Source organism: Microbacterium sp. NPDC055502, from assembly GCF_053643635.1.
The window spans coordinates 731,503-786,912 of the sequence record NZ_JBSHKJ010000002.1 but is presented as its reverse complement, the minus strand read 5'-3'; the positions used below and the strand labels follow the sequence as shown (position 1 = coordinate 786,912).

Sequence of the window (55,410 nt, the reverse complement as noted above, 5' to 3'; positions counted from 1 at the left end):
CTCGACCTGCCCGGCCGGGTCGACGATCAGGCACTGGATCACGCGGTCGTTCGCCTGCTCCCACGAGTCCTGGCTCGGCGTGAGCGTGGTCACGTCGAGGGCCGACTCCTGGTAGCCGATACCGACGAACGAGGTGAACGCGTCGCCGATGCACCCCTCGGACGCGGCGCCGATGGCGTCTTCCGAGTAGTCGCCGTCGTCCATCGTGATCTCGTGAAAGACCTCTTCGTCGTGCGGCTCGGTGCACGGCACGACGTTCGCGTCGGTGAGCATCCCCGAGCCGGTCTCGAGCATGCAGTCGCCGAGCTTCACGGAGAAGACGTCGATGTTGGCGCTCTCCGTCACCTGGCCGGTCTCCTCGTCGCGGTTCGCGTCACCGGAGCCGCTGCCCAGGATGCTGTTGATCGCGCTGCAGCCGCTCAGGGCGAGCGAGGCCGCCGCGATCGATGCTGCGAGCACGAGCGCGCGACGAGTGCGCATCTTCATCATGTTTCCCCTCCAAAGCGTGGTGCGGGGCATGCTGATATATCCCCGCCGCGAACACGCTATAGTGCCCGAAGTCTGTGACGCAACTCGACGGATGCTGTGCGTGGGCTGAAAGCGTTCAGCCCTCGAGGTCGTCCACCCCGGGCAGCCAGCTCACACCGGGGCGACCCCATCCGCGCTTGCGGGCGATCTTCTGCGTGGTCTTCCAGTCGGCGTCCGACAGTCGATCGATGTAGAGCACTCCGTCGAGGTGGTCGAACTCGTGCTGCATGATGCGAGCACGCCACCCATCCACTTCGAGTGTCACCGGCGCGCCGTCGAGGTCGATCGCCGTCACGCGCACGCGATCGGACCGGCGGAGCGGGAACCGCTCGCCGGGGAACGACAGGCATCCCTCCGCCTCGAGATCGGGGTCGGGTGCGCCCGGCTCGGGGGGCGTCATCCACAGCACGGGATTGATCAGCACGCCTCGCCAGGGGCGGTCCTCGTCGTCGACGTAGTTGTACGTGTAGATACGCAACGGCACCCCGACCTGCGGGGCGGCCAGCCCGACGCCGGGAGCGGCGTCCATCGTCTCGAACATGTCGGAGACGAGCGTGCGCACCTCCTCGGTGATCTGCTCGACGGGGGATGCGGGGGAGTGGAGGACGGGATCGCCCATGATGCGAATCGGAAGTACGGCCACGTCACAACCCTAGTCCGCGAGACTCTCCGGGTAGGGTCGTAGTGTGAGCGCAGGGGTGTGGATGGGGATGGCCGAAGACGTCGGCGACCAGCTCGTCGGTGCCTTCCAGAACCCGGGGATCCTTCTCGGCATCCCTCTCGCCCTGGCCGGTGCCGTCTTCATGTCGCTCGGCGCGCAGTACCAGCACCGCGGGGTGGAGAAGGTCGAGCGGCTGAGCGGCTCCACCGGCACCTCCGGGCTCACGTTCGCCCAAATCAAGGGTCTGCTCACGCGCCCGTCCTGGATCATCGGCACGCTGATGCTCGGCCTCGCGATCGTCTGCCAGCTCGCAGCCCTCGTGCAGGCGCCACTGATCGTCGTGCAGCCGCTCGGCGCGATCGCCCTGGTCATCACGACGCTCCTCAACGCGCGGATCTCCGGGCATTCCCCGACCAGGCAGTCGCTCACGGCGATCGTGGCGTGCGTCGGCGGCATCTTCCTGTTCGTGTTCTTCGCGGCGATCTTCGCGACGGAGCAGGACGTCACCGACCGCGAACTGTTCGTGATCCTCGCCCTCCTGCTCGTCGTCATCATCGTGCTCGGTGCGTGCTGGCTGATCCTGCGTCACCGCATGCGCGCGCTGTTCTACGTGATCGGAGCCGGCATCCTGTACGGCTTCGTGGCGACGCTCGCGAAGGTCGTCATCAAGCGCATCGAGGCGGGCCAGTTCGAATGGATCACCGCCGTCTGCGTGCTTGCCCTGGTGTCGGCCGCGGCCGTGGGCGCGTACTTCGTGCAGACCGCCTACAGCTCGGGACCCCCCGACCTCGTGATCGCCGGACTCACGGTCGTCGACCCGCTCGTGGCGGTGCTCATCGGCATGGTCGTGCTGGGCGAGGCGGCCGCCGCGCCGTGGTGGGTGCTCATCATCTTCGCGATCGCCGGGGGCATCGCCGTGTGGGGTGTCGTGGGCCTCGCGCGCTACCACCCGCAGGTGCTCAGCGACAGCCAGGAGCTCGGCATCACCCGGGGCAGCTCGGCTCCGACGCACGCGGACGATGCCGCAGCCGCCGCACCGCCGTCACCGATGCGCGACGCGGCGTCTGCCGTCGAGGAGACGTCCGCCGCTGAAGCGCCGCGCTCTGGCGACGACCCCGAGGCGCGCACGCGCCCCGACGCCCCGTAGCCTCGTCCTCGGTTCGACGCGACGCACGCAGACGCCCGCCCGTCCCCGAGGACGAGCGGGCGCGCGACCGCGGCCGGAGGACCGGCTCAGTAGGTCTGATCGATGAGGTCGGGCGACACCTCGGACGCTGCGGCCTCGTCGACGAAGTACACCGTGCGCTTGCGCCCCTTGGCACCGGCCGCCGGCACGCTCGTGTAGCTCGCGCCCGCCAGTGCGAGGCCCAGCGCGGAGGCCTTGTCCGCTCCCGTCAGCACGAGCCAGACCCGCTTGGACGAGTTCAGGACCGGACGCGTGAGCGTGATCCGCTCCGGCGGGGGTTTGGGGGAATCGCGCACCGGCAGCGCGGCGGCGTCCGTGACCGTCACTTCCTCGCGATCCGGGAACAGCGAGGCGATGTGGCCGTCGGGACCGACGCCCAGGAAGCACACCGCGAAGGACGGCCAGGGGTGGTCGTCCGTGCCGAACCGGGCGAGTTCCGCCGCGTACGCGGCAGCGGCCTCGTCGAGGTTCAGACCGCTGTCGGACGCCGCGGCCTCGTGGATGTTCTCCTCGGGCACCGGGATGTGGTCGAGCAGGGCGTTGCGGGACTGGAGCGCGTTGCGGTCCGAGTCGTCGCGGGGAACGAAGCGCTCGTCGCCCCACCAGAAGTGCACGAGCGACCAGTCGATGTCCGCCGCGCGCGGGTTGTCGGCGACCGCACGGAGCACGGCCCCGCCCATGGAACCGCCGGTGAGGGCGATGTGGGCGACGCGACCGTTCCTGGTGCGCGCCTTGACGCGGGTGAGGAAACGATCGGCGACCCGGAGGGCGAGGGCTGTCGGGGTGGCCTCGACCACGACCCGCTTCTCTGCGGACGATTCCGACATCGGTGTCACTCTCCCGTCTCGGGCGGACCGAGCTTCTCCCAGCCATCCGTGATGACTCGACCGTACAGGAGATCTGGATCCAATCTGCGCAGCTCCTCGGCGAGGCACTCGCGCAGCGTACGCCGCGGCAGGTGGAGGTCGTGGTTGGGCTGGTCCGGCTGCGTGAGCACGGCGATGCCGGGCGAGGGACGCTCCAGCAGGATGTCACCGGACTCACGCGTCAGACGCACGGACTTGATGCCCTCCTGCCACTCCTCCGGGCTCTCGTACGACCACCGCACCGGCACGTCCAGCGCCATCTGCAGCCACGCGGCGAGCAGAGCCGTGGAGGGGGAGGCCGCGGCCCCGCGCACCTCGACGGCGGTGATGGTCTCGTACGGCGGCTGATCCAGCACGGCGGCCAGCTGCTCGCGCCAGTGCGTGAGCCGCGTCCACGCGAGGTCGGTGTCGCCGGGCGCGTGCGTGCGGCCGAGCAGCGCGAGCCGGTCGCGCACATCGGGCGAGGTCGCGGCGTCGGTGATCCGGCGCTGCGCGATGCGGCCGAGCGGGGAGGACGACGGCGACGCCGGAGCCTCCTCCGGCCACCACGCCACGACGGGTGCGTCGGGGAGCAGGAGCCCGGTGATCAGGCTCTCCTCGTTGCTGGCGGCGTCGCCGTAGGCGTGCAGCACCACGACCTCGCTGGCTCCGGCGTCTCCGCCCACACGGATCTGTGCGTCCAGGCGGGACTCGCCGTCTCCGGTCGTGAGCACGATCACGCGCATCGGGTGCTCACGCGAGGCGTCGTTGGCCGCGTCGATCGCGGCCTCCGCGACTCCGTTGCGCGCGGAGATGACGAGCGTCAGCACGCGTCCGAGGGCGACCGCGCCGCCCTCCTCGCGCACCTTGACGAGCTGCTTCGCGACCTGGCTGACGGTCGTGTCGGGAAGGTCGATGATCACGGGCGTCTCCAGACTCGTCCGTCGCGGGCCAGCAGGTCGTCGGCGGACGCCGGGCCCCACGATCCCGGAGCGTACTGCTCCACCGGGCCGCCCTGGGCCGCCCAGTACTTCTCCACCGGGTCGAGGATCTTCCAGGAGAGCTCGACCTCCTCGTGCCGCGGGAAGAGCGGCGGGTCTCCGAGCAGCACGTCCAGGATGAGCCGCTCGTACGCCTCCGGGCTCGCCTCCGTGAAGGCGTGGCCGTAGCCGAAGTCCATCGTGACGTCGCGCACGTTCGAGCCTGTGCCGGGGACCTTCGAGCCGAACCGGATCGTGACACCCTCATCGGGCTGCACGCGGATGACGAGCGCGTTCTGTCCGAGCTCGGAGGCGTTGCCCCGGCCGAAGAGGTGCTGCGGTGCCCGGTTGAACACGACGGCGATCTCGGTCACGCGACGGCCGAGGCGCTTGCCGGTGCGCAGGTAGAACGGCACGCCCGCCCAGCGTCGCGTGTCGATCTCCAGCTTGATGGCCGCGTAGGTCTCGGTCGTGGACTCGGGGTTCATGCCCTCCTCGTCGAGGAAGCCGGTCACCTTCTCGCCGCCCTGCCAGCCACCGGCGTACTGCCCGCGGGCCGTCGCGAGCGACAGGTCCTCCGGCACGTGCACGGCGGCGAGCACCTTCTCCTTCTCGGCGCGCAGATGCTCCGCCGACAGGCTGATCGGCTCCTCCATCGCGGTGAGCGCCAGCAACTGCAGGAGGTGGTTCTGGATCACGTCACGGGCCGCCCCGATGCCGTCGTAGTACCCCGCGCGTCCCCCGACGCCGATGTCCTCGGCCATCGTGATCTGCACGTGGTCCACGTAGTTGCGGTTCCAGATCGGCTCGTACAGCTCATTGGCGAAGCGCAGCGCCAGGATGTTCTGGACCGTCTCCTTGCCGAGGTAGTGGTCGATGCGGAAGATCGAGTCGGCCGGGAACGCGACTTCCAGCGCCGCGTTCAGCGCGCGGGCCGACTCGAGGTCGTGCCCGAACGGCTTCTCGATGACCACACGCCGCCACCGCTCGTCGTCGTCGGCGTCCTGCCCGACGAGCCCGGAGTCCTTGAGCTGCTTCGCCACCAGCGGGAAGTCCTTCGGCGGGATCGACAGGTAGAACGCGTGGTTGCCCATCGTGCCGCGTTCCACGTCGAGACGCTCGACGGTCTCCCTGAGCTTGCGGAAGGAGTCCGGGTTGTCGAACTCGCCGGACACGAAGCGGATGCCCTGCAACAGCTGCGCCCAGGTCTCCTCGCGGAACGGCGTCCTGGCGTGCTCCTTCACCGCGTCGTACACGACCTGCGCGAAGTCCTGGTCCTCCCAGTCGCGTCGGGCGAACCCGACCAGAGCGAACCCGGGGGGCAGCAGGCCGCGGTTGGCGAGGTCGTACACCGCGGGCATGAGTTTCTTGCGCGACAGGTCTCCCGTGACGCCGAAGATCACGAGGGCGCTGGGCCCCGCGATCCGGTTGAGCCGGCGATCGTCGGGGTCGCGCAGCGGGTTGTGCCCGCGCGAGAGGGGAACAGTCATCGGTGGGGGCTTCTCCTGCTGTTACTTCTGTGCGGCTTCGAAGAGGGTGAGCACGTCGTCGGACGACTCCGTGATCGTCAGCGAGACGACGGGACGCCCGTGCTCCGCGAGCACGCCCGCGTCGCCGGCGGCCTGCGCCTGGATGAGCTGACCGAACGTGAACGGCCGACCGGGGATCTCGAGGTCGACGTCGGTGCGCTCCAGGATCTGCAGGAACACCCCCTGCGCCGGGCCGCCCTTGTGGTACTGGCCGGTCGAGTGGAGGAAGCGCGGGCCCCAGCCGAACGTGGTCGGACGACCGGAGTCGGCGGCGACCAGCTCGCGCAGACCCTGCAGCTGCGGCACCTCGAGACGGTTGACGTACGCCTGGATCGACACGTAGCCGTCGGCGGGCAGCTGCGCCCACAGCGCGTCGAGCACGCCCTCGACCGTGCCGGAGGCCGCGAGAGCCGGGTCCGACACGCGCACCTCGACGCCGTTCTCCACGAACGCGGGGGCGGTGGGCTCGGGTCGGGCGTCGAGGAGGCCGCGCGCGGCCACCTTCGCCGACTCGACGTCGGGCTGGTCGAACGGGTTGATGCCGAGCAGGTGCCCGGCGATGGCGGTGGCGTACTCCCAGACGATGAACTGCGCGCCGAGCGTGCCGCTGACGAGGATCTCACCTTCGTGGCGCTCGTGCAGGTGGAACTCGTTCGCGTCGTCGACCAGTCGCACGATCTGCAGGTCGGCGGGCACGGGGTCGAGCTCGGGGGAGACGGGGAGCAGCACGACCGGGAGGATGCCGGTTCCCTCCTTGCCCGTGGACTCGGCGATGAGCTGCTCGATCCAGTCGGGCAGGCCCTTGATGTGGGTGCCGTCCGTGATCAGACCCAGCTTGTCGCGGCGCGGGGTGGTTGCGGCGATGGCCGCGCCCAGGCGCAGGGCCGGGTTCTCGGCGGAGTCGACGGCGACCTCGAGCAGCGAGGCCTCGGCCTCGTTCAGCAGCTCGTCGATATCGACGCCCGCGAGGCCGGACGGCACCAGGCCGAACGCGGTCAGCGCGGAGTAGCGGCCGCCCACGTTCGGGTCGGCGTTGAACACGCGGTACCCGGCCTCGCGCGCGGAGGCGTCGAGCGGCGAGCCCGGGTCGGTGACGACGACGATGCGCTCGGTCGGGTCGATGCCGAGGTCGCGGAACGCCGCCTCGAACGTGCGACGCTGCGAGTCGGTCTCGACCGTGGACCCGGACTTCGACGACACCACGAGCACGGTCTCGGCGAGGCCCTCGTCGAGCGCGGCCAGCACCTGGCCGGGCGCCGTGGAGTCGAGGATCGTGAGGGGGACCCCCGAGGTCTGCGCGATCACCTCGGGCGCGAGCGACGATCCGCCCATGCCGGCGAGCACGACGCGCGTGACTCCCTTCGCGGCGAGCTCCTCGCGCAGGGCGACGATCTCGGCGACGAGCGGCCGGGAGACGGAGACCGCCTCGACCCACCCGAGCCGGATCGAGGCCTCGGCCTCGGCCGCCGGACCCCACAGCGTGGCGTCGCCGCTCGTGATGCGCGAGGCGACCAGGTCGTGGACGAGGCTCGGGACGGTCTCCTCGATCGCGGCGCGCGCGGCGCCCGAGGCGTGGATCGCGAAGGTCATCGCTGTGCCTCCAGTGCCTCGGCGACCTGGGTGAGCAGGTCGTGCCACGAATCGATGAACTTGGCGACGCCCTCGTCCTCGAGCACCTGGGTGACGTCGGTGAAGTCGATGCCGACCTCTTCCAGCCCGGCGAAGACCTGACGGGCCTCGTTGTAGCCGCCGGTGATGGTGTCGCCGGTGACGACGCCGTGGTCGAAGGTGGCCTCGAGGGTCTTCTCCGGCATGGTGTTGACGACGCCGGGGGCGACGAGCTCGGTGACATAGAGGGTGTCGGGCAGCGCAGGGTCCTTCACGCCGGTCGACGCCCAGAGCGGACGCTGGGCGTTCGCCCCCGCCGCGAGGAGGGCCTTCGCCCGGTCGGTCTCGAAGCTCTGCTCGAACAGCTCGTAGGCCAGGCGGGCGTTGGCCAGGCCGGCCTTGCTCTTGAGGGCCTCGGCGGCGTCGGTCCCGATCGCGGTGAGGCGCTTGTCGGTCTCGGTGTCCACGCGGGAGACGAAGAACGACGCGACGGAGTGGACGGTCGACAGGTCGACACCGGCGTCCTTCGCGCGCTCCAGGCCCGTCAGGTAGGCGTCGATGACCTCGGCGTACCGCTCCAGGCTGAAGATCAGGGTCACGTTGACGCTGATGCCGTGCGCGATCGCCTCGGTGATCGCCGGGAGGCCGGCCTTGGTCGCCGGGATCTTCACGAGCAGGTTCGGGCGGTCGATCTTCGCCCACAGCTCCTTCGCCTGCGCGACGGTGCCGTCGGTGTCATGCGCGAGGTCGGGGGAGACCTCGATGGACACGCGGCCGTCCACGTGACCGGACTGCTCCCACACCGGGCGGAAGATGTCGAGCGCGGCACCCACATCCTGCGTGGTGGCCGCGAACACGGCCTCCTCCGCCGAGGCGCCGGACGCGGCGAGCTCGGTGACCTGCGCGTCGTACGACGTGTCGTTCTTGTCGGTGATCGCGTTGGCGAAGATCGTCGGGTTCGTGGTGACGCCGACGACGTTGCGCGACGAGATCAGCTCCGCGAGGTTGCCGGAGGAGATGCGGGTGCGCGAGAGGTCGTCGAGCCAGATGCTGACGCCGGCCTCGGCGAGCTGTGCGGTGGGGGTGCTCATGCGTTCTCCTTGATGGTCTCGCGGGCGGCCGCGACGACGGCCTCGGTGGTGATGCCGAACTTCTCGAAGAGGGTCTTGTAGTCGGCGGAGGCGCCGAAGTGGTCGATGCCGACCGAACGACCGCGGTCGCCGACGATGCCGCGCCACGTGAGCACGGAGCCGGCCTCGACCGACACCCGCGCCGTGACCGACGACGGCAGCACGCTCTCGCGGTACGCCTCGTCCTGCTCCGCGAACCACTCGAGCGACGGGGCCGAGACGACGCGCACGTTCACGCCCTCCTCGGCGAGGGCCGCGCGGGCGTTCACCGCGAGCTGCACCTCGGATCCGGTGGCGACGATGATGACGTCGGGCGTGCCGTTCGGGGCCTCGGCGAGCACGTACGCACCCTTGACGGCCTGAGCGGCGGAGGCGAACGTGTCGCCAGAGGCCTCGCCCTCGCCGCGCTCGAACACCGGGATGTTCTGTCGCGTCAGGGCGATGCCGGCGGGGCCCTCGTGGCGGCGGAGGATCTCCAGCCAGACGGCGGCGGTCTCGTTCGCGTCGGCGGGGCGCACGACGGCGAGGTTCGGGATCGCGCGCAGCGTGGCGAGCTGCTCGATGGGCTGGTGGGTGGGTCCGTCCTCACCGAGGGCGACGGAGTCGTGCGTCCAGACGAAGATGCTCGGCACGTTCATCAGAGCGGCCAGACGCACCGAGGGTCGCATGTAGTCGCTGAAGATGAGGAAGGTGCCGCCGAACGCGCGCGTCGGCCCGTGCAGCACGATGCCGTTCACGATCGCGCCCATCGCGTGCTCGCGGATGCCGAAGTGCAGCACGCGGCCGTAGGGGGTGCCCGACCACTCGTGCGTCGACCACTCCTCGGGGATGAACGACGCCGCGTCCTTGATCGTGGTGAGGTTGGACTCGGCGAGGTCGGCGGACCCGCCCCAGAGCTCGGGCAGCTGTGCGGCGAGGGCGTTGATGACCTGGCCGGACGCGGCGCGGGTCGAGACGTCCTTGCCGGCCTCGAACACGGGCAGCGCGTCGGCGATGTCGGCGGGGAGCTCGCGGGCCTCGACGCGGTCGAGCAGCGCCTTGCGCTCCGGGTTCGCCTCGGCCCAGGCGTCGAACGACTTCTGCCAGGCGGCGCGCTCCTCGGCGGCGCGCTCGGCCAGGCCGCGCGTGCGGGCGATCACGTCGTCGGCCACCACGAACGTCTGCTCCGGGTCGAAGCCGAGGACCTTCTTGGTCGCGGCGAGCTCGTCCGCACCCAGGGCGGAGCCGTGGATCTTGCCGGTGTTCTGCTTGCCGGGCGAGGGCCAGCCGATGATGGTCTTGAGGATGATGAGCGAGGGCTTGTCGGTCTCGCCCTTCGCGGCCTCGATGGCGGCGTAGAGCTCGGCGACGTCTTCGACGTACTCGCCCGTCTTCTTCCAGTCGACCGTCTGCACGTGCCAGCCGTAGGAGGCGTAGCGGGCGGCGACGTCCTCCGTGAACGCGACGTTCGTGTCGTCCTCGATGGAGATCTGGTTGGAGTCGTAGATCGCGATGAGGTTGCCCAGCTGCTGGTGGCCCGCGAGCGACGAGGCCTCGCTGGTCACGCCCTCCTGCAGGTCGCCGTCACCCGCGATCACGTAGACGAAGTGGTCGAACGGGCTCGTGCCCGCCGCGGCCTCCGGATCGAACAGCCCACGCTCGTAGCGGGCGGCGTAGGCGAATCCCACGGCGGAGGCGAGGCCCTGACCGAGCGGCCCCGTCGTGATCTCCACGCCCTTCGTGTGTCCGTACTCGGGGTGGCCGGGGGTCTTCGAGCCCCACGTGCGCAGCGCCTTGAGGTCGTCGAGCTCGAGGCCGAAGCCGCCGAGGTAGAGCTGCACGTACTGCGTGAGGGACGAGTGTCCGACGGAGAGGATGAACCGGTCGCGGCCGAGCCAGTCGGTGTCGGCGGGGTCGTGCCGCAGGACGCGCTGGTACAGCAGATACGCCGCGGGAGCCAGGCTCATCGCCGTGCCGGGGTGGCCGTTGCCGACCTTCTCGACCGCATCGGCCGCCAGGATCCGGGCGGTGTCCACCGCGCGTCGATCGATCTCGTCCCACTGCAATTCCGACACGTTCATGCCCTTTCCGACAGTTTCGAGGGCGCCCGTATTCCTTGGCGCATCCGCAACTTCCCTGGCGCATTCCGCACCGCCTCGAGGACGGGTGGGGGTGTGCGCAGCATCGGGCGCGCGAGTGCCTTCAGCATAGCGGTGACGGTGGATCCGATCGGTGGCCGGGCGGCACGGAAGGCGTCATCGCGTGTCATACACTGGAGAGGTTGTCCCGTAACGCGCGCGGAGGAGGCGATCGAGATCTCGACGATGTCTGATCAGACCGTACGGAAGTCGTCCATCGGTCGCACGGTGAGCGCTTACGTGACGCTGACGAAGCCCCGAGTCCTCGAACTCCTCCTCGTCTCGACCGTCCCGGTGATGTTCCTCGCCCAGGGCGGTCTCCCGAACCTCTGGCTGGTCCTCGCGACCGTCATCGGCGGATCCATGAGCGCCGGCTCGGCCGGGGCCTTCAACATGTATCTCGACCGCGACATCGACGCGCACATGCACCGCACGGAGAACCGTCCGCTGGTCACGGGCGAGGTGAGCCCGCGCGGCGCGCTGATCTTCTCCTGGACTCTCGCGATCGTGTCCACCGTCTGGCTCTGGTTCACCACCAACTGGCTCACCGCAGTGCTCTCGGCCTCGGCCATCTTCTTCTACGTCGTGATCTACACGATGATCCTCAAGCGCCGCACCGAGCAGAACATCATCTGGGGCGGCATCGCGGGCTGCTTCCCCGTGCTCATCGGCTGGTCGGCCGTCACGGGCTCTCTCGACTGGCCGGCGTTCATCCTGTTCCTGCTGGTCTTCCTGTGGACGCCGCCGCACTACTGGCCGCTGTCGATGAAGTACAAGGACGACTACGAGGACGTCGACGTCCCGATGCTCGGCGTCACGCGCAACGCCTCGCAGGTCGGCCTCCAGGTGATCCTCTACGCGTGGGCGACCGTCGCGTGCTCGCTGCTGCTGGTGCCGATCGCGAACATGGGTCTCGTCTACACGGTGTCCGCGCTGGTCTTCGGCGGCTGGTTCATCTACGAGTCGCACCGCTTGTACAACCAGGCGGTGCGGGGGACCGAGGCGCGGCCGATGCGAGTCTTCCACGCCTCGATCACCTACTTGACGCTGATCTTCGTGGCCGTCGCGGTCGACCCGCTGCTGCCGTTCTGATCCGCAGCGTCCTCCGACGCCGCGGACGCTGACGCGTCGTCCGCCGGCGTGCTGGCGGCGTCCGTGGTCGCCGTCGCTTCCTGATCGGTCGCGGACCCGGTCGCGGCGATGACCTCGTTGGGGGACGGCTCATCCATTCCGGCGTCGAGCGCGACGGGCATGGCGGGCACGGCCGGGACGAGTGCCCGCGCCGCCACGAGGCCGAGGGCGAGGAGCAGGCCGATCAGGCCGGCGCCGAGCACCGCGGCTCCGACCACCACGAGCGACTGGCCGACGTAGACCTCCACCCCCGTGGCCGTGCCATCGAGCAGGGTGCTCGTCATGGTGCCGATCTGGCCGGCGATGAGCCATCCGCCGACGCCGATCGCGGCGAGGGACACGATGAGGAGAATCCAGAATCCAATGCTTCTGGTCAGTGTTCTGTGCATGCCGACCAGGCTGACCGATGCCCTGATGAGGCCCCGGTGCGCACGCTATGGATCGTCTGTGCGGCTCAGCGCCCGGTGAGCGCCGGGGCGGGGTCCTCGGCCGGGACGTCCGTCCGCACCGGGCGCTTCAGGTGCAGCACGACCACGGTGTACGTCGCGGCCGACAGCGAGGCGAGCACCATGTGGATGCCGACCAGGATCGGCGGCAGACCCTCGCGCGCCTGCCACACCCCGACGCCGACCTGCACCAGGATCGCGAGCACGAGCACGAGCAGCCAGCGGCGGGGCTCCAGGCGGAGTGCCCAGGCGGTGATCGTGAGGAACAGCACCAGGGCGGCTAGCACGTAGCCGGGCCAGGAGTGCACGTGCGCGAGGACGGTCGCGTCGAAGCCGTGGCGCAGCACGTCCGCATCACCCGAGTGCGGCCCGGAGCCGGTGGTGAGGACGCCGAACAGGATCGTCACCGCGAGCGCGAGCCCTGTCACATGCGTGATGATCGCGAACCAGCTCGGCACGGCGCGTTCGCGGGGCCCCGGTGCGGTCTTGAGGCGCACGAGGAACGCGGCCGTGACGCACACGAGAAGCAGCGACGAGGTGTAGTGGAAGCCCACGATGAAGGGGTTCAGCCCGGTCAGGACCGTGATGCCTCCGACGAGGGCCTGCGCCACCACACCGATCAGCACGAGCCACGCCAGGAGCACGAGGTCGCGACGCGTGGCCGTGGTGCGGACGGAGTGGACGGCGGCCGCGATGACGGCGAGCAGCAGCACGCCGGAGGCGATCGGCGAGGCGGGGAAGTGGAAGGGGAAGGCGATCGCGAAGGCGATGCCGGCCGCGACGATGCCGCCGAGCGCGAACCACAGCGCCTTCGTGACCGCGCGACGCCCGTTCACCGTGTACAGGACGAGCAGCACGACGGTGAGAGCGATGATGCCGACGACGCCCGTCATCAGGCGGTTGCCGAACTCGATGATGCCGTGCACCCCCTGCACTTCGAGGATGGGCACGAGCGACTCGGGCGTGCACAGCGGCCAGTCGGAACAGCCGAGGCCGGAGCCGGTCAGACGCACCGCGCCGCCGGTGCCGATGATGATCGTCTCGCTGACGAACGAGAGCCACGCGAAGACGGTCAGCGCCTTCGCCCACCCGCGGGATCGCGGAACGGGGGTCGTCCGAGTCGTCGGAGGGGTGGTGATGGTCGTCTCGGGCATGAGTCCTCCGGCTCGTCGGCGACGTGGCGCGCGGCCCGTCCGCCAGGCGGAACCTGTAGAATCGGATTGTTGCGATGAGCGCTGACCGCGCTGAAGCATCGTCAACAGTTTAGGCGCGATGGAAGCGCCGATGATGAGGGCCCACCAACGGCACCCGCTCCCGCAGACTCGACGGGGATCAGGTGTGTCGGGGCGGATGACACCGTTTGGGACCTGTGAGGAGAGTGTTGCATGTCGGATGTGCTGATCGACCGCCCGGAGCTTGACGGTCTGGGGGTGTACGAGTTCGGCTGGCACGATGAGGACGCCGCGGGTGCCGTGGCGAAACGCGGCATCTCCGAAGAGGTGGTCCGCGGGATCTCTGCCCTCAAGAACGAGCCCGAGTGGATGCTGAAGACCCGTCTGAAGGGGTATCAGCTCTTCGGTCGCAAGCCGATGCCGACGTGGGGCGCCGACCTCAGCGACATCGACTTCGACAACATCAAGTACTTCGTCCGCTCCACCGAGAAGCAGGCGCAGAGCTGGGAGGACCTCCCCGAGGAGATCCGCGAGACGTACGAGCGCCTGGGCATCCCCGAGGCGGAGCGCCAGCGCCTCGTGGCCGGCGTCGCCGCGCAGTACGAATCCGAGGTCGTGTACCACCAGATCCGCGAGGACCTCGAGGCCCAGGGCGTCATCTTCATGGACACCGACACGGCGCTGCGTGAGCACCCCGAGTTCTTCGAGGAGTACTTCGGCACGGTCATCCCGGCGGGCGACAACAAGTTCGCCGCACTCAACACGGCCGTGTGGTCGGGCGGCTCGTTCGTCTACGTCCCGAAGGGCGTGCACGTCGAGATCCCGCTGCAGGCGTACTTCCGCATCAACACCGAGAACATGGGTCAGTTCGAGCGGACCCTGATCATCGCCGACGAGGACAGCTACGTCCACTACATCGAGGGCTGCACGGCTCCGATCTACAAGTCCGACTCGCTGCACTCGGCCGTGGTCGAGATCATCGTGAAGAAGAACGCCCGCGTGCGCTACACGACGATCCAGAACTGGTCGAACAACGTCTACAACCTGGTCACCAAGCGCGCCGTGGCACACGAGGGCGCGACCATGGAGTGGGTCGACGGCAACATCGGCTCCAAGGTGACGATGAAGTACCCGTCGATCTACCTGATGGGCGAGCACGCCAAGGGCGAGACCCTCTCGGTCGCCTTCGCCGGTCCCGGTCAGCACCAGGACGCGGGGGCCAAGATGATCCACATGGCGCCGTACACGCAGTCGTCGATCGTCTCGAAGTCGATCGCCCGCGGCGGCGGTCGCGCCGGCTACCGCGGTGAGGTCCGCGTCGACGCCAACGCCCACCACTCGGCGAACACCGTCCGTTGCGACGCGCTGCTCGTGGACACGAAGTCGCGCTCCGACACCTACCCGGCGATCGACATCCGCGTCGACGACGTGCAGCTCGGCCACGAGGCCACGGTCTCGAAGGTCAGCGAGGAGCAGCTCTTCTACCTCCAGTCCCGCGGCATGCCCGAGGACGAGGCGATGGCGATGATCGTGCGCGGCTTCATCGAGCCGATCGCGCGCGAGCTGCCGATGGAGTACGCGATGGAACTGAACAAGCTCATCGAGATGGGCATGGAAGGATCGGTCGGCTAAATGGCGGCCTCGACGACAGCGCCCACGGAGGCGCAGCACACGAACGCGCACATCGACCCGGCCGCCCAGGTCGCCGACGCCGGATTCGTCCCGGTGCAGACGCGCTCCGAGCGCCCGCACTCGTACGACCCGGACGACTTCGGCGCCCCCAGCGGCCGTGAGGTCAACTGGAAGCACACGCCGGTCGCGCAGCTGACGCCGCTGTTCCAGACGGCAGAGGCGAACGACGGCGTCGCGTACGCCTTCAGCTCCGGCGGGCAGTACGTGGCAGGACCGCTCGCCATCGGCGCCGCTCCGCGCGGCGAGGTCTTCCTCCCCGAGGACATCACGGCCGCCGTCGCCTGGCAGGGTGCGAGCGAGGCGGTGCACGTGCGCATCCCGCGTGAGGAGGAGGTCGCCGAGCCGATCTTCATCTCCGTCACGGGTACGGGTGCCGACCGCCGCGCCGACGCCCACATCGTGATCGAGGCGCTGGAGCACAGCGTCGCGACCGTGGTGCTGCAGCACAAGGGTTCCGCGCAGTACGCGCAGAACGTGGAGATCATCGTCCGCGATGGCGCGAAGCTCACCGTGGTCACGGTGCAGCAATGGGAGGACGACGCGGTGCACGCGGCCGCGCACCAGGCCCGCGTCGGCTCCGACGCCACGCTCAAGCATTTCGTGGTGAGCTTCGGCGGCGGCCTCGTGCGCGTGAACCCGAGCGTGGAGCTCGCGGGCGCGGGTTCCGAGGGCTACCTCTACGGGCTGTCGTACGCGGACGCCGGGCAGCACCTGGAGAGCCAGGTCTACCTGCACCACAAGGGTCCGCACACCACGGGCGACGTGCTCTACAAGGGTGCCCTCCAGGGCGCGAGCGCGCACAGTGTGTGGATCGGCGACGTGCTGATCGGCGCCGACGCCACGGGCACCGACTCGTACGAGGCGAACCGCAACCTGGTGCTCACCGAGGGGGCGCGCGCCGACTCGATCCCGAACCTCGAGATCGAGACGGGCGACATCGTCGGCGCGGGCCACGCGAGTGCGACCGGTCGCTTCGACGACGAGCAGCTCTTCTACCTGCAGGCCCGCGGCATCCCGGAGGAGGAGGCGCGGCGTCTCGTCGTGCTCGGCTTCCTCACCGACATCGTGCTGCGCCTCGGTATCCCGACGCTCGAGGCGGAGCTGCTCGCCGCCATCGAGGCCGAGCTCGCCGAGGTGGACGCGTGACCGCCGAGCGCGTCTGCGCGGTCTCCGACCTGGAGCAGGACACCCCGCTCCGCGTCGAGCCGGGCGGCGTGCCCATCACGGTGATCAAGGACGGCGATGGCGTGATCCACGCCATCGGCGACACCTGCACGCACGGCGACATCTCGCTGTCCGAGGGCTTCGTGGAAGGCGACACGGTGGAGTGCTGGGCTCACGGCTCGGCCTTCTCCCTGATCACCGGCAAGCCCCAGAACCTCCCCGCTTACGAGCCCGTCCCGGTCTATGTCGTCGAGATCGACGGCGACGACGTGCTCATCGATCCTGCTGTGACGAAGGAAGTCTGAAGAATGTCTGTTCTCGAGATCCGCGACCTGCACGTGACGGTCGAGACCGAGGCGGGGACCACCCCGATCCTCAACGGAATCACCCTCACCATGAACACCGGTGAGACCCACGCCATCATGGGCCCCAACGGCTCGGGCAAGTCGACCCTGGCCTACACGATCGCCGGTCACCCGAAGTACACGGTGACCTCCGGCTCGATCACGTTCGACGGGGAGGACGTGCTGGCGATGAGCGTCGACGAGCGCGCCCGCGCCGGGCTCTTCCTCGCGATGCAGTACCCGGTGGAGATCCCCGGCGTCACCGTGACGAACTTCCTGCGCACGGCGAAGACCGCGCTCGACGGCGAGGCGCCCTCGATCCGCCAGTGGACCAAGGACGTCAAGGAGTCCATGGCGAACCTGCGCATGGACCCGAAGTTCGCGCAGCGCAACGTCAACGAGGGCTTCTCCGGCGGCGAGAAGAAGCGCCACGAGATCCTGCAGCTCGAGGTGCTCAAGCCGAAGTTCGCCGTGCTCGACGAGACCGACTCGGGTCTCGACGTCGACGCGCTGAAGATCGTGTCCGAGGGCGTGAACCGTGCCAAGGAGTCCACGGGACTCGGCGTGCTCCTGATCACGCACTACACCCGGATCCTGCGGTACATCCGCCCCGACTTCGTGCACGTCGTCGTCGCCGGCAAGATCGTCGAAGAGGGCGGGCCCGAGCTCGCCGACCGGCTGGAGAACGAGGGCTACGACCGGTTCCTCGACCCTTCCGCCCCGATCGAGGCGTAGGCTGAGCCGTATGACAGCGACCCTCACGGATGAGAAGTACGACGCGGTCACCGAGGCGCTCAAGGACGTCATGGACCCGGAGCTCGGGATCAACGTCGTCGACCTCGGCCTCATCTACGACCTCGCCTGGGATGACGAGAACGATGCTCTCGTCATCCACATGACGTTGACCAGCGCGGGCTGCCCGCTGACCGACGTCCTCGAAGACCAGACCGCGCAGGCTCTCGACAACGTCGTGGACCGGTTCCGCATCAACTGGGTGTGGATGCCGCCGTGGGGTCCGGAGCGGATCACGGACGACGGGCGAGACATGATGCGCGCGCTGGGATTCGCAATCTGACGCTGAAGACAGTGATGCACGACGGAGCGGGCGCGGAGACGTGCCCGCTTCGCTGACTCCGCGGTGAGGCGGGGACGAGAACTCGGGAGATCGAATGTTGCATGTTCAGGCCCTGTCCCTGGCGGAGCTCCGTGAGCGCAGCAGCGAGAAGTGGCGCGAGTACCCCGCCGATGTGCTTCCGCTCTTCGTCGCCGAGACCGACTTCCCCCTCGCCCCCGCGATCACCGCGGCCCTGCACCGTGCGGTCGAGCGTGGCGACACGGGGTACATCGCCTCGAAGACGCCGCTGGCCGAGGCGTTCGCGGGCTTCGCGCGCCGCCGTTACGACTGGGCGGTGGATCCCGCTCGCACTCGCAGCACGGCCGACGTGAGCATGGGCATCGTGGAGATCCTGCGCCGCGTGACGCAGCCGGGGGAGCGGGTCGTCGTCACCCCGCCCGTGTACCCGCCGTTCTACGACCTCGTGGAGGAGGCCGGTGCGGAGGTGCTGCGGGTGCCGCTGCGCGACACGGGCACGGGGTGGGAGCTCGACCTCGACGGGATCCGCGGGGCGTTCGACGACGGTGCGACCGCGATCCTGCTGTGCAACCCGCACAACCCGACCGGCACGGTGCACGACCGAGACGCCCTCGCCGCGCTGGCGGAGATCGCTGCCGAGTACGGCGCCGCCGTCGTGTCCGACGAGATCCACGCGCCGCTCGCCCAGCCGGGGACCGGGTTCACGCCCTTCCTCGCGGCGAGCGAGACGGCCGCACGCGTCGGCTATGCGGTCGTGAGCGCCAGCAAGGCGTTCAACCTCGCCGGCCTGAAGTGTGCGCTGATGGTCACGGCCGACGACGACACCAGCGCCGTGGTGCGAGGGCTCCCCGTGGAGGTCGAGTGGCGCACCGGTCAGTTCGGGCTGCTCGCCTCGGTCGCAGCGTTCGCGGAGGAGAGCGATGCGTGGCTGGACGGGCTGCTCGACACGCTCGACCAGAACCGTGTGCTCCTGGAGGACCTGCTGGCGCGGCATCTTCCCGGTGCCCGCTACCGGATCCCGGACGCGGGCTACCTGGCCTGGATCGACCTGTCGGCTCTGGGCTGGGGCGACAACCCGGCCCGGCGGATCCTGCGGGATGCGAAGGTCGCCCTGCACTTCGGCCCGGCGTTCGGCACCGAGGGAGCGGGCCACGTGCGACTGAACTTCGGGACGAGCCCGGAGATCCTGACCGAGGCCGTCGAGCGGATCGCCGCGCTCGTGGAGCGATGACCGCGCCGCAGCCCGTCGCATCGATCTGGGATCGCGGCCGAATCTGGGTGACGGTGGGCGCGGTCGCGCTCATCTTCCTCGCCGCGATCGAGGCGCTCGCGGTCACCACGGTCATGCCGATCGTGAGTGCGGCGCTCGACGGCGAGGCGCTGTTCGCCGTCGCGTTCGCCGGCACCCTCGCGACGAGCGTGATCGGGATGGTCGCGACCGGTGCCTGGTCCGACGCGCGCGGGCCGCGCGGCGCGCTGTACGTGGCGGTGGCGCTGTTCATCGTCGGCCTGCTGATCTCGGGCTTCGCGACCTCGATGCCGCAGTTCCTGATCGGTCGGCTCGTGCAGGGGCTCGGCACCGGCGGTCAGACGGTCGCGCTGTACGTCGTGGTCGCGCGGCTCTACCCGCCGGAGCTGCACGGGCGCGTGTTCGCGGCGTTCGCGGCCGCCTGGGTCGTCCCGTCGATGGTGGGGCCGTTCCTCGCGGGAGCGGTCGCGGAGTACCTGCACTGGCGCTGGGCGTTCCTGGGCGTCGCGGTGCTCACCGCGATCGCCTTCCTGATGATCGCGGTCCGGCTGCGTGGTGTCGACCTGGGCGGCGGCGAACCCCAGGACCGGCGTGCGCTGCGCCTCCGCTTGCTGCTGGCCGTCGTGGTGGCGGCGCTGGCGGTGGTGATCGGCGTCTCGGCCGAGCTCGACGACGGGGTGCGCTGGCCGGTCGCCGTGGCCGCGATCCTCGGGATCGGCGTCGCGGTGCTGCCGCTGCTCCCCGCCCGTACCCTTCGCGCGGGAGCCGGGTTGCCCAGCGTCGTGCTGATGCGCGGCGTGGCGGCCGGCGCGTTCTTCGCGGCGGAGGCCTACATCCCCTACCTGCTCATCCGGAAGTACGACTTCACCGCCACGTGGGCGGGGGTGGCGCTCATGCTCGCCGCGTTCGCGTGGGCTGGAGCCTCGGCGCTGCAGGGGCGCTACGGCGAGCGGCTGGGCAACCGCCGCATCACGCTGCTGAGCCTCGGAGCCCTCCTGGTGGCGATGCTGGCGGTGCTCGCGGCGGCCGTGTTCCCGGTGTCGCCCGTCGTGGTGATCCTCGGGTGGGCGTTCGCGGGTGGCGGCATGGGGCTGCTGTATCCGCGCCTGACGGTGCTCACGCTGGCCTACTCGGACGAGTCGAACCAGGGGTTCAACTCCTCGGCGCTGTCGATCTCCGACGCGACGGGGTCCGCGGTCGCGATCGCGGTCGCGGGGCTCGCCGTGGCCACCCTCGGCGGCGGTCCTGGTGCCTTCGGCGTGGTGTTCGCGTTCGGTCTCGGTCTCGTGCTGCTGGCGCTCGTGCCGGGTCTCAGGCTCGGGCACGCCGCGGAGCCCGCAGTGCGCTGACCTCGCCCGCGAGCGCCCGCACGCCCAGGTCGAACGCGCGGTCGAGACCCGCCGTGACGTCGATCTCGTCCGAGGGTGGCAGGGCGCCGTGGCTGTCGGCGTGCATGCGCTGCTGCACGAGCGTCGCGTGGCCGAGGACGAAGTGAAGGATCGCGGTCGCGCGGGTTTCGGGATCGTCGGCGCCGTCGCTCCGCAGCGCGGCGATGAGCGCGTCGAGCGCGTGCGCCGAGCCGAGCTGGAGCGCGTAGGTGCTCAGCACGAGCTCGGCGCCGTCGCGGTGGGCGAACAGAGCATCCCGCAGGCCGCGGGCGGTGGCGAGGACGCCGGTGGTTCCGCGGGGGAGGCCCGCGGTGATGCGGTCGGCGAGATCGGCGAGCAGCTCCTGCTTGCTCGCGAAGTGCCAGTAGAGAGCACTGGGCTGCACGTCGAGCCGCGCGGCGATGCGCCGCATCGAGAGGTCGGCCAGACCGACCTCGTCGAGCAGGGCGAGAGCGCTGCGGGCGACGCTGTCGCGGTCGTGTCGGGCCGGATTGGGCTCGGGGGTCATGACCCCACTATAGTGAACGGCGTTCAGGTGAACGGTGTTCAGGAGGTGGGAGTGCGCGAGCAGCGTCGGGCCGAGGAAGCCGCCGCATCGATCGTGCTGGAGCACGTGCGGGTGGAGGTCGACGGCCGGGCCATCCTCGATGACGTGAGCCTCGACCTCACGGCACGACGCATCGCCGTCATCGGAGCGAACGGCTCGGGAAAGTCGACGTTCGCGCGTGTGCTGGACGGCCTGGTCGTGCCGACGGCGGGCACCGCGGTCGTGCACGGGCTCGACGTGGTGCGCGACACGCGGGAGCTCCGACGCCGCGTCGGCTTCGTGTTCACGGATCCCGACGCGCAGATCCTCATGCCGACGCCCGCGGAAGATCTCGCCCTGTCGCTGCGGGGCCTCCCGCGCGCGGAGGTCGACCGACGCGTGCGCGAGACCCTCGCGGTGCACGGGCTCGAGGCGCACGCGGACGTGCCGGCGTCGTCGCTGTCCGGCGGGCAGAAGCAACTGCTCGCGCTGGCGGCCGTGCTCGTGACCGAGCCGCGGCTGCTCGTGGCCGACGAGCCGACCACGCTCCTCGACCGGCGCAACGCCCGGCGCATCGCGGAGCTGCTGATGGCGCAGGAGGCGCAGGTCGTGGTGGCCACGCACGACCTCGACCTGGCCGCGCGCTGCGACCTGGCCGTGCTGTTCGAGGGCGGGCGAGCCGTGGCCGTGGGTCACCCGGATGCGGTGATCGACGAGTACTGCCGGGTGTCCGCGTGATCTCGCTCTACCGCCCCGGCACGAGCGTGCTGCATCGCCTGCCAGCGGGGGTGAAGCTCGCGGGGCTCGTGCTCTGCGCGCTCGGTCTGACCCTGCTTCCGCCGCAGCCCGTCGTCGTGAGCGTGGCCCTCGCCGCCACGGTCGTGCTCTATCCGCTCGGAGGGCAGAGTCCGCGCACGCTGCTCGTCGAACTGTGGCGGTTGCGATGGATCCTCCTCGTGCTGGGGGTGATGCTGGCGGTGTTCGTCTCGCCGCTCGCCGCGTGGGTCGGCACCGGTCGGGTCGCGGCGCTGCTGCTCGTCGCCGCACTGGTGACGATGACCACGCGGATGTCCGACCTGCTCGATGTGCTGCAGACGGTGCTGCGGCCGCTGCGTCGCTGGGGTGTCGATCCGGAGGTCGTCGCGCTGACGCTGTCGCTCACGCTCACGATGGTGCCGGTCGTCGCGGCGTTCGTCCACCGGCTCCGTGAGGCCGAGCGCGCTCGAGGGGTGCGCCTGGGGCCGCGCGCGGCGGTGCCGCTCCTCGTGCTCACCCTCCGGCACGCCGACCGGGTGGGCGACGCCCTCGCCGCGCGCGGGGTGGCCTGAGCCTCACCCGATCGCGAGCGCTGGCACCGGTTCGGCCGCCCTGGCGAGGCGCAGCGCGGCCATCAGCAGGGCCACGGCCACGACCGCGGTCGTGACGGACGTGCCCACGACCAGCAGCAGCACCACGCCGCCGAGCCCGAGCAGCCCGGCCGAGACCAGCCGCCCGGACGACCGGGTGCACGTCGGCGCCGGCTGTCGTTCGAAGCGGTCGACGGCGACGGCCACCCCTGCGGTCAGGGCCAGCGCCGACAGCAGCCACAGCGGGCGTGTCAGCCACCACTCCGGGCCGTCGAGCGCCGGGAGAGCGACACCGGTGCCGAGGGCGACGACCGCGGTCACGCCGGCCATCGCCAGCAGCACGGGCATGTGCCACAGGTAGATCGTCATCGTGCGGCGGGTGACGAATCGCGTGAACGCCGCCGCCGCGGCGGTGCTGCTCGCCCGGGCGATCCGCTCGCGGTGCAGGGAGCGCAGGCCCGTGTGGACCACGCCGACCAGCAGGAGCGCGGCGGTGGGCGGGTTGATGTTGGCGATGAGGTCGGGGGAGTACACGCCGGCGACGAAGAGCACGGTGAGGAGCACTCCGGCGCCCGCGGTGACGGCGACCCGGGTGCGGCGGGCGAGGGCGTCGATGCGCCCGTCGGCGAGGAAGAATCCGAGCTGCTGCAGCGTGAGCCAGACGAAGGCGAGGTTGAGGAACCCCAGTCCTGCCACGCCGGTCACGCCGCGTAGCGCATCCACCGCGACCGAGGCGGCCGCGAGCGCTCCGATCGTGCGCAGCGGAGCACGCTCGTGGAGGGCCGCCAGGGCGGGCAGCAGCAGCTGGCACAGCAGGAAGACCCCGAGGAACCACAGGGGCTGCCCGTAGCGGAAGCCCGCGACCGCGATCAGCTCGGCCGGGACGCCGAGGAGCGTCAGGACGGCCAGCGCCACGCCGACCGCGGCGATCGTGATGACTGCGGGACGCAGCAGCCGGTGTACCCGTGCGGTCAGGAAGTCGAGGGTGCTCGCGCCCCTCGCCCGCAGCCGACGGGAGGCGAGCAGCCCGGAGAACCCTCCGATCACGAAGAACAGCGGCATGACCTGCAGCACCCAGCTGAGCGGTGCGATCCATCCCGTGCCGTCGCTCGCGTTCTCGAACACCGGGGCGCCGTCGGCCACCGTGACGCCCACCATGATGGCGTGCAGCACCACCACGCCGAGCACGCAGAGCGCGCGGATGAAGTCGATGCCGGTGTCGCGTCGTGTGGACGGCGCGGGCGGGGGAGCGGCGGCGGGCAGCGCCTGGACGATGGCCATGGGTCCTCCTCGGAACGGTGTCCTCGGAGGCTAGGGACGGGGTGTCCGCGGCGGCATCACCCTGCGGTGTCGATCAGACCCCTACCGTGGGGGGAGTCAGGACGACGGCTCGACCAGGCCCGTGTCGTAGGCGAGGATCACCGCGTGCACGCGGTCGCGCAGGCCGAGCTTGGACAGCACCTTGCCCACGTGCGTCTTCACGGTCTGCTCCGCGATGAAGAGGTCCGTGGCGATCTCGGAGTTTGACCGGCCGCGACCGATCAGCACCAGCACCTCGCGCTCGCGATCGGTCAGCTCCGCCAGCACGGTCGCGGAGCGGGGGGCGCGCGGGCGGCGTCCGGCGAACTGCTCGATCATGCGGCGGGTGACGCTCGGAGCCAGCAGGGCGTCGCCGCCCGCGACCACCCGCACCGCGTGCACGAGCTCCTCGGGCAGGGCGTCCTTGAGCAGGAAGCCGCTCGCGCCCGCCTCCAGCGCGTCGTAGACGTAGTCGTCGATGTCGAACGTCGTGAGCATCAGGATGCGCGGCACGTGAGCGGCGGGATACGACGTGCCGAGGATGCGGCGCGTGGCCTCGATGCCGTCGAGCTCCGGCATCCGCACGTCCATCAGGATCACGTCCGGATCGAGCCGGGCGGACAGCGCCACGGCCTCGGCGCCGTTCGCGGCCTGTCCGGCCACGCGGATCCCGTCGTGGGCGTCGAGAAGGGCGGCGAAACCCGCACGGACCATCGCCTGGTCGTCGGCGATGAGCACGCTGATCGTCACGGGGTCTCCTCGTCTGCTGCGGCCGGCGGGGCTGCCGTCATGCCGTGGTCGGCGGTGGTCGGGGTCGAGCCGTTGGCCAGGGGGAGGGTCGCCTCGACGCGCCACCCGCCGTCGTCCGTGGGGCCGGCGGAGAGGCTGCCGCCGAGGATCTCCGCGCGCTCGCGCATTCCCCGCAGCCCGTAGCCCCCGGGGTGGGCTTCCGGCGGTCGCGGCGGCGCGGCGTTCTGCACGACGAGCCGCAGCGCCGCCGAGTCCGCGTGCACGCGCACCGTGACACGGGCCCCCGGCGCGTGACGGACGGCGTTGCTCAGCGCCTCCTGCACGATGCGGAACGCGGCGATCTGCACGGTGGGCTCCGCGCCAGACGCGGCATCCGTGCCCTCCATCACGAGCCCCACCTCGACGCCGGCGCGGCGGATGCTGTCGACGAGCGCGGGGACGTCGTCCAGGCCCTGCTGCGGGGCGAGCTCGGCGTGCTGGTCCTCCGTGCGCAGCACCCCCAGCATGCGCCGCATCTCGGTGAGCGAGGTGCGGGCGGTCGCGGCGATGTCCTCGAACTCGGCCGTCGCGGTGTCGTCGAGACCGGGGATCCGGTATCGCGCGGTGGACGCCTGCACCTGGATGACCGACATGCTGTGCGCCACCACGTCGTGCAGCTCGCGCGCGATCCGTGTGCGCTCCTCGACGAGGGCGCGGCGCGACTCCTCCAGCGCGCTGTGCTCCCGCTCACGCGTGAGCTCCTGGGCCACGCGGACACGTCCGGCGACGAGCACCGCAATGAGGTACATGGCCGCGGCGAGCGACGACGTCACGATGAGGTCGGCGGTCGCACTCCCGGCGGACGCGTCGCTGGCGACCATGTCGGCTCGCAGCAGCGGAGCGGTGAGCGACGTGAGGGCCCCGAGCACGAGGGCGACGGCTCCGAGGCGGGGGCCGTGCACGAAGGTCACGACCCCCACGAACAGGACGAAGGTGAGCAGTGCCGGCACCGACCAGGGCCACGGCGACTGGATGGCCTGCGCGGGGACCACGAGGAGCGGCAGGGTGAAGGTCGCGGCGGTGAACAGCGCGATGGCCGTGCGCGGTCGGGCGAGGGCGACGAGCGGCGCTCCGCACAGCGCCGCGCCGACGAGGAACGTCAGCGGCAGGGGGGTGCCGGAGAGTACGGTCTGCAGGGGCACGAGCAGCGCGTACAGCACGACGACCGCCGCATACAGCGCCGCGAGGGCGGTGGTGCGGCGGTTCATCCGCGGCGCGCGCGGGGGTCGGGCTCGGCGGCGTGCCATGACTCTCATCCTGCCAGGTGGGCCACGGGCGCACGGCGACGACGGGCGGCGGCGATCCGGTCGATCACGACACCGATCACCAGGGCCACGCCGATGCCGAGCAGAGCGCTGAGCAGGGGCTGGTCCTTGATCCACGCACCGGCGAGCAGCCCGATCGCGAGGCTGAAGATGCTCCAGCTCGCGCCCGCGATGAGGCTCAGGGGCAGGAACCGGCGCCAGGGGAAGCCCAGCGCACCCGCGGACATGTTCACCGCGACGCGACCGACGGGGATGTACCGCGCGCCGAGGATGAGCGTGGCGCTGCGTCGATCGAGCGCGCGCTGGGCGTATGCGAAGGCCGTGACCACCCTCGGCCGCCGCATCCAGGCGAATCGTGAGGTGCCCAGTCGGCGTCCGATCAGGAAGGCGAGGTTGTCGCCGATGGCGGCGCCGACCGCCGCGACGAGCCCCAGGAGAAGCAGGTTTCCGTCGCCGGTGGATGCGGCGACGGCGGCTGCGGCGACGAGCACGGTCTCGCTCGGCACGGGCGGGAAGAACCCGTCGATCACCGTGACGGCGAACAGCACCAGGTACAGCCAGGGGGAGGCGATCGCCTGCATGATGAGCTCGTTGAGGATGTCCACTCCTGCACGGTAGGCGGGCGGTCGCGCAGTGGGCATCCCTCTGCGGTATTCCGGCTCTCACTCTCGGGAGGGATCTTGCCGGGCGGTGAGGCTCTCCGGGCGGCATATACTGGGAGGCTGGCCGATCGGCCGCTCACCCACCCCGAAGGAACGGACGTCCGCTGTGCTTGCCGTGCACGACCTCGAGATCCGCGTTGGCGCGCGCCTGCTGATGGAGAACGTGTCGTTCCGCGTGGGCGACGGAGACAAGATCGGACTGGTCGGGCGCAACGGCGCCGGCAAGACCACTCTCACCAAGGTGCTCGCGGGGGATGTGCTGCCCTCCGGAGGCTCGGTCACCCGATCGGGTGAGCTCGGCTACCTGCCGCAGGACCCGCGTTCCGGGAACCCCGAAGACCTCGCGCGCACGCGCATCCTCGACGCGCGCGGCCTCGGTCAGCTGAACCTCGGCATGACGGAGGCGTCGCTCGCGATGGGCTCGGACGACCCTGCGGTCGCGGCGAAGGCCATGAAGCGCTACGCGACCCTCACGGAGCGGTTCGAGGCGCAGGGCGGATACGCCGCGGAGGCGGAGGCGGCGTCGATCGCGCACAACCTCTCGCTGCCGGACCGCATCCTCGACCAGCCGCTCTCGACGCTGTCGGGCGGTCAGCGTCGGCGCATCGAGCTGGCGCGCATCCTGTTCTCCGACGCCGACACGATGATCCTCGACGAGCCGACCAACCACCTCGACGCCGACAGCGTCGTGTGGCTTCGTGAGTTCCTGAAGAACTACAAGGGTGGCCTGATCGTCATCAGCCACGACGTCGAGCTCGTGGGGGAGACCGTGAACCGCGTGTTCTATCTCGACGCGAACCGCCAGGTCATCGACATCTACAACATGAACTGGAAGAACTACCTGCGCCAGCGCGCCGCCGACGAGGAGCGCCGGAAGAAGGAGCGCGCGAACGCGGAGAAGAAGGCGACGACGCTGCAGCAGCAGGCCGCGCGCTTCGGCGCCAAGGCGTCGAAGGCCGCGGCCGCGCACCAGATGATCGCGCGCGCCGAGAAGCTGCTCGCCGGACTCGACGAGGTGCGGCAGGAGGACCGGGTCGCGAAGCTGCGGTTCCCGAAGCCTGCCCCCTGCGGCAAGACCCCGCTCATGGCGTCCGGGCTGTCGAAGTCCTACGGCTCGCTGGAGATCTTCACCGATGTCGACCTCGCGATCGACCGCGGCTCGAAGGTGGTCGTCCTCGGACTCAACGGCGCAGGGAAGACGACGCTGCTGCGGATGCTCGCCGGCGTCGACCAGCCCGACACGGGCCAGCTCGAGCCGGGGCACGGCCTCAAGGTGGGCTACTACGCGCAGGAGCACGAGAACCTCGACGTCTCCCGCTCGGTGCTGGAGAACATGGTCTCCGCCGCTCCGCACATCACCGAGACGGAGGCGCGCAAGGTGCTCGGCTCGTTCCTGTTCACCGGCGACGACGTCCTGAAGCCCGCCGGGGTGCTGTCCGGTGGGGAGAAGACCCGCCTCTCGCTCGCCACGCTCGTGGTCTCGTCGGCCAACCTGCTGCTGCTCGACGAGCCGACCAACAACCTCGACCCGGCGTCGCGCGAGGAGATCCTCGGGGCGCTCGCGCACTACGAGGGCGCCGTGGTGCTCGTGTCGCACGACCCCGGAGCGGTGCAGTCGCTCAACCCGGAGCGGGTGCTCATCCTCCCGGACGGCGTCGAGGACATCTGGAACCAGGAGTACCAGGAGCTCATCGAGCTCGCCTGACCCGGCGCGGCCCGAGCGACGGCGTGACATCATCGGGAGCATGAGCACGCCCGCGCCGAACCATCCGTCCGACATGCGCGCATGGCTGCGGAGCCGGCCGGCGCTCACCGGTCGCGGGCGACCGGTCGACGTCGCCGCGCTCCCGGCGGAGCCCCTGCCGCTGTTCCTCTCGTGGATCCGGCTCGCTGCCGATCAGGGGGTGCCGGAGCCGCACGCCGCCACCCTGGCGACGGTCGATCGCGACGGCATGCCGGATGCGCGCACGCTCCTCCTCAAGGATGCGGACGCCCGCGGATGGGCGTTCGCGGGGCCTCGTTCGTCGGGCAAGGGCGTCCAGCTCGCCGTGCACGCCGTGGCGGCACTGAACTTCTGGTGGCAGCCGCTCGCCCGGGCGGTGCGGCTCCGCGGGCCGGTGCGGGAGGCGACGCCCGCGGAGAGCGCGGCCGACCTGGCCGCACGGTCTCCGGCCGCGCGGGACGGGGTCGCCGCCGGGGACTGGGTGCTGTGGCGCCTGCAGCCCTCGCGGGTGGAGTTCTGGCAGGGGGCGACCGATCGACGGCACACTCGGGTCGTGTACGAGGTGGCACCGGGCGGCTGGGGACGGCACGTGAGCGGTACGACCGGCACCTGAGCGGCGCGGCACTCGGGCTCAGCGGGCGTCGAGCAGCTCGTCCTCGACGTCGGCGTCGCGGTCGCGCCGGCGCGGCGCCTTCACGGGTGCCGGCTTCCCCTCGAGCTCCTCGCGGTGCTTCACGATCTCGGTGCGGATGATGTAGCCGATGAAGATGAACCCCATGATCGCGAACAGGATCCACTGGATCGCGTACGACAGGTGCGGACCGGGATCGTCGGTGGGCGACTCGAAGCCGCCGAGGGTTCCCGAGCCCGCCGGGTCCTCCGACACCAGTCGCCCGTAAGCGCCGGTGAGGGCGCCACCGTCGATGGTCTCGGAGATCGACGGCAGATGGATCGTGGGCACCTGGCCCTCCGGCGCGCCGCGACCGGAGGCGGGAAGCGGCTCGCCGGGTCGAAGGCGCACCGTGACCGTGACCTCGCCGGACGGTGGGGCGGGGATGGCGTCCGGCACGTCACCCTCGCCCGGCGGAACCCACCCCCGGTCGACGATCAGCACGCGACCGTCGACATCGCGGAACGGCACCAGCACCTCGAAGGCGCTCGTGCCCCCGTGCGGGCGGTTGCGCACGAGCAGCTGTTCGTCGGCGAGGTACTCGCCCTGCAGGGTGACCGGGCGCCACTCGTCGTCGGGATCGAGCACGTCGTCGTCGCCCAGCACCTCGGTGAGGGGCACCGCGGGGGCGTCGTAGTTCTGCTCGACCAGCGCGATCTGCTCGGCCCGCGATTCGTTGCGCTCGAACTGCCAGTGCGACAGGAAGGCGCAGGCGATCGCGAACCCGATCGCGATCAGGGTGTAGACGCCCCAGCGGGTCAGGCGGTTATTCACGAGGGCACACCGTCTCTCACGGTCACGGGGAAGTCACGGGCGGCCAGATAGTCGCGGAGGAAGTCCACGTGCTCGGTGCACGCCAGCCAGATCTTCTCGCGGTCGGGGGCGTGGATGCGGGGATTGCGCCACACGACCTGGCTGGTCGCCGCGCTCCGGCATCCGGCGCGCGAGCAGATCAGATCGGTCATTGCTCCGCGCGGCCTTCGCGGATCGTGAAGACGCCGGGGTTCGCCTCCTGCACAGGCGGAGGACCGGGAGCCGCATCGAGCTCCTGCAACGGCGACTCGGCGGAGGTTTCCGTGCTGTCGCTTCCCGCATTGGCGAACACCACGGCGATGTAGGGCAGCACAGCGGCGGCCAGGGCGAACACCCACGTGTACCACCCGAACGGCTGCACGAAGAACATCAGGCCGAAGCACACGATGCGGATCGTCATCGTGAGCGCGTAGCGGCGCACGCGGTGGTCGCTCTCGTCCCCGGGAGACTGGGGGAGAGAGGTGACGGCCGGGACTCGACGTGCGTTCTTCACGATGCTTCCAGCCTACGCCGGTGCGGGCTCGGCGGCGCCCCGATTCCGCCCGGGGCACGCTCGCTGCAGTCGCTAGGATCGTTCACGGCTCGGAAACCCGACCCCCGACCAGAGCAGGAGTGCCCCCATGAGTGCTGACCGCGTCGTCCTCGTCACCGGAGGCAACCGCGGCATCGGCCGCGCCATCGCCGAGCGCTTCGTGCGAGAGGGGTACCGCGTGGCCGTCACCGCCCGCAGCGGCGAGGGTCCGGAGGGCACGCTCACGGTGCGCGCCGATGTCACCGATGCCGCGTCCCTCGATGCCGCGTTCACCGAGGTCGAGCAGCAGCTCGGCCCGGTCGAGGTCGTGGTGGCCAACGCCGGGATCACGAAGGACACCCTCCTGCTGCGCATGAGCGAGGACGACTTCGACAGCGTGGTCGCCACCAACCTCGGCGGCACCTTCCGCGTCGTCAAGCGTGCGTCGAAGGGCATGCTGCGCGCACGGTTCGGACGCATCATCCTCATCTCCAGCGTCGTCGGGCTCTACGGCTCCGCCGGTCAGGTCAACTACGCAGCGTCGAAGAGCGCCCTGGTCGGCTTCGCCCGGTCGATCACGCGCGAGCTCGGGGCCCGCGGCATCACCGCCAACGTCGTCGCGCCCGGGTTCATCGAGACCGACATGACCGCGGAGCTCCCGGAGGAGACGCAGAAGCAGTACCAGGCCAGCATTCCCGCCGGAAGGTTCGCGACGGCGGATGAGGTCGCGGGTGTGGTCACCTGGCTCGCGAGCGATGATGCCGCCTACATCTCGGGTGCCGTCATCCCCGTCGACGGCGGCCTCGGGATGGGCCACTGACGCGCTGAGAGGCCCGGGCTCCGACCCGTCCGCACGTCGGACTCACCGGGCGACGGCGGCGACCAGCAGCTCACCCAGGCGCTGCGGAACCGAGAACTGCGGCCAGTGGCCGGACCCGATGCGCACGACCTCGGCGTCGGCGATGGCGTGGAATTCCTCCGCGTATGCACCCCACTGTGCGATCGTCGCCTCGAACGCCTCCTCGTCGAGCCCGCCCATGAGCAGCGTCACCGGCACGGAGTGGCGCGCGGGGTTCTCGAGCTGGATCTCGTCCGCGGGCACGCGTCCCGGCACGCTCTGCGTCAGCCCGACCGTGCGGGCCCGTGTCGCGTCGTCGAGGTCGTGCACATCCTCGTCGGGGAAGAAGTCCCACCCGGGGAACGGGACGGCACCGTCGACGACCTCGAACTCATTGATGCCCGAACCGGGCGGCGGCGGCACCGTGTCGACGAAGATCACGCGCCGCACGCGCTCGGGCCTCGCGTCGGCGACTCCCCAGGCCACATTGCCGCCTCCGCTGTGACCGACGACGACCACGTCGCCCTCGACCTCATCGACGGCGGCCACGCCCGCGGCCACCCACTCCGCCATGCCGATGTCGGAGGCGGCCGGACCGGAAGCCCCGAGACCGGGAAGGGTGAGCGGATGGGTGCGGTGTCCTGCCTGCTCCAGCGCCGGTATCACGTCGTCCCAGCTGCGCGCGTCGAGCCAGAGTCCGGGGATGAGGATGATGTCCATGCGGCGACGCTAGCGCTGGCCGCCGACATCCACCACCGCCCTCACGGCAGGAGAGGGATGACCTCGGCGAGATCCTGCGTGGCGACGACGAGGCTCGCGGCCTCCCGGACGGCCGGCTTCGCGTTAAACGCGAGTCCGAGTCCGGCGACGGCCATCATGGGCAGATCGTTCGCCCCGTCACCGATGGCGATGGTGGCTCGCCGCGGGACCCGGAGCTCATCCGCCCAGGTCTGCAGCCAGGACGCCTTGGCCTGCCCATCGACGATGTCGCCGTCGACGCGACCGGACAGCACGCCGTCCGCGACCTCGAGCCGGTTGGCGCGCCACCGGTCGACGCCGAGCTCGGGAGCGATGTGGTCGAGGATCTCGTGGAACCCGCCGGACACGACGCCCACCACGCCACCGCGCGCGTGCACGGCGGCGGTGAGCTCGCGGACGCCCGGGGTCGGCTCGATGCGGGCGCGGACGCGCTCGAACGCCGACACCGGCACCCCCTCCAGTGCGGCGACGCGCGAGCGGAGGCTGGATGCGAAGTCGATCTCGCCCCGCATCGCGGCCTCGGTGGCGGCCTGCACCTCCGCGCGGCGACCGGCCTCGTCGGCGAGGAGCTCGATCACCTCGTTGCGGATGAGCGTGGAATCGGCATCGAGGACGACGAGGAAGCGCGCGGAGGTCACCCTCCGAGCCTAGCGATGCGGGCGCACGGGCCCGGACGGCGTGACGGCTCAGCGCTCGATGAAGACGCCCTTGCCGACCACGGTGATGCCCGACTCCGTCACGGTGAAGCCGCGCGCGAGGTCTCGCTCACGGTCCACACCGACCGTCGCGCCGTCCGCGAGGACGACGTTCTTGTCGAGGATCGCCCGGTGCACGCGAGCGCCCTGCCCGACGTGCACATGATCGAACACGACGGAGTCGGTGATGGTCGAACCGCCACCGGCCAGGGTCCACGGTCCCACCACGCTCCGCTCGAGGTGCGTGCCGGACAGGACGGAGCCGAGGGACACGATCGAGTCGATCGCGTTGCCGATGCGGCCGACGGAATCGCGCACGAACTTCGCAGGCGGCGAGTTCACCGCCTGCGAGTGGATCGGCCACTCCATGTTGTAGAGGTTGAACACGGGCAGCGTCGAGATCAGATCACGGTGCGCGTCGAAGAACGAGTCGATCGTCCCCACATCCCGCCAGTAGGAGCGGTCGCGCGGCGACGAGCCGGGGACGTCGTTCTGCTTCATGTCGTAGTAGCCGGCCTCGCCGCGGTCGACGAAGTACGGCACGATGTCGCCACCCATGTCGTGGCTCGACGTCGGGGACTCGCCGTCCGCCTCGACGGCGGCGATGAGGGCGTCCGCATCGAAGATGTAGTTGCCCATCGAGGCCAGGACCTCGTGGGGGGAGTCCGCGAGACCGGTCGCGTCGGTCGGCTTCTCGAGGAACTGCCGGATGCGTCCGGACTCCGGGTCCGCGTCGATCACGCCGAACTGCGAGGCGAGGGCGAGCGGCTGCCGGATGCCGGCCACGGTGGCCTTGGCGCCCGACTCGATGTGCGCCTCGAGCATCTGGCGGAAGTCCATGCGGTAGACGTGGTCGGCGCCGATCACCACGACGATGTCCGGCTTCTCGTCGTTGATCAGGTTCATGCTCTGCAGGATCGCGTCGGCCGAGCCGGAGAACCAGCGCTTGCCCAGTCGCTGCTGCGCGGGGACGGAGGCGACGTACGAGTCGAGCAGTGCCGACATCCGCCAGGTCTGCGAGATGTGCCGGTCCAGGCTATGGGACTTGTACTGGGTGAGCACCACGATCTGACGCAGGCCCGAGTTGATCAGGTTGGAGATGGCGAAATCGATCAGGCGGTACTGGCCGCCGAACGGCACGGCAGGCTTCGCACGATCCCCTGTCAGCGGCATGAGTCGCTTGCCCTCGCCGCCGGCGAGGATGATCCCGAAGACCTTCTTTGGAGCGGACATGGCTCCACCATAGATGCCGCCGCGCCGGGGAAACTAGCGTCTGGACAAGCCGGTCGCTAGCGTCTAGGCATGCGAGTCGAGATGATCAGCAAGGAGTACCCGCCGGAGATCTACGGCGGCGCCGGAGTGCACGTGGCTGAGCTGGTCGCCGCCCTGCGCGAGAGCATCGATGTGACGGTCCGAGCCTTCGGTGCGCCGCGCGAGGAGGAGGGCACGTTCGCGTACCGCACGCCGACCGGACTGGCCGGCGCGAACCCGGCGCTGCAGACGCTGGGCACCGACCTCGAGATCGTCGCCGCGATCGGCGGGGCCGACCTCGTGCACAGCCACACCTGGTACGCGAACTTCGCCGGTCACCTCGCGTCGCAGCTGCACGGCATCCCGCATGTGCTGACCGCGCACAGCCTGGAGCCGCTGCGACCGTGGAAGGCGGAGCAGCTCGGCGGCGGCTACGCGGTGTCGAGCGGGATCGAGAAGCTGGCGTACGAGAACGCGGCCGCCGTCGTCGCGGTGAGCGCGGGGATGCGCGCCGACATCCTGCGCAGCTATCCCGGGGTGGACCCCGCGCGTGTCCGGGTGATCCACAACGGCATCGATGTGGAGCGCTGGCGGCCGGTCGAGGACGCCGCGTTCCTGGAGTCGATCGGCATGGACCCCGCTCGCCCGTCCGTGGTGTTCGTCGGGCGGATCACCCGGCAGAAGGGACTGCCGTACCTGCTCCAGGCGGCCCGGCTCCTGCCGCCGGAGGTGCAGCTGGTGCTGTGCGCCGGCGCCCCGGACACCCCGGAGATCATGGCCGAGGTGCAGGAGGGGGTGCGGCTTTTGCAGCAGACTCGCGAGGGCGTCATCTGGATCGAGCGCATGCTCCCCCGCGACGAGCTGTCGGCCATCCTCGCCGCAGCGACCACGTTCGTGTGCCCCTCGGTGTACGAGCCGCTGGGCATCGTGAACCTGGAGGCGATGGCGTGCGGCGCCGCGGTCGTCGGCACGGCCACGGGTGGGATCCCGGAGGTGGTCGACGACGGCGTGACCGGCCGCCTGGTGCCGATCGAGCAGGTGCAGGACGGCACGGGCACCCCGATCGACCCGGAGCGCTTCGTCGCCGACCTGGCCGCCGTGCTGACCGAGGTCGCGACGGATCCGGAGCGCGCCCGCGCATACGGTGAAGCCGGACGGGAGCGGGCGCGGACCCAGTTCAGCTGGACCGCGATCGCGGAAGCGACCCGCGCGCTCTACGCGGAGCTGATCCGTTGAGCCGATAGGCTGGCCGCATGCCGATCGCTCTGGATTTCGCTGACGTCGTCGTGCGCCGAGAGGGGCGCAACATCATCGATCACGTGACCTGGCAGGTCGCCGACGATCAGCGATGGGTGATCCTCGGGCCGAACGGCGCGGGCAAGACCACGCTGCTGCAGCTGGCCGACACGCTCATGCACCCGACGGCCGGCACGGTCACCGTGCTGGGCGAGACGCTCGGTCGCACCGACGTGTTCGAGATCCGCCCCCGGATCGGGTTCGCCTCCTCCGCGATGGCCAAGCGGGTTCCGCGTGACGAGACCGTGCTCAACACGGTGCTCACGGCCGCGTACTCGGTGCTCGGCCGGTGGAACGAGAGCTATGAGGACATCGATGAGCGCCGCGCCCTCCGCGTGTTGCGCGATTGGCGTCTGGATCACCTCGCCGACCGCACGTTCGGCACGCTCAGCGACGGCGAGCAGAAGCGTGTCCAGATCGCGCGCGCCGTCATGACCGACCCGGAGCTGCTGCTGCTCGACGAGCCGACGGCCTCGCTCGACCTCGGCTCGCGCGAGGAGCTGCTCGCCCTGCTCGGCGGGTACGCCTCGGCGCCGTCGACGCCCGCGATGCTGATGGTGACGCACCACGTGGAGGAGATCCCGGTCGGTTTCACGCACGTGCTGCTGCTGCGTGACGGCGTCGTCGTCGCGGCGGGGCCGATCGAGGAGTCGCTCACGAGCGAGTCGCTGACGGCCGCGTTCGGGATGCCGATCACGCTGTCTCAGGAGGGTGGCCGCTACGCCGCCCGCGCCGCGTCCTGACGCGGCATCTGATAGAATCGACCCTTGGTGCTCTCTGCACCGCAGACTTCCCTCGTCCCTGGCACAATCCAGGGCAGCAACTAAGGAATCCCATGAAGACTGACATTCACCCCGACTACCAGGCCGTCGTGTTCCGCGACCTCGGCTCGGGCGAGACCTTCCTCACCCGTTCCACCGTCACCAGCGACAAGACCATCGAGCTGGACGGCGTGGAGTACCCGGTGATCGACGTCGAGATCTCCTCGGCTTCGCACCCCTTCTACACGGGCAAGCAGCGCATCATGGACTCGGCCGGTCGCGTCGAGAAGTTCAACCAGCGCTTCAAGGGCTTCGGCGGCTCCTCCAAGTAAGGGCCCCCGACGAAGGCCCCGCGTTCCTCGGAACGCGGGGCCTTCGTCATGCCCGGCGCCCGTCACAGGTCGATGATGATCCTGGTGCCGCGGATGCGGTCGGGCGGGTCGCCCGGGGAGGGGGCGGGGGCGGTGCGCCGTGTCTGCCGATCGCGCTCCTGGCCGGCTTCGTGAGCAGAGGGGGACCACACGCTGTCGAATGCGCCGACGAGCCCGCCGCCGGTCGCGTGCTCGTACTTCTCCTCGACGGGCTTGCGCGAGAACGTGTGTCGCACCCCGGCGATCAGCAGCGCGGGACCCGTGACCAGGACCAGCGCGACCGTCGCCCACGCCATGACGTCTCGCATGCCCCCAGGATAGGCGGCTGCAGTGTTGCCGTGGGGCGTCAGCGCAGGCGTCGACCCGCGGCGAGGTCGATCAGGCGGGAGAGCACCGGTCCCGTCCGCAAGCCGTTGTGCTCGTGTTCGCTGGTCACCCACAGGGATACCCCGGGGAGCAGTCGCGCGGTCTCGAGCGAGAACTCGAGCGGCACGTACACGTCATCCACGTACACGGCGGCGGCTCCCGTCGCGCCCGAGGCGGTGATCGCCGCGGGGTCATAGATCTGCGGCCAGGCGTGCTCGGCCAGGGCCAGAGTGACCTCTCGCCACGGCCTCAGCGCCGGAACCGTGTCGGTCCACTCGCGGCGGATGTGCTCGCCCGTGAACAGCGTGGGATCGTCCTGGAAGTCGGCGGGTTCGACGCGCTCGGCCGACCACCGGGTCGCATGGCCGCTCGCGTAGCTCGACTCATGGAACACGTAGTACAGCGGATTGCGGCCGCCGAAGGGCATGGCGAGCATCAGGTCGTACCGGAAGGCGTTCGACGAGGGGTCGCGCTCCAGGAGCGACCACACCGTCTGCCATCCGTCGTCGGTGCCGAGCGCGGAGCCGACCGAGCGCAGGCGCGAGCGCGAGACGACCTCGCCGTCCGGCAGGACGATGCGGCCCTCGTCGGCGAGGTCGATCAGTCGGCGCATGGTGTCGCGGTGCTCGGGGAATCGGCGGTAGTAGCGCTCGGAGGCCATGCGCATCTTGTCGTAGCACAGCGCGTAGACCTCGTCGGGGTGCCGCTCGATGGTGCTGAGGCCGCCGGTGATGAACACGTCGCGCAGCGACCCGGCATCGGTCGACAGGTAGGCGAGCGTGGTGAACCCGCCGAACGACTGACCCAGCACGCTCCAGGTGGTGGCACCGAGGTGCTCGCGCATCGCCTCGGCGTCGCGCACGATCGCATCGGCGCGCAGGTGGGTCAGGTGCTCGGCCACCGCGTCGGCTCCCTGAGCGAGGTCGTCGTCGCCGACGGGGGTGGAACGACCGGTGCCCCGCTGGTCGAGCAGCACGACCCGGTAGTGCGCGAGCGCCTGGTCGAGCCACGCCGGGGCGGTGGAGGAGTGGAACGGCCGCGGCGCCTCGTGCCCAGGGCCGCCCTGCAGGAAGACCAGGTACGGCAGCTGCTCTCCGCCCTCGCGCGCGACCACCGCGGCGAACACGTCGATGGTGCGCGCGTCGGCGGGGTCGTCCCACACGAGCGGCACGGTCAGGGTGTGCTCGTCGATCGTCAGGTCGAGCAGGCGGCGGCGGACGGTGGTGGTCATGTCACATCACGTTCCCGATGTAGGAGTACTTGACGAAGACCTCGGAGGCGAGCCCGGACTCCTCCAGCACGCCCTGCACCGCGGTCATCATGTAGTTCGAGTCCCACCCCATGTACAGCGAGTGCTCGTCGTCGAGCCGGTCCCACTGGCCCTTCCACGCCTGGGCGTCGTAGATGGGGCCGCCGTGCGCGGCGCAGTACGCGACGGCCGCCTCACGGGTGTCGGTCCACGCACGCCGGAACACGCGGTTGAAGAGGTGCTTGACGTCGTAGACCTCCCAGCGCTCTCCGCGGTACTCGACGTAGTCGAACTCGCGCTCCCAGCCGGCCGGCCAGCCGCGCCGGCGGACGGCGTCGAGGATCGGGGTGAGGCCGTCGTCGTCGATCTCCGGCAGGGCAGGGCGGGCCCAGATCCGCAGCAGCTCGGTCGTCAGCGCGACCGTGCGGGCCGTGATGGCGGCGGTGCCCCAGGCCGCAGCGGCGGTCAGCTCTCGCGTGGCCGGCACGGTGCTGCGCGCGTAGGCCTCGTCGCGCTTGACCGGGAACGATGCTCCGAACACGCGCTCGGTCAGCCCCTGCTCGAGCAGCGTGAGGTTGCCGAGCGTGGGAGCGAGCGCGCGGTGGCTGTTCTGCTCGTCCTCGCTGTACTCGCTCCACGGACGCACGCCGTCGCCCGACCACGCGTCACCGGGGACGGCCGGGACGATGTGCTCGACATCGAAGCCCTCGACCTCGTCGACGCCCTCGAGTCGCCCGAGCACGTAGGCGGGGTAGGGCAGCTCGCTGTACTTCAGGACGGCGCTCACACGCTCGTCCGACGGCGTGATGCGGGCGATCGCGCGGGCAAGCGCCTCCTGACCGTTCGCGCGCGCCCGGCAGAGCCGCGCGATCAGGCGCTCGGTCGGCAGATTCACCAGCACGCGGCGGAGGTACATGGCCTGCAGCCACTCGAGCGTCTGCAGGAACTCGGCTCGGTCGATGCGTCCGCGGACGTGGTCGCTGTAGGCGTTGAGCACCAGCGGATACGACGAGCGTCCGAACGTGTTGACGGCCCGCAGCTGCCGCGCGATCTCGAGGTCGGGCTCCCGCGACGGGTCGAGCAGGATGCCGTAGAGCTCGGCGAAGTGCCGCCAGTTCGCGGCATCGGCCTGGAGGTGCGCGACGTCGACGCGCGGGAACGACTGGCGGAACGCGCTGTACACGCCGTGCTCGCCGTTCGCCGCAACCTCTCGGCCGGTGACCATGACGAGGTAGTGGCGCCAGAACGCGCCGATCGCCTCGCCGGTGTGCTGTTCGATGGGCAGCCAGAAGCGCGACTCGACGTCGAGCTGTTCGGCGTGGCTCAGGCCCATCAGGATGTAGTTGTGGATGAGCTCGTGGTCGCGCAGCGGCTCGCCGGTGGAGTTGAGGCTCTCGAAGATCTGCTGCGCGTTGGCACGGGGACCCAGCGTGATCGACACGTGCTCCAGGCGTTGCAGCCCCCGCCAGATCAGCGGCACCTCGTCGACGTGGATCTGGCTGCGGAAGAACGCGTAGTTGTCGTCGAACCGCGACTCGCGGTCGAGGTCGTCGCGGCGGTCGAGGACGACGGACTCGTACAGCTCGGCCCATGCGTCGTGGGGTCGGAGCTTGGTGCGTCCGGGAGCGTCCGCCAGGACGAGCACGCGGGAGAGCTCGGCGGCGAGGGCCGGATCGGTGTCGCGGACCGCGTGATGCAGGGCGGCGACGAGGAGCATGAGCGTGGTGATCCGCTGCTGTCCGTCGATCAGGATGAGGTCGGCGTCCTCGCCGCTGCCGTCCTGCGCGGAGAGGATCGAGCCGAGGAAGTGACGGTGGGCGTCGTCTTCCGCCGCGACCGCGCGGACGTCGGACAGGAGCCGTTCGCAGCCGCCGATGTCCCACCGGTACTGCCGCTGATACACGGGGACGACGATGGTCGTGCGTCCCGCCGCGAGCCATTCGATCGTGTTGACTGCTGTCGCCTCGACGTTGGTCGCGGTGCTCATGCTGGTGTCTGATCCTCCCGTTGCGACGGGCGCCGAGAACGCGCTCGACGCCCCGCCCAGTCTATTCGGGTTATGCACGGCCGCCCTCCGGGGAGGCGGCGAGCCCCGCTGTTAGGCTTGCCTTATCAGGGCCTGTTAAAACGTGCTGGCCCCCGATGAAAGGAACATGACTCGATCATGGGATACATCAAGTCCGCAGCGCTGGAGGAGAAGGGCTTCGTCGTCCTCGACAGCTACGACCAGGAGGCCGACCCCAAGGAGTGGCTGGACGTCGAGTACAACGACTGGAAGTCCTCGGGCGACACCCGGTTCGCGCCCCTCGCCAGCGCCTTCGGCGACATCGAGTGCAACGGCTTCTGGAACCACAAGCCGCCGCGCACCGACAAGGACGGCGTCTGGATCGACTCCCAGGTCGCGAAGGCGCCGAACCTGACGCGTCGCGCGCAGGAGCCGGGTGCCAACGTCGGTCGGTGCCGCATCATCGAGCTGCAGCCCACCCCGTACGGCGACTGCCTGTACAACCTGCACCAGGACGACAACAACCGCCTGAACCCGGACGGGACCGGCTGGGTCGTCCGCGGCTTCTTCAACCTCACCGACGACAAGGACAGCTACTTCGTCCTGCGCGAGAACCGCACCGACCCGAGCATCGAGTACCGCATCGCACTGCCGGCCGGCGCGCAGCTGATCGTGGACACACAGCGCCTGTGGCATGCCGCCACCCACAACGGGACCGACCCGCGCTACTGCCTGATCACGTCGTGGACCTCGGGCCCCGAGCTCGACGCCTACATCGAGAAGTACCACGGCACCGACGACGTCCCGAACGTCGAGGTCCCGCAGGACGTGCTGGAGTTCGGCTACGCCGAGCAGGCGCGCAAGGACGCGGCGCGCGCCGCGTACTACGCCGCCAAGGGCCAGCAGGTCAAGCAGGCCATGAGCGAGGCGTGATCCTCCGCTGATACGACGAAGGCCCCGGTCGCTCGACCGGGGCCTTGGTCATGGAATCACACGCTTGTGATTTATGCGGAACTCCGCGAGAATGGGCGCACAACCGCATACTCTCGCCACTTCGTGGGTCAGGTCGTAGGGGAAGACGCACCTGATGAAACGGAGAGATCATGGCGACGGCTTACGCACGCGGAGTGGTGTTCATCCACTCGGCGCCTCGCGCGCTCTGCCCGCACCTGGAATGGGCGGTCGGTCGCGCTATCGGGCGTGCGGTGAACTTCGACTGGACGGAGCAGCCGGTCCTCGACGGCGCCCGGCGCGCCGAGTTCTACTGGGACGGCCCCGTCGGCACGGGTGCTGCGCTCGCGACCGCGATCCGCGGCTGGGAGCACCTGCGCTTCGAGGTCACGGAAGACCCGACGCCCCGCAGTGACGGCGGACGCTGGCTGCACACTCCGGATCTCGGCATCCACTACGCGCAGACCGACGCCGCCGGCAACATCGTGATCGGCGAGGACCGCATCCGCTACGCGATGGAGATCGCCGCAGGGAACGCCGTCGAGCTGCAGCGCGAGCTGGACATCGCGCTCGGCTCCGCCTGGGACGAGGAGCTCGAACCGTTCCGCCACGCCAGTGACGATGCGCGCGTCGTCTGGCTCCACAAGGTCGGTTGACCGGCCCGCAGACCGGGGGCGCGGGAGGCGTGAGTATCGGATTCCGGTGAGTGATCCCGGACGCTGAGAAGACGTATCCTCGCCCCGCTCGACGAAGACCCCGCCACGGATGCCGCGGCGGGGTCTTCGTCGTCAGATGACAGCCGCGTGGCGCATCTCCGCCGCGGGCTGTCGGCTGCCTCCCACCAGGTCGCCCCACGCCAGGGCGAGACGGGCCATCGCCTCCGCCGTGCGCTCCGGCGGAAGGGTGATCGGGATGCGGAGCCGCCGCTCCAGCACCCCGCCGGTCGTGAAGCGCGGCCCCGGGGGCAGGATCAGGCCCTGCTCGCGGGCGGCGAGCGACAACGCCGTCGAGACCGGCGCGCCCAGATCGATCCAGGCCGACAGGCCGCCCGGGGTGCGCGGCATCCGCACGCCGGGCAGGTGCGCGAGGCCCTCGGCGACGGCAGCGCGTCCCGCCGTGAGCCGGCTGCGCACGTGCGCGCCGAGTGCAGGCATGTCGCGCAGCAGCTCGACCGCGATGCACTGCTCGAGCAGCGCGGTGCCCAGCTCGAACGAGGGGCGGACGGCGAGCAGGCGCGCGATCACGGAACGCTCGGCCCGGATCCACCCGATGCGCATCCCGCCCCACGCGATCTTCGACATCGAGCCGACGGTGATGACGTGCGGTCCCTCCGCGGCGAGGGGGACAGGAGCCCAGCCGCGGTCGATGTCGAGCTCGGCTGTGGTCTCGTCGACGATCAGATGGGTTCCCACGTGGCGTGCGGTGGCGGCGATGCGGGAGCGCTCCTCCTGCGGAAGGGTGGCACCGGTCGGGTTGTGGAAGTCGGAGATGAGATAGGCGACGTGAGGCCTCGCGCTCAACAGCGTGTCCGTGACGTGGCGGGTGTCCCAGCCGTCCGTATCGACCGGCGTGGGCACCAGGCGGTAGCCGTGCCGATGGAGGGCTTCGAGCGCGTGGGGGAAGGTGGGCTGTTCCACGAGTGCGCGTTCGCCCCGACGCCCGATCGCGGTGAGGATCAGGTTCACGGCGTTGAGCGCTCCGGACGTCACGATGATCTCGTCCGCGGTGGTGTCGGCCCCGCGTTCCGTGAAGCGCTGCGCGAGCGCCTCGCGCAGCTCCGGAAGCCCCTGCAGCGAGTAGCCGCTCGTGCCGCGCAGCGCCGCGAGTCGCGGGAGTGAGCGCACGGTCGCGTCGTACAGCCCGGGGGTGGAGTCCATCGAGGCGATGGAGAGGTCGATCGCGTCGCCGTCGCCGTCCTGTCCCGGCAGCGCGGGGCCGTGGGGGAGTGCGACCCGGGTGCTGCCGCCGTGGTGGCGCGTGACGTAGCCGTCCGCCTCCAGCAGGCCGTACACGCGCGTGATGGTCGAGCGGGAGCGGCGCAGCTCGACCGCGAGAGCACGCTCGCTGGGCAGTCGTTCCCCCACCGTGAGCCGACCGTCGAGGATGAGCGCGGTGATCTGGCGGGCCAGGGCGGTGGCCGAGGCGCCGGCGACGCTGCGCGCTCCGAGCTGTTCCACGAGTCGTGAGGACATGACTCCAGCTTGCCGCAAAGTGGACTGCTATACGCAGGCCACTTTTGTCGCAGTGGTCTCGGCGACCGCGGCTCCCGTCGTTCCACGATGGAGAGATGCTCCTGCGCTCCATCCTCCTGCCCGTCCGCGCCACGAGCCCCCGCGACCTCGCGGAGCGCCTGGTCCAGCTCGTCATCGGACTGATGCTCTACGGCATCGCGCTGGCGTTCATGGTCCGCGGGGGCATCGGTGTGGCGCCGTGGGACGTGCTCGCGCTCGGTGTCGCGGGCCGGAGCGGTCTCGGCTACGGTGCCATCACCGTGCTGGTGTCGATCGTGGTCTTGCTGCTGTGGATCCCCCTGCGCCAGCGCGTCGGTCTCGGCACCCTGCTCAACGCCCTCCTGATCGGCCCCAGCGCCGATCTCGCACTGCTGGCACTGCCCTCCCCGCCGAACGTGTGGATCGGCGCGCCCATGTTCGTGTTCGGACTCGTGCTGCTGGCGTTCGCCACCGGGCTCTACATCGCCGCCGACTTCGGTCCCGGCCCGCGGGACGGACTGATGACGGGTCTCGTCCGGACCACCGGATGGCCGGTCTGGCTCGCCAGGACCGTGATCGAGGGTTCGGTGCTCCTCATCGGATTCCTGCTGGGCGGCCCGGTGGGTGTGGGGACCGTGCTCTTCGCGTTCGGCGTCGGTCCGCTCATCGGCTGGTTCCTTCCCCGCATCGAGCGGCGCCGCAGGGCCCGGTCGCAGCGGCTCGCCGTCTCGAACGGCTGAGCCGGGTCCGTCGAGACAGGACGAGGCCCCCGGGACGTCCCGGGGGCCTCGTCGTGTCGTACGGGGTCGTCAGTCGGCGCTGCCCACCACGAGCACCGCGTTGTGTCCGCCGAAGCCGAAGGAGTTGCTGATCGCGATCTGCGGTCCGTCGCCCAGGGGCATCGGCTCTCCGGACAGGCGGAACGGGACCTCGGGGTCGGGCTCCGTCATGTTGATCGTCGGAGGGGCGACCCGGTCGCGCAGCGCGAGGAGCGAGAAGATCGCCTCCAGCGCGCCGGTGCCGCCGAGCAGGTGCCCGGTCGACGCCTTGGTGGCCGACACCGGGATCTCATCGATCCGGTCGCCGAAGACCTTCTTGAGCGCTGTGTACTCGTTCGGGTCGCCCACCGGCGTCGAGGTGGCGTGGGCATTGATGTGCGTGACCTGGTCGGCCGTGATGCCGGCCTCCTCGAGAGCCTGCGTGACCGCACGGGCCGCGCCGTTGCCCTCCGGGTCGTTGCCCGTGATGTGGTAGGCGTCGGCCGTGACGCCGCCGCCCAGGATGTAGCCGTAGATCTTGGCGCCGCGAGCCTTGGCGTGCTCCTCGGTCTCGAGGATCAGCGCGGCCGCTCCCTCGCCCATCACGAAGCCGTCGCGGTCGATCGCGCCCGGACGCGATGCGTGGGCCGGGTCGTCGTTGCGGCGGGAGAGGGCCTGCGCGGAGGCGAACGCCGCCATCGTGATGGGGTGGATCGCGGACTCGGTGCCGCCGGCGATCACGACGTCGGCGAGACCCTCCTGCAGGTGGTGGAAGGCGTGGATGAGGGACTCGGTGCTCGAGGCACAGGCGCTCACCACGGTCTGCGCGTAGGCGCGGGCCTCGAACTGCAGCGAGAGGTTGCCCGCGGCAGCGTTGGGCATGAGCATCGGGACCGTCAGCGGCATGACGCGGCGCGGTCCCTTCTCGCGCAGCGTGTCCCACGCGTCCAGCAGGGTCCACAGGCCGCCGATGCCGGTCGCGAAGTCGACGCCGAGGCGCTCGGGGGCGACCTCGGGGGAACCGGCGTCGGCCCAGGCCTCGCGTGCCGCGATCAACGCGAACTGCGAAGACGGGTCCAGACGCTTGGCCTCGTGGCGCGGCAGCACCTCTTCGGGGCGGACGATCGCCGAGGCGGCGAACGTGACGGGCAGCTCGTACTGCTGCACCCAGTCGTGCTCGATCGTGCGAGTGCCGGACACCCCGGCGAGGAGGTTGGTCCAGTTCTCGGGAGCCGTCCCGCCGATGGCGGACGTGGCGCCGATGCCGGTGACGACGATGCGCTTGGTCATGAAGGTGGTTCCTTGTCGAACGGGAGTCGTGCGGGAGATGGGCAGAGCGGAGGATGCCACGCCCGCCGCAGCGGGGGTGGCATCCTGCCGTGTTACTCCTGGCCCGCGACGATGAAGTTGACCGCGTCGCCGACGGTCTTGAGGTTCTTGACCTCGTCGTCGGGAATGGTCACGCCGAACTTCTCCTCGGCGTTGACGACGATCGTCATCATCGAGATCGAGTCGATGTCGAGGTCGTCGGTGAACGACTTCTCCAGGGCGACCTCGGAGGCGTTGATGCCGGTCTCGTCGGTGATGAGCTCTGCGAGGCCGGAGAGGACCTCATCGTTGGTGAAAGCCATGGTGGTCTTCCTCTTTCTTACGGGGTGTATTAGGAACCGTGGAACAGTCTAGGGAAGGTCGGCGCGGACTCAGGGGAGGACGACGACCTGTGCGGCGAACACGAGACCGGCGCCGAAGCCGATCTGCAGCGCCAGCCCACCCGAAAGCTCGGGGTGCTCCGCCAGGAGGCGGTGGCTCGCGAGCGGGATGGAGGCGGCCGAGGTGTTGCCCGTCGTCTCGATGTCGCGGGCGATCGCCGTGGTCTCCGGCAGACCGAGCTGCTTGGCGAACTCGTCGATGATGCGCATGTTCGCCTGGTGAGGGATGAACGCGGCGAGGTCCTCCGCGGTCACGCCCGCCTTGTCCAGTGCCTCACGAGCGACCTTCACCATCTCCCACACCGCCCAGCGGAAGACGGTCGGGCCCTGCTGGCGCAGCGTGGGCCACGGCACCTCGCCGTCGCGGAACTCGGTGAGGGTGGCGTTCATGCCCACGGCGTCGGCCTTGGAGCCGTCCGAACCCCACACGGCGGGGGAGATGCCCGGCGTCTCGCTGGGGCCGATCAGTGCAGCGCCGGCACCGTCGCCGAGCAGGAACGAGATGCTGCGGTCGGTGGGGTCGACCACGTCGGACAGCTTCTCGGTGCCGATCACGAGAGCGTGGCGTGCCGTACCGGCCTTGATGAGCGCGTCGGCCTGCGCGATCGCGTACGCATACCCCGCACAGGCGGCGTTGATGTCGTAGGCGGCCGCCGGGTTCGCACCGACGCGGTCGGCGACGATCGCCGAGACCGAGGGCGTCTGCTTCGGGTTGCTGATCGTCGCGACGATCACGAGGTCGACCTGGTCGGCGGGGACGCCCGACTTCTCGATGGCCTCGGCGGCCGCGGCGGTGGCCAGGTCGATCGCATCCGTTCCCTTGTCGGCGCGCACGCGAGTCACGATGCCGGTGCGCTGGCGGATCCACTCGTCGCTCGAGTCGATCGGACCGATCAGGTCGTCGTTCGGGACGGCGTTCTCGCCGCGCGCGGCACCGTACGAGTAGATGCGGGTGTACGCGGGGCCGGTGAGCTGGGCGAGCGTGGCGCTCATGCGGCGTCTCCGTTCAGCAGCGCGACGGCTGCGTCGAGGTCTTCGGGGGTCTTGACGGCGACGGTCGGCACACCACGGAGCCCGCGCTTGGCGAGGCCGACGAGGGCGCCGGCGGGGGCGAGCTCGATGACCCCGGTGACGCCCGCCTCGGCGAACGACAACATGCAGAGGTCCCAGCGCACCGGCGACGACACCTGGTCGACGAGATACGAGAGCGCCTGCGCGCCGTCGGAGACCACGGAGCCGTCGCGGTTGGTCCAGAGCGTGATGTCGGGGTCGACGGGGGACACGTCGGCCACCGCGTCGCGGAGCGCGGCGACCGCCGAGCCCATGTACGAGGTGTGGAACGCGCCGGCGACCTGCAGCGGCACCACGCGCGTGCCCTTCACCGGCTCCTCGGCCAGGGCGGCCAGTGCCGGCAGCGGTCCGGCGACGACGATCTGGCCGCCGCCGTTGTAGTTGGCGGGGGACAGGCCGAGCTCTGCCAGGCGGGCGAGCAGCGCCTCTTCGTCGCCGCCCAGCACCGCGCTCATGCCCGTGGGGGTCTGCGCGGCGGCATCGGCCATCGCGCGGCCGCGGATCCCCACGAGACGCATGCCGGTCGTCTCGTCGATCACCCCGCTGCCCACGAGGGCGGCGACCTCGCCGACCGAGTGACCGGCGATGCCGTCCGCACGGCGGCCGGACCGCTGCACGAGGGCGTCTCCGGCGAGGAGCGACGCGGCGACGATCAGCGGCTGCGCGATGCGCGTGTCACGGATGGTGTCGGCGTCGGACTCGGTGCCGTGGGTGCGGAGGTCGACCTCGGCCGCCTCGGAGAAGGAGGCGAGACGCTCCTCGGCGCCGTCGAGGTCGAGCCAGGGGGCGAGGAAACCGGGGGTCTGCGAGCCCTGTCCAGGGCAGACGACGACAATCACCCACCCAGTCTGCCAACGATTGCCGACGAGCGGTGGATGATCCATCACAAGATTGCGAGGATCCCTTGTGTGTGGCGCACAGGGCCCGGCAGCGTCACCGCGGCGGGCGCCGTGCGGACGGGCGGCGACGCACCTGCTCCGCGGCACCGATGGACCCGAGGATGAGGGCCGTCTGCAGGATGAGGGCCTCGCGCGGGCCCGTGGCGTCCCACCCGATCACCTCGCTCACGCGCTTGAGGCGGTAGCGCACGGTGTTCGGATGCACGAACAGCTCGCGCGCGGTCGCCTCCAGCGAGCGGCCGTTGTCGAGGTAGCTCCACAGCGTCGTCACCAGATCGGTCGAATGGGCCTGCAGTGGGCGGAAGATGCGTTCGACCAGCGTCTGCTTCGCGAGGGGGTCGCCCGCCAGAGCGCGCTCGGGCAGCAGGTCGTCGGCTTCCACCGGTCGCGGTGCGCTCCGCCAGGCGCGAGCCACCGCGAAGCCGGCGAGGGCCGCCCTGGCGCTCTGGCTCGCATCGACGAGGGCGGCGACCGCGGGTCCGAGCACGACGAAGCCGGGCCCGAACGACGGCTCGAGCCGGGCGGCGATCTCCTGGAAGCCCAGCTCCTCGTCCTCGCCCTCCTGTCCGGCCACGCGGGCACGGCCGAGCACCAGGACGAGCCGTGAGCCCTGCACGCCGATCAGCACGTCGACCGCGAGCTTCCGCGCCGTCCGACGCACGAGGTCCACATCGAACTGCGGAGGCGTCGTGCCGACCAGCACCGCGACCTCGCCGTGTCCGTGCCAGCCCAGGGCGGCGATGCGGCTCGGCAGCTCCTCGTCGGCCTCTCCCGTGAGGATCGAGTCCACCACGAGTGCTTCGAGGCGCGCATCCCACAGGCCGCGGGCCTCTGCGGCGCGGGCGTACACGTCGGCCGCGGCGAACGCGACGTCGCGCGAGTACAGCAGGATGGCCTCGCGGAGATGCTCACCCTTGCCGGCGACGCGCTCCTCGGTCACCTCCACCGTCACGCGGATCAGCTGGAGCGTCTGCTGCAGGCTCACGCTGCGCAGGAGCTCCCGTGGCGCGGCGGCGAAGATGTCCGCCGCGATCCACGGGGTCGAGGTGGGGTCGTCGTACCACTGGATGAACGAGGTGATGCCCGCCTGCGCCACCAGCCCGACCGCAGAACGGCGGGCCGGTGGCATGTCGGCGTACCACGGGAGCGTGTCCTCCAGCCGCTTGATCGTCACCGAGGCGATGTCACCGGAGATCCGGCGCAGCCAGGTGAGTGTCGCGGCCTTGTCCATGCCGGCGGCAGACGACGGTGTCACCGAAGGCTCAGCTTTCCCCGCCTGCGTTACCGCTGGTGCCGGCGTTCACATCGTGCAGACGGTACTTCTCGATGGCCTGCGCGGCGAGCGAACGGTCGACCGTGCCCTCCTCCGCGAGCGACTGCAGCGTGCGCACCACGATCGACGGACCGTCGATCTTGAAGAAGCGACGAGCAGCGGCACGCGTGTCGGAGAAGCCGAAACCGTCGGCGCCGAGCGTGGCGAAGCGGTTCGGCACCCACGGACGGATCTGGTCCTGGACGGCGTGCATGAAGTCGCTCACCGCCACGACCGGACCCTCGACGCCCTGCAGCTTCTGCGTGAGGTACGCCGTGCGCGGCTCCTGCTCGGGGTGGAGGAAGTTGTGCTCGTCGGCGGAGAGACCGTCGCGGCGCAGCTCCGTCCAGGAGGTGACCGACCACACGTCTGCGATCACGCCCCAGTCGTTCTTGAGCAGCTCCTGCGCCTCCATCGCCCACGGCAGTCCCACGCCCGACGCGAACAGCTGGGCGCGAGGCCCGTCGCCCTCGCCGACCGAGACGCGGTGGATGCCGCGGACGATGCCGTCGACGTCCACGTCCGCCGGCTCGGCGGGCTGCACCATCGGCTCGTTGTACACCGTGAGGTAGTACATGACGTTCGGGTCTTCGTGCTCGCCGCCGTACATGCGCTCCAGACCGGAGCGGACGATGTGCGCGATCTCGTAGCCGTAGGCCGGGTCGTAGGACACGGTGGCCGGGTTGGTCGCGGCCAGCAGGTGCGAGTGGCCGTCGGCGTGCTGGAGGCCCTCACCGGTCAGGGTGGTGCGTCCGGCGGTCGCTCCGATGATGAAGCCGCGTGCCATCTGGTCGCCCGCCGCCCACTGGGCGTCGCCCGTGCGCTGGAAGCCGAACATCGAGTAGAAGATGTAGATCGGGATCAGCGGCTCGCCGTGCGTGGCGTACGACGTGCCGGCCGCGGTGAAGGCCGCGAGGGCGCCCGCCTCGTTGATGCCGACGTGAACGATCTGGCCCTGCGGGCTCTCCTTGTAGGCGAGCAGCAGCTCCCGGTCGACCGACGTGTAGTGCTGACCGTTCGGGTTGTAGATCTTCGCGGTCGGGAAGTAGGCGTCCATGCCGAACGTGCGCGCCTCGTCGGGGATGATCGGCACGATGCGGTGACCGAACTCCTTCGAGCGCAGCAGGTCCTTCAGCAGGCGGACGAAGGCCATGGTGGTGGCGATCTCCTGCGTGCCCGAGCCCTTCTTCGGCAGCGCGTACGCGTTCTCCTCGGGGAGCGAGAGCCCCACGTGGGTCGAGCGGCGCTCCGGCAGGAAGCCGCCCAGCGCGCGACGGCGCTCCAGCATGTACTGGATCGTCTCGTCCTGCGGTCCCGGGTTGTAGTACGGGGGAAGGTACGGGTTCTCCTCGAGCTGCGCGTCCGTGATGGGGATGTGCATCGCGTCGCGGAACGTCTTGAGGTTGTCCAGCGTCATCTTCTTCATCTGGTGGGTCGCGTTGCGGCCCTCGAACTGCGGGCCGAGCCCGTAGCCCTTGACGGTCTTCGCGAGGATGACGGTCGGCTTGCCCTTGTGCTCGGTCGCGGCCTTGAACGCGGCGTAGACCTTGCGGTAGTCGTGGCCGCCGCGCTTGAGGTTCCAGATGTCGTCGTCGGAGTAGTCCTTGACGAGGGCGGCGGTGCGCTCGTCGCGCCCGAAGAAGTGCTCGCGGATGTACGCGCCCGACTCCGCCTTGTAGGTCTGGTAGTCGCCGTCGGGCGTGACGTTCATCAGGTTCAGCAGCGCGCCGTCGGTGTCGCGGGCGAGCAGGTCGTCCCACTCGCGGCCCCAGACGACCTTGATGACGTTCCAGCCGGCACCGCGGAAGAACGACTCCAGCTCCTGCACGATCTTGCCGTTGCCGCGCACCGGGCCGTCGAGACGCTGCAGGTTGCAGTTGACGACGAAGGTCAGGTTGTCGAGGCCCTCGTTCGCCGCGACCTGCAGCTGACCGCGGCTCTCGACCTCGTCCATCTCGCCGTCGCCCAGGAAGGCCCAGACGTGCGACTGCGAGGTGTCCTTGATGCCGCGGTTCTCCAGGTACTTGTTCGACATCGCCTGGTAGATCGCGTTGATCGGGCCGAGTCCCATCGACACGGTGGGGAACTGCCAGTACTCGGGCATCAGCCGCGGGTGCGGGTAGGAGGGGATGCCGTTCGGGGCGTGCGACTTCTCCTGGCGGAAGCCGTCGAGCTGGTCCTCGGTCAGACGACCCTCGAGGAACGAGCGGGCGTAGGTGCCGGGGGAGGCGTGACCCTGGATGAAGATCTGGTCGGCACCGCCGGGGTGGTCTGCACCCTTGAAGAAGTGGTTGAAGCCCACCTCGTACAGGGCGGCGGAGGAGGCGTACGTGGAGATGTGACCGCCGACACCGATGCCGGGACGCTGCGCCCGGTGCACCGTGATGGCCGCGTTCCAGCGGATCCAGGCGCGGTAGCGGCGCTCGATCTCCTCGTCGCCGGGGAACTCCGGCTCGTTCTCCGGAGCGATCGTGTTGATGTAGTCCGTGGTGGGGACCATCGGCACGTTCAGGTGCAGCTCCTTGGAGCGCTTGAGCAGGCTGAGCATGATCTCACGGCCGCGGCCGTGTCCCTTGGCATCCACCAGCTCATCGAGCGACTGCTGCCACTCGCCGGTCTCCTCCGGATCGCTGTCGAGGGGGCCCTGAGAGTACGGATCCTGGTCGTGGACGGTCACGGGGGAACCTTTCGTCAAGCTGGCAGGTCATGCCAAGGAAACGGGAAGCGACACGGGCAGCCTTGTCGGCCGTGCACAACGCGCGCCGACCTCAGCCTATCCCTCTTCCACGACGTGGGTGCGCATGCGCCGCCGGATAGACTGAGCGCACCAGGGCCTTTAGCTCAGCTGGTAGAGCGCCACGTTTACACCGTGGATGTCGTCGGTTCGATCCCGGCAGGGCCCACCGTCTCGAGGAGACCGGGGGAGCGACCATGGCGCGACGCATCGTCATCAGCGGGGCATCCGGCCTGATCGGCTCCGCCCTCGCGGCCTCGCTGCGAGGCGACGGGATCGAGGTCGACACGCTCGTGCGTCACCCGCCCCGGGAGGACGGCGAGCATCAGTGGATGCCCGGTGTGAGCTCCCTCAACCCCGACGTGCTCGCGGGTGCGGAGGCGGTCGTGGCCCTGGGCGGTGCCAGCGTCGGCCGGCTCCCGTGGACGCTGCGGTACCGCCGGGAGCTGGTGGAGTCCCGGCTCGATGCGACGCACACCCTCACGACGGCGCTGCGCTCGCTCGGCTCCGACGCTCCGGCGCTGGTCTCCGCGTCGGCCGTGGGCTACTACGGCTCCGCGCCGGGGGAGACCCTCACGGAGGACTCGCGGCCGGGCGACACGTTCCTCGCCGACCTTTGCGTGCGATGGGAGGCCGAGGCCAGACGGGTGGAGGACCTCACCCGGGTCGCGCTGCTGCGCACGGCCCCCGTGATCCATCGCCGCGGCGTCCTGCGGCCGCTGGTGCTGCTCACCCGGCTCGGGGTCGCGGGACCGCTGGGCCCTGGCACGCAGACGTGGCCGTGGATCTCGCTCGAGGACGAGGTGCGGGCGATCCGGCACACGCTCGACGCGAAGCTCACCGGTCCGGTGAACCTCGCGGGTCCGACGCCCGCCACCATGAATGACATCGGACGCGCCCTCGCCGCGCGGATGCATCGCCCGTACTGGCTTCGCGCTCCCCGGTGGGCGCTGCGCCTGGCGCTCGGGGACGCGGCCGACTCGCTCCTGCTGCCGGATGCCGATGTGCGCCCGGAGGTGCTCGAGCGCTCGGGGTTCCGGTTCACCCACCGGACCGCGGCGGATGCGGTGGCCGCGGCGGTCTGACCTGCGCGCTTTCGCACGGCTCGCCCCCTCCCGGAGCGACGAGCCCGCTGTCAGTATGGGCGCATGGAGATCATCGAGAACTCGAAGCTCACGGTCGTGGGTGCGGGGAGCGTCGGCTCCAGCGTCGCGTACGCCGCACTGATCCGCGGCTCCGCCCGTCACGTCGCGCTCTATGACATCGCCACCGAGAAGGTCGAGGCCGAGGTGCTCGACCTCGCCCACGGGACCCAGTTCACCGGGTCGAGTGCGATCGTCGGGGGCAGCGACATCTCGGTCGCGGCCGGCTCGCACGTGGTGGTCATCACCGCCGGGGCCAAGCAGAACCCGGGGCAGACCCGCACCGAGCTGGCCGGGGTGAACGCGGGCATCATCCGGCGCATGATGCCCGACCTGCTCGCCGTCGCACCGAACGCGGTGTACGTCATCGTCACGAACCCGTGCGACGTGCTCACCGTGATCGCTCAGCAGGAGACGGGGCTGCCGCCGGAGCGGATCTTCGCCTCCGGCACGGTGCTCGATACGTCGCGTCTGCGATGGAAGCTCGCCGAGCGGGCGGGAGTGTCGACTGCGAGCGTGCACGCGCACATCATCGGCGAGCACGGGGACACGGAGTTCCCCCTGTGGTCCCGCGCCACGATCGGCACGGTGCCGATCCTGGAGTGGGAGACGCCAGGACACCCGCGGTTCACGCTGGAGGAGCTGGACGAGATCGCGGTGGAGGTGCGCGACGCCGCGTACAAGGTGATCCGCGGCAAGGGGGCGACCAACTACGCGATCGGGCTGTCGAGCGCGCGGATCGTGGAGGCCATCCTCCGCGACGAGCACGCCGTGATGCCGGTGAGCACGGTGCTGCGCGACTTCCACGGCCTGGACGGCGTCGCCCTGTCGGTACCGTCGATCGTGAGCGCCGCCGGGGCCGAGCCGATCCGCGCCACCTCCTTCTCGGAGCGCGAGCTGGAGCAGCTGCGGCAGTCGGCCGATGCTCTCACCGCGGTCGCGGGGTCCCTGCAGGCGTGAACTGGGGGCGGTGCGCGGGCACCGCCCCGGCCTCAGCGGGCGTGACGATCGGTGCTGTTGAGCGCGGCGACGACGCGGGCGTAGTCCCCCCTCGCCTCGGCGTGGCGCAGGAACTTGACGCGCTCGACCTGCACCTCGGGCGCCTCCGGGTCGGTCTCGATGAGCGCCATGACCTCGTCGGCGAACTCGTCGAGAGGCATCGCCGACTCGTCCTGCTCCTGCCCGGGCATGAGAGCGGTGCGAACCGCCGGCGGCTCCAGCTCGACGACGGAGATGCTCGTGTCGGCGAACTGCAGGCGGAGGGATTCGCTGAGCATGTGGATCGCGGCCTTGCTGGCGTTGTAGGTCGGCGTCGCCTTGAGCGGGATGAACGCGAGCCCGGACGTCACGGTCATGATCGTCGCGGCGGGCTGCGCGCGGAGGTGCTCGACGAATGCGGCGATCAGACGGATCGGCCCGAGGACGTTGGTGGTCACGATCTCCTCGGCGGTCGCGAGGAAGCCGTCGGGTGAGCGCCAGTCCTCGGCGCGCATGATGCCCGCCATGGTGACGAGCACGTTCAGCGCCGGATGCTCGGCGAGGACGGTGCGGGCGGCTGCCTGGATGCTGTCGGCGTCCGCGGTGTCGATCTGCACGGTGTGGATGCCGGGGTGCGCGTCGGCGATCGCGGTGAGCCGGTCGGCGCGGCGCCCGCCGACGATCACGGTGTTCCCGCGTTCGTGGAGTCGGAGGGCCAGCGCGAGGCCGATGCCGCTGGTCGCGCCGGGGATGAAGATGGTGTTTCCGGTGATGTCCATGGTTCCAGCGTCGACGGCTGCGGCTGGACGCTCCAGAGAAGGATCGTCCAGGGACCGCCGATCCCTGGTTCGGGTGCCGCGGCAGGGGGATACTTCAGGAATGGATCGTGATGCGCTGGCCGACTTCCTGCTGCGCCGCCGGGAGGCGTTGACGCCCGCCGACGTGGGGCTGCCCGCGGGAGCGCGCCGCCGAACCGCCGGTCTGCGGCGCGAGGAGGTGGCCCAGCTGGCCACGATGTCGACGGACTACTACGCACGCCTGGAGCAGCGGAGGGGACCACAGCCGAGCGTGCAGATCCTCGGCTCGCTCGCCAGGGCGCTGCGGCTGACCGAGGACGAGCGCGACTACCTGTTCCGGTTGAGCGGCCACAGCGCCCCGGATCGCGTCACGGCGACCGACTACGTGCGGCCGGGGATCCTCCGGGTGCTGGACCGGCTGCACGACACGCCGGCGTTCGTGGTGTCGGTGCTCGACGAGGTGCTCGTGCAGAACGACGCCTCCCGGGCGCTGATCGGCGATGCGGGAAGCCTGACCGGGATGGATCGCAGCGGGATCTACCGCTGGTTCGCCTCCCCGGAGACGGAGCGCCTCCGCTATCGGGAGGTCGATCACGCGCGGCAGTCGCGGTCTCTCGTGGCGACGCTCAGGGCCGCGCACGCGGTCCCCGGTGCGCGCTCCCGCGCCTGCGAGATGGTCACGGCCCTCTCGGCCATGAGCGACGAGTTCGTGCGGTTGTGGGAGGCGCACGAGGTGAGCCGTCGCTTCGAGCAGCACAAGGTGATGGTGCACCCGGAACTCGGCGAGATTGAGGTCGACTGCCAGGCGCTGTTCACGGAAGACGAGTCGCAGGCGCTGATCGTGCTGACCGCGCCGCGGGGGAGCGAGGCGGCCGGCAAGCTGGAGTTCCTGCGGGTGCTGGGGACGCAGACCGTCTGAGCGCTCCCGCGGTCAGGACTCCTCGTGGACGGCGGGGTCCGCGTCGAAGAGCCGTCCGTCCGGGCGACCGAGTGCGGTGATCGCGGCCACCTCGGCGTCGTCGAGCACGATCTCCGCCGCGGCGAGGTTGTCGAGCTGGTGAGCGAGCGACGAGGCCTTGGGGATCGCCACGGTCCCCCGGGCGACGTGCCAGGCCAGCACCGCCTGCGCCGGTGCGATGTCGTGTGCGGCGGCGACCTCCCTGATTACGGGCTCGTCGAGCAGCGCCTTCGCCCGGCCGATCGGACTCCACGCCTCGGTGATGATCCCCTGGGCGCAGTGGTGGGCTAGCTGCTCCTCCTGGGGGAAGTACGGGTGCACCTCGATCTGGTTGACCACGGGGCGGACGCCGGTCTCCCTCTCGATGCGCTCCAGGTGCTCCGGCAGGAAGTTCGACACGCCGATCTGCCGCACGACGCCGCGGGACTGGGCC

The 55,410-nt window shown here is 70.4% G+C and carries 56 protein-coding genes and 1 tRNA gene (2 of these 57 cut by a window edge); 24 read left to right on the top strand and 33 right to left on the bottom strand.

Annotation, left to right across the window (positions count from 1 at the left end; all coding sequences use genetic code 11):
• Window positions 1-486 carry the 5' portion of a hypothetical protein gene (locus ACWH95_RS14825; RefSeq protein WP_454120887.1) on the bottom strand. Its footprint begins 27 nt before the window's first position, so 486 of the gene's 513 nt are visible here — the first part of the coding sequence; its start codon is at window positions 484-486; its stop codon lies off the left edge, out of view.
• A gap of 118 nt (window positions 487-604) precedes the next feature.
• The gene (gene def, locus ACWH95_RS14820; protein WP_136036925.1) at window positions 605-1,171 is read right to left on the bottom strand and encodes a peptide deformylase; all 567 of its coding nucleotides are present in this window, start codon (window positions 1,169-1,171) and stop codon (window positions 605-607) included.
• A 61-nt stretch (window positions 1,172-1,232) separates the two neighbouring features.
• Between def and ACWH95_RS14815 the strand changes: the two genes are divergently transcribed.
• A complete protein-coding gene (locus ACWH95_RS14815; protein ID WP_308194377.1) occupies window positions 1,233-2,336 on the top strand; it encodes a DMT family transporter in 1,104 nt (367 codons plus the stop codon).
• Window positions 2,337-2,422: 86 nt separating this feature from the next.
• On the opposite strand, the gene pgl is transcribed toward ACWH95_RS14815, so the two are convergent.
• From pgl to tkt, 6 genes are read right to left on the bottom strand one after another with little or no spacing between them, the layout of a single operon-like run.
• Entirely contained in the window at window positions 2,423-3,202 is a 780-nt protein-coding gene (gene pgl, locus ACWH95_RS14810) for a 6-phosphogluconolactonase (RefSeq protein WP_168387194.1), read from the bottom strand.
• Window positions 3,203-3,207: 5 nt separating this feature from the next.
• Window positions 3,208-4,143: a glucose-6-phosphate dehydrogenase assembly protein OpcA gene (locus ACWH95_RS14805; RefSeq protein WP_136030148.1), complete on the bottom strand. Its 936-nt coding sequence runs from the start codon at window positions 4,141-4,143 to the stop codon at window positions 3,208-3,210.
• The gene (gene zwf, locus ACWH95_RS14800; protein ID WP_136030150.1) at window positions 4,140-5,690 is read right to left on the bottom strand and encodes a glucose-6-phosphate dehydrogenase; all 1,551 of its coding nucleotides are present in this window, start codon (window positions 5,688-5,690) and stop codon (window positions 4,140-4,142) included. The genes ACWH95_RS14805 and zwf overlap by 4 nt, the downstream gene beginning before the upstream one ends.
• Before the next feature lie 21 nt (window positions 5,691-5,711).
• Entirely contained in the window at window positions 5,712-7,319 is a 1,608-nt protein-coding gene (locus ACWH95_RS14795) for a glucose-6-phosphate isomerase (protein ID WP_136036927.1), read from the bottom strand.
• Window positions 7,316-8,428: a transaldolase gene (gene tal, locus ACWH95_RS14790; protein WP_454120886.1), complete on the bottom strand. Its 1,113-nt coding sequence runs from the start codon at window positions 8,426-8,428 to the stop codon at window positions 7,316-7,318. Before tal ends, ACWH95_RS14795 begins: the two co-directional genes overlap by 4 nt.
• Window positions 8,425-10,521: a transketolase gene (tkt, locus tag ACWH95_RS14785; RefSeq protein ID WP_454121005.1), complete on the bottom strand. Its 2,097-nt coding sequence runs from the start codon at window positions 10,519-10,521 to the stop codon at window positions 8,425-8,427. The genes tal and tkt overlap by 4 nt, the downstream gene beginning before the upstream one ends.
• Before the next feature lie 249 nt (window positions 10,522-10,770).
• On the opposite strand from tkt, the gene ACWH95_RS14780 reads away from it, so the two are divergent.
• The gene (locus tag ACWH95_RS14780) at window positions 10,771-11,676 is read left to right on the top strand and encodes a heme o synthase (protein ID WP_136030155.1); all 906 of its coding nucleotides are present in this window, start codon (window positions 10,771-10,773) and stop codon (window positions 11,674-11,676) included.
• Here the strand turns inward: ACWH95_RS14780 and ACWH95_RS14775 are convergent.
• Window positions 11,622-12,104, bottom strand: coding sequence for a hypothetical protein (locus tag ACWH95_RS14775; RefSeq protein ID WP_454120885.1), 483 nt, complete (start codon window positions 12,102-12,104; stop codon window positions 11,622-11,624). The two genes, ACWH95_RS14780 and ACWH95_RS14775, sit on opposite strands and share 55 nt — an antisense overlap.
• Before the next feature lie 65 nt (window positions 12,105-12,169).
• Window positions 12,170-13,315: a COX15/CtaA family protein gene (locus ACWH95_RS14770; protein WP_454120884.1), complete on the bottom strand. Its 1,146-nt coding sequence runs from the start codon at window positions 13,313-13,315 to the stop codon at window positions 12,170-12,172.
• Window positions 13,316-13,546: 231 nt separating this feature from the next.
• Between ACWH95_RS14770 and sufB the strand changes: the two genes are divergently transcribed.
• From sufB to ACWH95_RS14735, 7 genes are all read left to right on the top strand, one after another.
• Window positions 13,547-14,965: a Fe-S cluster assembly protein SufB gene (sufB, locus tag ACWH95_RS14765; protein WP_136030161.1), complete on the top strand. Its 1,419-nt coding sequence runs from the start codon at window positions 13,547-13,549 to the stop codon at window positions 14,963-14,965.
• On the top strand, window positions 14,966-16,171 hold the full coding sequence (sufD, locus tag ACWH95_RS14760) for a Fe-S cluster assembly protein SufD (RefSeq protein ID WP_136030163.1): 1,206 nt from the start codon (window positions 14,966-14,968) through the stop codon (window positions 16,169-16,171). It abuts the gene before it with no gap.
• The gene (locus tag ACWH95_RS14755; RefSeq protein ID WP_136030165.1) at window positions 16,168-16,494 is read left to right on the top strand and encodes a non-heme iron oxygenase ferredoxin subunit; all 327 of its coding nucleotides are present in this window, start codon (window positions 16,168-16,170) and stop codon (window positions 16,492-16,494) included. The genes sufD and ACWH95_RS14755 overlap by 4 nt, the downstream gene beginning before the upstream one ends.
• Window positions 16,495-16,497: 3 nt before the next feature.
• Window positions 16,498-17,268: a Fe-S cluster assembly ATPase SufC gene (sufC, locus tag ACWH95_RS14750; RefSeq protein ID WP_101845421.1), complete on the top strand. Its 771-nt coding sequence runs from the start codon at window positions 16,498-16,500 to the stop codon at window positions 17,266-17,268.
• Between the two features lie 10 nt (window positions 17,269-17,278).
• On the top strand, window positions 17,279-17,608 hold the full coding sequence (locus ACWH95_RS14745; protein WP_017202280.1) for a metal-sulfur cluster assembly factor: 330 nt from the start codon (window positions 17,279-17,281) through the stop codon (window positions 17,606-17,608).
• Between the two features lie 94 nt (window positions 17,609-17,702).
• Window positions 17,703-18,857: a MalY/PatB family protein gene (locus ACWH95_RS14740; RefSeq protein WP_136030167.1), complete on the top strand. Its 1,155-nt coding sequence runs from the start codon at window positions 17,703-17,705 to the stop codon at window positions 18,855-18,857.
• A complete protein-coding gene (locus ACWH95_RS14735; RefSeq protein WP_136030169.1) occupies window positions 18,854-20,224 on the top strand; it encodes an MFS transporter in 1,371 nt (456 codons plus the stop codon). Before ACWH95_RS14740 ends, ACWH95_RS14735 begins: the two co-directional genes overlap by 4 nt.
• Here the strand turns inward: ACWH95_RS14735 and ACWH95_RS14730 are convergent.
• Window positions 20,187-20,771 (bottom strand): TetR family transcriptional regulator, encoded by a 585-nt coding sequence (locus tag ACWH95_RS14730; protein WP_206251159.1) that lies wholly within the window; start codon window positions 20,769-20,771, stop codon window positions 20,187-20,189. The two genes, ACWH95_RS14735 and ACWH95_RS14730, sit on opposite strands and share 38 nt — an antisense overlap.
• Window positions 20,772-20,822: 51 nt before the next feature.
• Here ACWH95_RS14730 and ACWH95_RS14725 point away from each other — a divergent pair, with 51 nt between their 5' ends.
• Window positions 20,823-21,527: an energy-coupling factor ABC transporter ATP-binding protein gene (locus ACWH95_RS14725; protein ID WP_205828235.1), complete on the top strand. Its 705-nt coding sequence runs from the start codon at window positions 20,823-20,825 to the stop codon at window positions 21,525-21,527.
• Complete coding sequence (locus ACWH95_RS14720; protein ID WP_454120883.1) at window positions 21,524-22,117, top strand: energy-coupling factor transporter transmembrane component T family protein; 594 nt, start codon at window positions 21,524-21,526, stop codon at window positions 22,115-22,117. The genes ACWH95_RS14725 and ACWH95_RS14720 overlap by 4 nt, the downstream gene beginning before the upstream one ends.
• A gap of 3 nt (window positions 22,118-22,120) precedes the next feature.
• On the opposite strand, the gene ACWH95_RS14715 is transcribed toward ACWH95_RS14720, so the two are convergent.
• The 4 genes from ACWH95_RS14715 to ACWH95_RS14700 all read right to left on the bottom strand — a co-directional run bounded on the left by ACWH95_RS14715 (window position 22,121) and on the right by ACWH95_RS14700 (window position 26,093).
• Window positions 22,121-23,416 (bottom strand): acyltransferase family protein, encoded by a 1,296-nt coding sequence (locus ACWH95_RS14715; protein WP_454120882.1) that lies wholly within the window; start codon window positions 23,414-23,416, stop codon window positions 22,121-22,123.
• A 96-nt stretch (window positions 23,417-23,512) separates the two neighbouring features.
• Window positions 23,513-24,184 carry a response regulator gene (locus tag ACWH95_RS14710; protein WP_136030177.1) on the bottom strand — a complete coding sequence of 224 codons (672 nt, stop codon included), beginning with the start codon at window positions 24,182-24,184 and terminating at the stop codon, window positions 23,513-23,515.
• Window positions 24,181-25,470 (bottom strand): sensor histidine kinase, encoded by a 1,290-nt coding sequence (locus ACWH95_RS14705; RefSeq protein WP_454120881.1) that lies wholly within the window; start codon window positions 25,468-25,470, stop codon window positions 24,181-24,183. The genes ACWH95_RS14710 and ACWH95_RS14705 overlap by 4 nt, the downstream gene beginning before the upstream one ends.
• Window positions 25,471-25,475: 5 nt before the next feature.
• Window positions 25,476-26,093, bottom strand: coding sequence for a DedA family protein (locus ACWH95_RS14700; protein WP_454120880.1), 618 nt, complete (start codon window positions 26,091-26,093; stop codon window positions 25,476-25,478).
• A 163-nt stretch (window positions 26,094-26,256) separates the two neighbouring features.
• On the opposite strand from ACWH95_RS14700, the gene ACWH95_RS14695 reads away from it, so the two are divergent.
• Entirely contained in the window at window positions 26,257-27,855 is a 1,599-nt protein-coding gene (locus ACWH95_RS14695) for an ABC-F family ATP-binding cassette domain-containing protein (protein ID WP_136030182.1), read from the top strand.
• 40 nt (window positions 27,856-27,895) lie between these two features.
• Window positions 27,896-28,486, top strand: a complete 591-nt coding sequence (locus ACWH95_RS14690) for a pyridoxine/pyridoxamine 5'-phosphate oxidase (protein ID WP_454120879.1) — start codon at window positions 27,896-27,898, stop codon at window positions 28,484-28,486.
• An 18-nt stretch (window positions 28,487-28,504) separates the two neighbouring features.
• On the opposite strand, the gene ACWH95_RS14685 is transcribed toward ACWH95_RS14690, so the two are convergent.
• From ACWH95_RS14685 to ACWH95_RS14675, 3 genes are read right to left on the bottom strand one after another with little or no spacing between them, the layout of a single operon-like run.
• Window positions 28,505-29,317, bottom strand: a complete 813-nt coding sequence (locus ACWH95_RS14685; RefSeq protein WP_136036174.1) for an SURF1 family cytochrome oxidase biogenesis protein — start codon at window positions 29,315-29,317, stop codon at window positions 28,505-28,507.
• The gene (locus tag ACWH95_RS14680) at window positions 29,314-29,508 is read right to left on the bottom strand and encodes a hypothetical protein (protein ID WP_431806164.1); all 195 of its coding nucleotides are present in this window, start codon (window positions 29,506-29,508) and stop codon (window positions 29,314-29,316) included. The genes ACWH95_RS14685 and ACWH95_RS14680 overlap by 4 nt, the downstream gene beginning before the upstream one ends.
• Window positions 29,505-29,849, bottom strand: coding sequence for a DUF3099 domain-containing protein (locus ACWH95_RS14675; RefSeq protein ID WP_136030188.1), 345 nt, complete (start codon window positions 29,847-29,849; stop codon window positions 29,505-29,507). The genes ACWH95_RS14680 and ACWH95_RS14675 overlap by 4 nt, the downstream gene beginning before the upstream one ends.
• 127 nt (window positions 29,850-29,976) lie before the next feature.
• Here ACWH95_RS14675 and ACWH95_RS14670 point away from each other — a divergent pair, with 127 nt between their 5' ends.
• Window positions 29,977-30,687, top strand: coding sequence for a beta-ketoacyl-ACP reductase (locus tag ACWH95_RS14670; protein ID WP_136030190.1), 711 nt, complete (start codon window positions 29,977-29,979; stop codon window positions 30,685-30,687).
• A gap of 42 nt (window positions 30,688-30,729) precedes the next feature.
• Here the strand turns inward: ACWH95_RS14670 and ACWH95_RS14665 are convergent, their stop codons facing one another.
• Genes ACWH95_RS14665 through ACWH95_RS14655 form a run of 3 tightly spaced genes read right to left on the bottom strand, consistent with a single transcriptional unit; the run spans window position 30,730 to window position 33,392 of the window.
• On the bottom strand, window positions 30,730-31,425 hold the full coding sequence (locus tag ACWH95_RS14665; RefSeq protein ID WP_206251167.1) for an alpha/beta fold hydrolase: 696 nt from the start codon (window positions 31,423-31,425) through the stop codon (window positions 30,730-30,732).
• A 41-nt stretch (window positions 31,426-31,466) separates the two neighbouring features.
• Window positions 31,467-32,102, bottom strand: a complete 636-nt coding sequence (serB, locus tag ACWH95_RS14660; protein ID WP_206251168.1) for a phosphoserine phosphatase SerB — start codon at window positions 32,100-32,102, stop codon at window positions 31,467-31,469.
• Window positions 32,103-32,150: 48 nt separating this feature from the next.
• On the bottom strand, window positions 32,151-33,392 hold the full coding sequence (locus tag ACWH95_RS14655; protein ID WP_136030197.1) for a glucose-1-phosphate adenylyltransferase: 1,242 nt from the start codon (window positions 33,390-33,392) through the stop codon (window positions 32,151-32,153).
• A gap of 69 nt (window positions 33,393-33,461) precedes the next feature.
• Between ACWH95_RS14655 and glgA the strand changes: the two genes are divergently transcribed.
• The 3 genes from glgA to ACWH95_RS14640 all read left to right on the top strand — a co-directional run bounded on the left by glgA (window position 33,462) and on the right by ACWH95_RS14640 (window position 35,799).
• A complete protein-coding gene (gene glgA / locus ACWH95_RS14650) occupies window positions 33,462-34,646 on the top strand; it encodes a glycogen synthase (RefSeq protein ID WP_136036171.1) in 1,185 nt (394 codons plus the stop codon).
• A 17-nt stretch (window positions 34,647-34,663) separates the two neighbouring features.
• A complete protein-coding gene (locus ACWH95_RS14645) occupies window positions 34,664-35,449 on the top strand; it encodes an ABC transporter ATP-binding protein (protein ID WP_136036170.1) in 786 nt (261 codons plus the stop codon).
• A gap of 92 nt (window positions 35,450-35,541) precedes the next feature.
• On the top strand, window positions 35,542-35,799 hold the full coding sequence (locus ACWH95_RS14640) for a type B 50S ribosomal protein L31 (RefSeq protein WP_047520045.1): 258 nt from the start codon (window positions 35,542-35,544) through the stop codon (window positions 35,797-35,799).
• Between the two features lie 62 nt (window positions 35,800-35,861).
• On the opposite strand, the gene ACWH95_RS14635 is transcribed toward ACWH95_RS14640, so the two are convergent.
• The 3 genes from ACWH95_RS14635 to ACWH95_RS14625 are packed head-to-tail and all read right to left on the bottom strand — an operon-like array spanning window position 35,862 to window position 39,440.
• Window positions 35,862-36,146, bottom strand: coding sequence for a hypothetical protein (locus ACWH95_RS14635; RefSeq protein ID WP_136030203.1), 285 nt, complete (start codon window positions 36,144-36,146; stop codon window positions 35,862-35,864).
• Between the two features lie 38 nt (window positions 36,147-36,184).
• Window positions 36,185-37,435: an alpha/beta fold hydrolase gene (locus tag ACWH95_RS14630; protein ID WP_454120878.1), complete on the bottom strand. Its 1,251-nt coding sequence runs from the start codon at window positions 37,433-37,435 to the stop codon at window positions 36,185-36,187.
• 1 nt (window position 37,436) lies between these two features.
• Window positions 37,437-39,440 carry a DUF262 domain-containing protein gene (locus ACWH95_RS14625; protein ID WP_247638999.1) on the bottom strand — a complete coding sequence of 668 codons (2,004 nt, stop codon included), beginning with the start codon at window positions 39,438-39,440 and terminating at the stop codon, window positions 37,437-37,439.
• A 177-nt stretch (window positions 39,441-39,617) separates the two neighbouring features.
• Between ACWH95_RS14625 and ACWH95_RS14620 the strand changes: the two genes are divergently transcribed.
• Both ACWH95_RS14620 and ACWH95_RS14615 read left to right on the top strand, forming a co-directional pair.
• Window positions 39,618-40,391 carry a hypothetical protein gene (locus tag ACWH95_RS14620; RefSeq protein ID WP_136030209.1) on the top strand — a complete coding sequence of 258 codons (774 nt, stop codon included), beginning with the start codon at window positions 39,618-39,620 and terminating at the stop codon, window positions 40,389-40,391.
• A 170-nt stretch (window positions 40,392-40,561) separates the two neighbouring features.
• Window positions 40,562-41,065, top strand: coding sequence for a DUF3145 domain-containing protein (locus ACWH95_RS14615; protein ID WP_136030211.1), 504 nt, complete (start codon window positions 40,562-40,564; stop codon window positions 41,063-41,065).
• Window positions 41,066-41,197: 132 nt separating this feature from the next.
• Here the strand turns inward: ACWH95_RS14615 and yczR are convergent, their stop codons facing one another.
• Entirely contained in the window at window positions 41,198-42,601 is a 1,404-nt protein-coding gene (yczR, locus tag ACWH95_RS14610) for a MocR-like transcription factor YczR (RefSeq protein ID WP_454120877.1), read from the bottom strand.
• Window positions 42,602-42,696: 95 nt separating this feature from the next.
• On the opposite strand from yczR, the gene yczE reads away from it, so the two are divergent.
• A complete protein-coding gene (yczE, locus tag ACWH95_RS14605) occupies window positions 42,697-43,359 on the top strand; it encodes a membrane protein YczE (RefSeq protein ID WP_454120876.1) in 663 nt (220 codons plus the stop codon).
• A gap of 69 nt (window positions 43,360-43,428) precedes the next feature.
• Here the strand turns inward: yczE and ACWH95_RS14600 are convergent, their stop codons facing one another.
• The 6 genes from ACWH95_RS14600 to aceE form a co-directional block, all read right to left on the bottom strand.
• On the bottom strand, window positions 43,429-44,667 hold the full coding sequence (locus ACWH95_RS14600; protein WP_454120875.1) for a beta-ketoacyl-[acyl-carrier-protein] synthase family protein: 1,239 nt from the start codon (window positions 44,665-44,667) through the stop codon (window positions 43,429-43,431).
• Window positions 44,668-44,759: 92 nt separating this feature from the next.
• Window positions 44,760-45,008: an acyl carrier protein gene (locus tag ACWH95_RS14595; RefSeq protein ID WP_136030219.1), complete on the bottom strand. Its 249-nt coding sequence runs from the start codon at window positions 45,006-45,008 to the stop codon at window positions 44,760-44,762.
• A gap of 69 nt (window positions 45,009-45,077) precedes the next feature.
• Complete coding sequence (locus tag ACWH95_RS14590; RefSeq protein WP_454120874.1) at window positions 45,078-46,079, bottom strand: beta-ketoacyl-ACP synthase III; 1,002 nt, start codon at window positions 46,077-46,079, stop codon at window positions 45,078-45,080.
• The gene (locus ACWH95_RS14585; RefSeq protein ID WP_454120873.1) at window positions 46,076-46,996 is read right to left on the bottom strand and encodes an ACP S-malonyltransferase; all 921 of its coding nucleotides are present in this window, start codon (window positions 46,994-46,996) and stop codon (window positions 46,076-46,078) included. The genes ACWH95_RS14590 and ACWH95_RS14585 overlap by 4 nt, the downstream gene beginning before the upstream one ends.
• Window positions 46,997-47,090: 94 nt before the next feature.
• A complete protein-coding gene (locus ACWH95_RS14580) occupies window positions 47,091-48,287 on the bottom strand; it encodes a PucR family transcriptional regulator (protein WP_136030264.1) in 1,197 nt (398 codons plus the stop codon).
• Window positions 48,288-48,318: 31 nt separating this feature from the next.
• Complete coding sequence (gene aceE, locus ACWH95_RS14575) at window positions 48,319-51,045, bottom strand: pyruvate dehydrogenase (acetyl-transferring), homodimeric type (protein WP_454120872.1); 2,727 nt, start codon at window positions 51,043-51,045, stop codon at window positions 48,319-48,321.
• Between the two features lie 153 nt (window positions 51,046-51,198).
• On the opposite strand from aceE, the gene ACWH95_RS14570 reads away from it, so the two are divergent.
• The 3 genes from ACWH95_RS14570 (at window position 51,199) to ACWH95_RS14560 (ending at window position 53,204) form a co-directional block, all read left to right on the top strand.
• Window positions 51,199-51,271 (top strand) — tRNA-Val (locus ACWH95_RS14570).
• A 28-nt stretch (window positions 51,272-51,299) separates the two neighbouring features.
• Window positions 51,300-52,187 (top strand): TIGR01777 family oxidoreductase, encoded by an 888-nt coding sequence (locus tag ACWH95_RS14565; protein WP_136036163.1) that lies wholly within the window; start codon window positions 51,300-51,302, stop codon window positions 52,185-52,187.
• Between the two features lie 63 nt (window positions 52,188-52,250).
• A complete protein-coding gene (locus ACWH95_RS14560) occupies window positions 52,251-53,204 on the top strand; it encodes an L-lactate dehydrogenase (protein WP_136036162.1) in 954 nt (317 codons plus the stop codon).
• Between the two features lie 32 nt (window positions 53,205-53,236).
• On the opposite strand, the gene ACWH95_RS14555 is transcribed toward ACWH95_RS14560, so the two are convergent.
• Complete coding sequence (locus ACWH95_RS14555) at window positions 53,237-54,001, bottom strand: SDR family oxidoreductase (RefSeq protein ID WP_454120871.1); 765 nt, start codon at window positions 53,999-54,001, stop codon at window positions 53,237-53,239.
• A 100-nt stretch (window positions 54,002-54,101) separates the two neighbouring features.
• Here ACWH95_RS14555 and ACWH95_RS14550 point away from each other — a divergent pair, with 100 nt between their 5' ends.
• Window positions 54,102-54,938: a helix-turn-helix transcriptional regulator gene (locus tag ACWH95_RS14550; RefSeq protein ID WP_447652994.1), complete on the top strand. Its 837-nt coding sequence runs from the start codon at window positions 54,102-54,104 to the stop codon at window positions 54,936-54,938.
• 12 nt (window positions 54,939-54,950) lie between these two features.
• Here ACWH95_RS14550 and ACWH95_RS14545 read toward each other — a convergent pair whose 3' ends face one another.
• Window positions 54,951-55,410, bottom strand: the 3' portion of a protein-coding gene (locus ACWH95_RS14545) for an aldo/keto reductase (protein ID WP_454120870.1). 380 nt of this gene lie beyond the right edge of the window; the window shows 460 of its 840 coding nt (coding positions 381-840); its start codon lies off the right edge, out of view; the stop codon is at window positions 54,951-54,953.

Bases quoted from the DNA above. Each gene is read 5' to 3' on its own strand.
- zwf (WP_136030150.1), bottom strand. From the start codon at position 5,690: ATGACTGTTCCCCTCTCGCGCGGGCACAACCCGCTGCGCGACCCCGAC.
- ACWH95_RS14560 (WP_136036162.1), top strand. From the start codon at position 52,251: ATGGAGATCATCGAGAACTCGAAGCTCACGGTCGTGGGTGCGGGGAGC.
- ACWH95_RS14740 (WP_136030167.1), top strand. From the start codon at position 17,703: ATGTTGCATGTTCAGGCCCTGTCCCTGGCGGAGCTCCGTGAGCGCAGC.
- yczR (WP_454120877.1), bottom strand. From the start codon at position 42,601: ATGTCCTCACGACTCGTGGAACAGCTCGGAGCGCGCAGCGTCGCCGGC.
- ACWH95_RS14705 (WP_454120881.1), bottom strand. From the start codon at position 25,470: ATGGCACGCCGCCGAGCCCGACCCCCGCGCGCGCCGCGGATGAACCGC.
- ACWH95_RS14630 (WP_454120878.1), bottom strand. From the start codon at position 37,435: ATGACCACCACCGTCCGCCGCCGCCTGCTCGACCTGACGATCGACGAG.
- ACWH95_RS14815 (WP_308194377.1), top strand. From the start codon at position 1,233: ATGGGGATGGCCGAAGACGTCGGCGACCAGCTCGTCGGTGCCTTCCAG.
- ACWH95_RS14735 (WP_136030169.1), top strand. From the start codon at position 18,854: ATGACCGCGCCGCAGCCCGTCGCATCGATCTGGGATCGCGGCCGAATC.
- ACWH95_RS14555 (WP_454120871.1), bottom strand. From the start codon at position 54,001: ATGGACATCACCGGAAACACCATCTTCATCCCCGGCGCGACCAGCGGC.
- pgl (WP_168387194.1), bottom strand. From the start codon at position 3,202: ATGTCGGAATCGTCCGCAGAGAAGCGGGTCGTGGTCGAGGCCACCCCG.
- ACWH95_RS14745 (WP_017202280.1), top strand. From the start codon at position 17,279: ATGACAGCGACCCTCACGGATGAGAAGTACGACGCGGTCACCGAGGCG.
- ACWH95_RS14600 (WP_454120875.1), bottom strand. From the start codon at position 44,667: ATGACCAAGCGCATCGTCGTCACCGGCATCGGCGCCACGTCCGCCATC.
- ACWH95_RS14635 (WP_136030203.1), bottom strand. From the start codon at position 36,146: ATGCGAGACGTCATGGCGTGGGCGACGGTCGCGCTGGTCCTGGTCACG.
- ACWH95_RS14770 (WP_454120884.1), bottom strand. From the start codon at position 13,315: ATGCCCGAGACGACCATCACCACCCCTCCGACGACTCGGACGACCCCC.
- ACWH95_RS14690 (WP_454120879.1), top strand. From the start codon at position 27,896: ATGAGCACGCCCGCGCCGAACCATCCGTCCGACATGCGCGCATGGCTG.
- ACWH95_RS14640 (WP_047520045.1), top strand. From the start codon at position 35,542: ATGAAGACTGACATTCACCCCGACTACCAGGCCGTCGTGTTCCGCGAC.
- ACWH95_RS14550 (WP_447652994.1), top strand. From the start codon at position 54,102: ATGGATCGTGATGCGCTGGCCGACTTCCTGCTGCGCCGCCGGGAGGCG.
- tal (WP_454120886.1), bottom strand. From the start codon at position 8,428: ATGAGCACCCCCACCGCACAGCTCGCCGAGGCCGGCGTCAGCATCTGG.
- ACWH95_RS14590 (WP_454120874.1), bottom strand. From the start codon at position 46,079: ATGAGCGCCACGCTCGCCCAGCTCACCGGCCCCGCGTACACCCGCATC.
- ACWH95_RS14730 (WP_206251159.1), bottom strand. From the start codon at position 20,771: ATGACCCCCGAGCCCAATCCGGCCCGACACGACCGCGACAGCGTCGCC.
- ACWH95_RS14645 (WP_136036170.1), top strand. From the start codon at position 34,664: ATGCCGATCGCTCTGGATTTCGCTGACGTCGTCGTGCGCCGAGAGGGG.
- ACWH95_RS14670 (WP_136030190.1), top strand. From the start codon at position 29,977: ATGAGTGCTGACCGCGTCGTCCTCGTCACCGGAGGCAACCGCGGCATC.
- ACWH95_RS14620 (WP_136030209.1), top strand. From the start codon at position 39,618: ATGGGATACATCAAGTCCGCAGCGCTGGAGGAGAAGGGCTTCGTCGTC.
- ACWH95_RS14775 (WP_454120885.1), bottom strand. From the start codon at position 12,104: ATGCACAGAACACTGACCAGAAGCATTGGATTCTGGATTCTCCTCATC.
- ACWH95_RS14795 (WP_136036927.1), bottom strand. From the start codon at position 7,319: ATGACCTTCGCGATCCACGCCTCGGGCGCCGCGCGCGCCGCGATCGAG.
- ACWH95_RS14655 (WP_136030197.1), bottom strand. From the start codon at position 33,392: ATGTCCGCTCCAAAGAAGGTCTTCGGGATCATCCTCGCCGGCGGCGAG.
- ACWH95_RS14595 (WP_136030219.1), bottom strand. From the start codon at position 45,008: ATGGCTTTCACCAACGATGAGGTCCTCTCCGGCCTCGCAGAGCTCATC.
- sufD (WP_136030163.1), top strand. From the start codon at position 14,966: ATGGCGGCCTCGACGACAGCGCCCACGGAGGCGCAGCACACGAACGCG.
- ACWH95_RS14715 (WP_454120882.1), bottom strand. From the start codon at position 23,416: ATGGCCATCGTCCAGGCGCTGCCCGCCGCCGCTCCCCCGCCCGCGCCG.
- sufC (WP_101845421.1), top strand. From the start codon at position 16,498: ATGTCTGTTCTCGAGATCCGCGACCTGCACGTGACGGTCGAGACCGAG.
- ACWH95_RS14615 (WP_136030211.1), top strand. From the start codon at position 40,562: ATGGCGACGGCTTACGCACGCGGAGTGGTGTTCATCCACTCGGCGCCT.
- sufB (WP_136030161.1), top strand. From the start codon at position 13,547: ATGTCGGATGTGCTGATCGACCGCCCGGAGCTTGACGGTCTGGGGGTG.
- ACWH95_RS14580 (WP_136030264.1), bottom strand. From the start codon at position 48,287: ATGGACAAGGCCGCGACACTCACCTGGCTGCGCCGGATCTCCGGTGAC.
- glgA (WP_136036171.1), top strand. From the start codon at position 33,462: ATGCGAGTCGAGATGATCAGCAAGGAGTACCCGCCGGAGATCTACGGC.
- ACWH95_RS14565 (WP_136036163.1), top strand. From the start codon at position 51,300: ATGGCGCGACGCATCGTCATCAGCGGGGCATCCGGCCTGATCGGCTCC.
- ACWH95_RS14680 (WP_431806164.1), bottom strand. From the start codon at position 29,508: ATGACCGATCTGATCTGCTCGCGCGCCGGATGCCGGAGCGCGGCGACC.
- yczE (WP_454120876.1), top strand. From the start codon at position 42,697: ATGCTCCTGCGCTCCATCCTCCTGCCCGTCCGCGCCACGAGCCCCCGC.
- ACWH95_RS14665 (WP_206251167.1), bottom strand. From the start codon at position 31,425: ATGGACATCATCCTCATCCCCGGACTCTGGCTCGACGCGCGCAGCTGG.
- ACWH95_RS14625 (WP_247638999.1), bottom strand. From the start codon at position 39,440: ATGAGCACCGCGACCAACGTCGAGGCGACAGCAGTCAACACGATCGAA.
- ACWH95_RS14780 (WP_136030155.1), top strand. From the start codon at position 10,771: ATGTCTGATCAGACCGTACGGAAGTCGTCCATCGGTCGCACGGTGAGC.